The sequence below is a fragment of the Streptomyces sp. NPDC058274 genome, from assembly GCF_042881375.1.
Classification (GTDB): Bacteria; Actinomycetota; Actinomycetes; order Streptomycetales; family Streptomycetaceae; genus Streptomyces.
Genome location: NZ_JBHVXW010000007.1, coordinates 118796 through 174895, shown reverse-complemented (window position 1 = coordinate 174895; position 56100 = coordinate 118796). Strand labels below are relative to the sequence as shown.

Below are 56100 nucleotides of genomic sequence, written 5' to 3'. Positions count from 1 at the left end.
ACCCCGGGCCACTCGATGACCAACTCGGGCGCGCACGGCTTCTCGGAGATCCTGTACGCCTATACGTCCGGCGCCAACAACAACGGCTCGGCCTTCGCCGGTCTGAACGCGGACACGCAGTGGTTCAACACCACCATCGGGCTCGTGATGCTGCTCGGGCGCTTCCTGCCGATGGTGTTCGTGCTGGCGCTGGCCGGTTCGCTCGCCGAGCAGAGGCCGGTGCCGGCGACCGCGGGCACTCTGCGTACCGAAAAGCCGCTGTTCACCGGCTTGTTGGTGGGCGCCATCCTGATCATCACCGGTCTGACCTACTTCCCGGCGCTGGCGCTGGGTCCGCTGGCCGAGGGGCTGGCGTCATGATCACTCGGACAGAGAAGCAAGAGGACGCCGTGTCCACGACTACTCCCACTCGGGCACCGCACAGCGACGTGCCCACGGGGCACAAGGACGAAGGGCGGGTCGGCGCGGGTCTGTTCGACCCGAAGCAGCTGCTCAAGTCGCTGCCCGACGCCTGCCGCAAGCTCGACCCGCGGGTGATGGTCAAGTCACCCGTCATGTTCGTGGTGCTTGTCGGCTCGGTACTGACGACCGTCTTCTCGTTCAAGGTCCCGAGCGACTGGTTCGGCTGGACGATCAGTGCCTGGCTGTGGCTGACTGTCATCTTCGCCAACCTGGCGGAGGCGGTCGCCGAGGGCCGGGGCAAGGCGCAGGCCAACACCCTGCGCAGGGCCAAGACCGACACCGTCGCCCGGCGCCTCGACGGCTCGGCGGAAGAGCAGGTGCCCGGCACCGAGCTGCGCGTCGGCGACCTGGTGGTCTGCGAAGCGGGCGACATCATTCCCGGCGACGGTGACGTCGTCGAGGGTGTCGCCTCGGTCGACGAGTCGGCGATCACCGGCGAGTCGGCCCCGGTCATCCGTGAGTCCGGCGGCGACCGCTCGGCCGTCACGGGCGGTACGAAGGTCCTCTCCGACCGCATCGTCGTCAAGATCACGACGAAGCCCGGCGAGACCTTCATCGACCGGATGATCGCCCTGGTCGAGGGCGCCGCGCGGCAGAAGACCCCCAACGAGATCGCGCTGAACATCCTGCTCGCGTCGCTCACCATCGTCTTCCTGCTCGCGGTCGCCACGCTGCCGCCGCTGGCCGACTACGCGGGCACGCACCTCACGATGGTCGTGCTGGTGGCCCTCCTGGTCTGTCTGATCCCGACCACCATCGGCGCACTGCTCTCCGCCATCGGTATCGCGGGCATGGACCGCCTGGTCCAGCGCAACGTCCTGGCCATGTCCGGCAGGGCGGTCGAGGCCGCGGGCGACGTGTCGACGCTGCTGCTCGACAAGACCGGCACCATCACCCTCGGCAACCGGCAGGCCGCCGAGTTCGTCCCGGTGACCGGCACCCCCGAGCCCGAACTGGCGGACGCGGCCCAGCTCTCCTCGCTGGCCGACGAGACACCCGAGGGCCGCTCCATCGTCGTACTGGCGAAGGAGAGGTACGGGCTGCGCGAGCGTCACCAGGGCGAGCTCAAGGGCGCCGAATGGATCGCCTTCACCGCCCAGACCCGGATGTCGGGCGTGGACGTCGACGGACGCAAGATCCGCAAGGGCGCGGCCGGTTCGGTCATCGCCTGGGTCAGGGAACAGGGCGGGGAGGTGTCCGCGGACGCCGACACGCCGGCCGGCCGGATCTCCGAGGCGGGCGGCACGCCGCTGCTCGTCGCCGTCGAGGACACCGACGGCGCACGGATCCTTGGCGTCATCCACCTCAAGGACGTCGTCAAGGACGGTATGCGCGAGCGGTTCGACGAGCTGCGGCGGATGGGCATCAAGACCGTCATGATCACGGGCGACAACCCGTTGACGGCCAAGGCGATAGCCAATGAGGCGGGCGTCGACGACTTCCTCGCCGAGGCCACCCCCGAGGACAAGATGGCGCTCATCAAGCGTGAGCAGGTGGGCGGCAAGCTCGTCGCGATGACCGGTGACGGCACGAACGACGCTCCGGCGCTGGCCCAGGCGGACGTAGGTGTGGCCATGAACACCGGTACGTCGGCCGCCAAGGAGGCCGGCAACATGGTCGACCTCGACTCCAACCCCACCAAGCTCATCGAGATCGTGGAGATCGGCAAGCAACTCCTCATCACCCGCGGTGCGTTGACCACGTTCTCCATCGCCAATGACGTTGCGAAGTACTTCGCGATCATCCCGGCGCTGTTCGCGGCGGTCTACCCGGGCCTGGACAAGCTGAACATCATGCACCTGTCCTCGCCCGACTCCGCGATCCTGTCCGCGGTCATCTTCAACGCGCTGATCATCATCGCGCTGGTCCCGCTGGCGCTGCGTGGTGTGCGCTACCGGCCGGTGAGCGCGGACCGCCTGCTGCGGCGCAACCTCGGCATCTACGGACTGGGCGGGTTGATCGCCCCGTTCATCGGCATCAAGGTCATCGATCTGCTCATCTCCCTCATCCCCGGAATCGGTTGAATCGCCATGAACAACTCGGTTACTGACACTGCCCGGTTGCTCTGGGCCGGCCTGCGAGCGCTTCTGGTGCTCACCGTGGTGTGCGGAGTCATCTATCCGCTGGCCATCACCGGGGTCGCCCAGGGCCTGTTCCCGGACAAGGCGAACGGCTCGGAGATCGAGTCCAACGGCCAGGTCGTCGGCTCCTCGCTCATCGGCCAGGCGTACAACCTGCCGCTGAAGAAGGGCCAGGAGACCCCGGATCCTGACCTGATGTGGTTCCAGGGCCGTCCGCAGAACGGGCTGGGCACCAACACCGTCAACACCCAGTACAAGCTGATCCTGTCCGGCGCCACCAACCGTTCCGGTGACAACGCCGACCTGATCAAGTGGGTCAAGGACGCCAAGGCCGCGGTCATCAAGGACAACTCGGTGAACGGTTACACGGTCAAGCCGTCCCAGGTGCCTGCCGACGCGGTGACGTCCTCCGGCTCCGGCCTGGACCCGGACATCTCCCCGCAGTACGCGGACATCCAGGTCCACCGGATCGCGGAGAAGAACGGCCTGTCCGTTGCCCAGGTGCAGAAGCTGGTCGACGAGCACATCGACGGCCGTACCCTCGGCTTCATCGGTGAACCCACCGTCAACGTCCTTGAACTCAACATCGCGCTCAAGGCCCTCGTGGCGAAGAGCTGATGGCCTTACGCGCACCGAGCGGGAGTTGGCGGACGCAGCGACACCTCGCCTCGCCAACTCCCGCCGCCATGACGCCGGTTCAGTCCGCAGGGCCCCGTTCCCGGCGAGAAGGTCGCTGCGCTGGACGCCGGTGGCGACGACTACGTCACGAAGCCGTTCGGCATGGACGAACTCCTGGAGCCAGGTTGCGAGCCGCCGTCCGCCGGATCGAGATCGAGTCTATTGGGCCCAGCTGCGCCGGAAACTGGTGACGGACCCCGCCCATCCCCGCTGTCTCATCACCGAACCGGGTATGGCCGGCTACCGCTTCGCTGGCTGAATCGAGGGTGGTGGGCCGAGACCGGGTGGCGTTCGGTAAAACGAACGGTGGGTTCACTAATCTCGGATAGTTCGATATAGTGAACGCATGGTTCATTCGATCGAGGCTCTTGTGGTCGGCGCACAGGTCAGTGCCTACCTCGACGACACCTACCTGGAGCAGGTCGATACGCGGGTGATCGCGGTCGGGGAGAGGGGCGGGAAGCCATGGGCGGCCGTTGAGCACTGCCTGTTCCATCCGCAGGGCGGGGGCCAGCCCGCCGACCGGGGGTGGCTGGAAGACTCGGAGATCATCCCGGTACGGGACTGCGAGTCGGGACTGGTCGTGCGGTGGCCCCCGAGGGCAGCATCCTGCCGACCCTCGCCGAGGGGGAGCAGGTGAGAGCCCGGATCGACCTTCAGACCCGGACGGCTCACGCCGCGCTGCACACGGCCGGACACCTCGTCGACGTGGTGCTGCCGACGTGAAGGTCAAGAAGGGCCGCATCCGCGTGTCGTATACCGCGGGGCACGTGTCGCACGCCGCGAGTCACTTGTCGATCAAGGCGATGCAGGCGTCGATCAAGGCGATGCTCGGGTCGGACACCGTGATGCATGCGTTGGACACCGTGATGCATGCGTCGGACACCGTGATGCACGCGTCGGACACCGTGATGCACGCGTCGGACACCACAATGCACGCGTCGGACACCGTGATGCACGCGTCGGACACCACAATGCACGCGTCGGACACCACCATGCACAGGAGCTGTTGATGACACCCCCGCCGTCCGGCCGCCAGCCGGTGAGCAGTACCGCAGCCGCGGTCGGCGCGAAGATCCGCCTGCGCCGCCAGCAGCGCGGCATGAGCGCCGCGGAGATGGCCCGGCGCGCCGGGCTGAGCAAGGCCACGCTGTCGCAGCTGGAGGCCGGCAACGGCAATCCGACGATCGACACCCTGGACGCGATCGCGATCGCCCTGCGCATCCCGATCGCCGACCTGCTGGCGCGCGAGGCCGACACCGGGCCGGTCTTCCGGCCGGGCACGGACATCGAGCCCGGGGAGGTGTCCCGGGAACTGCTGCGCCGTATCAGCAGCGGCAACAGCCTGGAGATCTGGCGGCTGCGCATTCCGCCCGAGACGGAGCTGCCCGGCGTCCCGCATGCCACCGGCACGATCGAGCACCTGCTCATCGCCACCGGGTACGTCACCGCAGGCCCCGTCGACGCCCCGCAGGATCTGGGTCCCGGCGACATGCTCGCCTTCGCCGGGGACGCCCCGCACTTCTACCGCACCGGTGCCGAGGAAGTGGACATCACCGTCGTCTTCGCTTCCCCGATCAGTACGTGAGACCCGGCGCCTGATGGACCGCATCGGCGCCTGAGTCCCAGCGCCTGAAGCCCAGTACCGCAGACCAAGGAGGTCCCCTCATGAGTACCGCCACGGCTATCGCCACCACCCCCTCCAGCCGTGCCTTCATCAGCGACAACATGGCCGGGGCATCCCCGCAGATAGCCCAGGCCGTCGCCGACGCGGCCGCCGGCCAGGTCCTGCCGTACGGCAACGACCCCTTCACCGACAGCGCCCGCCGCAGTCTCGGCGAGATCTTCGAGCGGGACGTCGACGTCTTCCCGGTCTCCACCGGGTCCGCCGCCAACGGCCTGAGCCTGGCCGCCCTCACCCCGCCGTGGGGCAGCGTGCTCTCTCACCCCGACAGCCATATCAACACCGACGAATGCGGCGCTCCGGAGTTCTTCACCAACGGCGCGAAGCTTGTCGGTGTGCCGGGCCTCGACAGCAAGATCGACCCTGAAGCGCTGCAGGCGGCGGTGCGCCGCCGGGCCGGTGACGTGCACAGCGTGCAGCCATCCGTGGTGAGCATCAGCCAGGCCACCGAGAGCGGCAGTGCCTACACGCTGGACGAGATCCGTCGCGTGTCCGCCATAGCCAAGGAGGCGGGGCTGCGCGTCCACATGGACGGCGCGCGTTTCGCCAACGCCCTGGTCCATCTCGGCGTCACCGCAGCCGAGATGACCTGGAAGGCGGGCGTCGACGTCCTGTCCTTCGGCGCCACCAAGAACGGCGCGATGACCGCCGACGCCATCGTCTCCTTCGACCCCGCACTCGCCACCGAGCTCGCCTTCCGCGCCAAGCGCGCCGGCCAGCTCGCCTCCAAGATGCGCTTCCAGACCGCCCAGATCGACGCGTACCTCACCGACGGCCTGTGGCTGGACAACGCCCGGCAGGCCAACGCGATGGCCACCCGGCTCGGCGACGGCCTCAAGTCCATCCCCGGCACTGGCCTGTTGGCCACTCCGCAGGCCAACATCCTCTTCTGCCGCCTGCCCCAACAGGTCACCGAAGGACTCCTCGCCGAGGGCTACGCCTTCTACCACGACCGCTGGGAACCGGGGATCGTCCGCTTCGTCACCGCCTTCTCCCACAGCGCGGACGACATCGACCAGCTCCTCGAGGCTGTCCGCCGCCACACCAGCTGACGGACGGGTGGGGAACGTCTCGGTCACACGGGATCGAGTACTCCTGTTGGCAAGGCTCCACGCAGTACCAACGGCGTGTGGAGTGCGGCAGCATCGTCCGGCTGGGACCACCGCACAAGTGGGCCGAGGCCGCAGCCGCGTAGTCGATGCGGCGGCCGCGGGCCGGCCCCCGGATCCCGTGCGGGATCCGGACGTCGAGCCCTACCCGAGCGGTGTCACTTCCACGGGTCGGTGAACGACCGGCCGGGCACCGGCTTGGCGACGAGGGCCACGGCGATGAAGAAGTTGACCTGGCCGATCGCGAACATCAAGGTGGCAAGTGCCTTGGCCTCATAGTGCTCTGCCGCCTGGGCGTACAGCTCGTCGGAGACCCGCTCCCCGTACGCCGGCGGCTGAAGCACGGCTTCCACAAGCGCCAGCGCGGCACGCTCCGCACCGGTGAAGTACGGCGAGTCCTGCCAGGATGCCACCGACGTGATGCGCTCCTCCGACTCCCCGGCCTTGCGCAAGAAGCCCGTGTGCAGAACGGTCAGGTAGGTGCTGGCGACGATCTGGCCGGCACGCAGCTGCACGAGGCTGATCGTGGACCGCGGCACCGAACCGTTGCCGGTGACTTTGAACAGCGCTGCCGACACGGCCGCCAGCTCGGGGACGAGCTCCGCGGGGTCCTCGGCCATCCGGGGAACCATCGGGATCTCCGCCGTGATCGAACGTGTTTCCATTGCCGTCTCCTCCGAGCTTTCATGCTGCTGTGCTGTCACTGCTCTGACGGATTGCGACAGGGGAACGTGACCGGTTGAGGAGACTCGTTGAAGTCGGCTTCGGCAACGGTCCATCGGACAGGCCCTGGCTGGGATGAGAGGCCAGGTCGCGTGCCGGCGGCCGCCCTGTCCCTCACGCATGTGCGAGGGGCAGGACGCCTGGCCGCGTCTCAGTGACCGAGGTTGATGCGAGCCACGAGGTCTTCGGCTGCACCTGTGGTCTCAAACCGACGAACAGGCCGTACGGGACCGGAGTGACCTATGCGGCACTCATAGCGTTCACCGTGCTCGGCAAGCCGAACACGGCTTCACATCCGGGCCGAGGACGACCTGCAGGCCGAGGCGGAGGTCCTGCTGGAGCGCGGCTGGCTTACCTGCGACGGCGAGGGAAGGCTGTGGATCACCGAGGCGGGAGACGAGGCTCGTGCCGGCCTCCAGAAGCACGCCCCGGCAATCCGCGCCCGCATCCACCAGAACATCGACGACGCCGACTACGTCACCACCCTGAAGGCGCTCCAGCAGATGATCCGGAACACGAGCACCACCGTGGACTCCTGAGCGTTTCGGCCTGGAGTGACGGTGCTCTCGGCCCGAAGTGACGGTGCTCTCGCTTCCCGACGGACCTGGCCCCCGCTCGGGCTTCCCGCGCCGGACCAGTGCAGGTGCGCCGCGGACGAACTCCTCCGGAAGGTGAAGGCGGACGCCGCCGAGCGGGACGTACACCGGGAACCGCGCCTAGGACGGTCCGGCGCTGGGAAGGGGTAGCCCTGTCGATCGATCACCCCCCATCGCCACCAACTGCCGTGGCAATTAGGAGAAATGACTCATGGTCAGGTCAAGAAGCAGGGCCATGCTTGCCGCGCTGGCGGCGCTGTGCGGACTGCTCTTCACGGCCGCCGCCCCCGTTCAGGCCGCCACCCCCGGCCGGCACGGTTCCCAATTCGTCGTGAGCGAAGCGCAGTTCGAGCGCATGTTCCCGGACCGGAACTCCTTCTACACCTACGACGGGCTGCTCGAAGCCACCGAGGCGTACCCCGCCTTCGCCCGTACCGGCAGCCGGACCGTCCGTAAGCAGGAGGCCGCAGCTTTCCTCGCCAACATAAGTCACGAGACCGGCGGTCTGTTCTATGTCCGGGCGCAGAACGAGGAGACCTACCCGATCTTCTGCGATGCCACCCAGCCCTACGGCTGTCCGGCCGGGACCTCCGCGTACTACGGGCGCGGGGCCATCATGCTGAGCTGGAACTTCAACTACAAGGCCGCCGGCGACGCGTTGGGCCTCGACCTGCTCAACAACCCCTGGCTGGTGGAGACCGATCCGGCCGTGGCCTGGATGACCGCGCTGTGGTACTGGAACACCCAGACCGGCCCCGGGACGATGACCGGGCACGACGCGATCACCGGCGAGCACGGCTTCGGACAGACCATTTGGAGCCTCAACGGCTCCACCGAATGCAACGGCGGGCGCCCCGACCAGGTGCAGCACCGGGTGGATCTCTACCTCGCGTTCACCCGCATCCTGCACACCGCGCCGGGCGCGAACCTCACCTGCTGACCGGGTCCGCGGCGGGTCTGCCCCGCCGCGGACAGTCGCAGGCCGGCCCCTTCGTCCTGGGCTCGCTGTCGTGACCGACCGACATGTGAAGGTGGGTTGGCCTCAGGGACCCCGAACCCCGGACACCGAGGCGATCGGCGGTGCTGACATGCTGCCGCGATGACCGATTCGTGGGGTGAGTGGTTGGCCCATTTGCCCAAGGACAAGCAGGACGCGGCGGGTGAGCTGCGAGATCGATTCGAAGATCTGGGCGCTGAGGACGCGGAAGGCTGGGCCCGCTCCGAGATCAGCGAGCACATCCCGCAGTTCGCGCGCTCATGCTGAGGGCCATCCGTCGGCTGGCGGTCGATTGACTGACTTCGAGATCTGGTGGATGGATGAGCGGCTACAGATTCGGCTGAAGCCTGTCGAGTCGGAATACCTCCTGGAGGACTTCGACAGGTGGGTCGTCCAGGAGAACACCGTTGCAGCCATGCAATGGCTGCAACGGAGGGGCAGTGATAGGCGCCAGCAGATGTAATTGACTCAAGCGTATTCTCTCAACTTCACCCTGATCAGATCGATCTCGTGGTCGTCCTGACACCCGTTGTTTCATTGCGGCGATGGACGCAGGCTCTGCCGCAGTACGGCAACTTCGCGGACGGCCGCTGCATCCGCTTGGCACCCCGAGACGTGTGCGGAGTTGGTCGTGATCGAGGCCTGAGTGCGGCTGTCGAAGCCGGCACGCCCGGACGGTAACAAGTGGCGAGGTGCTCCTATTCGGAGCGCCGACGCGCGAGATGGACGGTGATGTCGGCGTCGATCTCGACCGTCTCAGGCAGAACCCGCATGATCTGGCTGAACACCTGCTCTCGCTCAGAGGCCGGCAAGACCAGATAAGCCGAGATGGTCGACAGCTGGCCGACGTAGTCGCGAGCACTCATCGTCAAGTGCCGTTCGATCACGGACTGTTGGACGCCGGTGAACCACTCGGACCCTTGGAGCTCCGTTCCCGGCCACTGCATGTCGTGCCCCTCCGGCGTCCCGTCAGGGGACGGAATCTCGTCGCTGTCCAAGAATGGCGCTCGTGCCGCGCGAACAGCTTCCTGCACAGACGGGTCGGCAAGCCGGATCGGGCCGCCGAACGAGGCGAACACGCCACCGGGTTCGACCAGCGCGGCCATACGCGACCAACGGCTCTCCGGATTCGTCCAATGCAGCGCCGCTGCCGCGTAGACCAGCGCGTACCTCTCGCCCGGTCGCAAGTCCTCGAACGCGGCCTGCACCGTTCTGACCCTCGCAGGTACGTGCTTGCGCAGCTCGGCGAGCATGGCTCCGTCCGGCTCAGTCGCCGTGACCGCGACCCCCCGTTCGGCGAACAGGCGGGTCGCTTTGCCCGTCCCGGCGCCAATCTCGAGGGCGGTCCGAATCGGCTGACCCGCGTACGCCGTCACCAGGTCGAAAAGCGCCGCGGGATACCCCGGCCGGAACCGTTCGTACGCTTCCGCCATCACTCCGAAGCTCCGCGCGCGATCAGACATGCCGAGCATCCTGACACGATCAGTGTCGTCGATGCTCGCTCAAGGGAAGGGCCCTGGAGCCGCAGAGGTCCTGGTGCAGCTCAGATCGGTGGCGGGCAGGACGCCGGTCCGGAAGTAGTCGTTGATCGTGTCGTTGACGCAGTTGTTCGCGTAGCGGGGGAAGACCGCGTGGATACGGGCTCCTTGCAGGGTGACCAGCCGGGAACCGGTCAGCTTGGCATGCAGCGACTGCGCGTTCTGGTAGGTGGTCCTGGTGTCTCCGGTGGAGTTCACGATCAGGGCGGGGACGCCGTTGTCGATGCGGGTGGGCCTTTCCCGGGGCGCGGTGGGCCAGAAGGCGCAGGGGCTGATGTTGTTCAGCAGCGGTCCGATGACGGGCCGGTCGACCCTCGCCTGCTGGATTCTCCGCCAGTACGCCTGCGGGTTGCGGTCGACGGGCTTGTCGCCGCACAGTACGGCGACCTGAGAGCTGCCCGCCGCGGACTCCACGCCGGTGAAGAGGAAGTCCAGCGTGTCCTTGAGATCCGCGGTGGGCTCGGCGGCCCGCCCTTCCGCCGCCTGGTGGAGCACCTGGACCGCGGCTGCAAGGGACGCGCTTGCCTCGTCCTGGTCGCTGTCGAGGCCGTTCATGAGAACGAAGGGCAGGGACTGGTCGTCCACCCGGTGGTCACCCACTTCGAGTGGCTGCTCGGCTGCGGTGGCGATGATGCCGTCGACCGTGCGGAGTACGGAGTCGCGGGTGGCGCCCAGGTGGTACTCGGCGTTGTGGCCGGCGGTCCAGGTCGCCCAGTCGTGCAGTGCGGACTCGTTGGCCGGCGCGGCGTCGGCCAGCATGTCCTCGGCGCCGTAGTCGTCGGGGTCGACCGCGCTGTCCAGCACCATGCGGCCCACCCGGCCGGGGAACATCTGGGCGTAGACGGCACCGAGGTAAGTGCCGTACGAGGCGCCGTAGTAGGAGAGCTGCGGTTCGCCGAGCGCGGCGCGGACGATGTCCATGTCGCGGGCGGTGTTGCGGGTGCTGATGTACGGCAGGAGGGCTCCGTTGGTCCTCGCGCAGCGGCCGGCCAGGTCGCGCTGCAGGGCGACCACTGCGTCGAAGTCCCTGCGGCTCGCGCCGGGGGAGCGCATCCAGGTGCTGATGGGCCACTTGCAGTCCACCGGGGTGCTGCGGCCGCTGGACCTTGGGTCCATGCCGATCAGGTCGTAGCGCGCTCCGACGCCGTTCATGAGGGAGCTGATGTCCGGTGGCAGGTCGATGGAACCGCCGCCCGGGCCACCGCCGTTGAGCAGCATCGCGCCGACGCGGTGGCCGGTGTCGGTCGCCTTCAGCCGGGAGATGGCGATACTGATGGCGCGACCGGTGGGGCGGCTGTAGTCGAGCGGAACCTGGAGCGTGGCGCACTGGGCGCCGGCCTGGTCCAGTGTCTCGCCGACGGTGTCCGACGGACCCTGCCGGCAGTCCGTCCAGGTGACCTTCTGGTGTGCGTAGCGGACGAGGAGTGCCGTCGTCGCGGTCATCCCCGCGGACTGCCGGCCGGCGGGCGCCGCGGGCATCGCCGCGAGGACGGTGAATATTGCGGCGGATGCCAAGGCCCCCAGGTCCCTTGCCGGCCTGGTCCTCTTGTTGATCATGTCGTCCCTGTCTGTTCGGGCGGGCAGGCGGAGGAGCGGGAGGCTTCGAGTCCAGCTCTGTCGATTCCCGTGCGCCCACAGTGCGTTCAGCGGGTTTCGCACAACGCGGTCTGGATCGTGGCGAGTTGGTCGTCGAAGGCCTGCTGGGTGTCGATGGTCTGGTTGAGGACCAGTTGCACCCGACGGCCGTCCGGGGCGACGCCGCCGTTGGTCTCGAACCCGGGTGTGGTGCCCCCGTGGCCCCAGTACAGGCCGCCGCAGTCGAGCGGGGTGGAGATCAGCCCGAGCCCGTAGCGGGCGCCCGGCCAGGTCCTGTCCGCGTCGGTGACCACGGTGTCCTTCATCCGTGCCAGTTGAGCGGGTGGGAGCAGCCGGCCGCTGAGCAGCGCGGTGAAGAACCGGTTCTCGTCGGAGAGCGTGGACACCAGCGCGCCGCCGACTCCGCCGTAGGTCATGTTGAAGTCGGTCACGTCCGCCAGCACGGTCCGGCCGTCCTTCTCGATGTGCTGGTAGCCCTGCGGATGCGGGCCCTGGATCGTCGGGTCGGTGCCGGGCCAGTAGGTGTCCTCCAGGCCCAGGGGCTGGATGATCCGACGGGTGATCTCGTTGGTGGGGGAGTGGCCGGTGACCTTTTGGATGATCATCCCCAGGACGATGTAGTTGGCCGTCGAGTACGACCAGGCCTGCTGGGGACCGGGCTGTGTGAGTGCCAGGGCGACCAGTTCCCGCGGCGTGAAGTGGTGCGACTGCCAGTGCTCCGGGTGATCCCAGTCCAGGCCGTCCACGTGATCAGGCAACCCGCTCGTGTGCTGCAGGAGTTGGCGTACGGTGATCTTCCGGCCGTCGTACCCGTTGGTGTCGATGAGCCCGGGCAAGTAGTCGTCCACCGTTCCGTCCAGGTCGACCCGGTGGCCGGCGACCAGTTGAAGCAGAACGGTCGCGGTGAACGTCTTCGTGTTGCTGCCGATGCGGATGCGGTCCGCGCCGGACATGGGCCTCCCGGTGCTGACGTCGGCTCGCCCGCTGGTGCCGACCCACTTCCCGCATCCCGGGGTGTCCACCTCGATCGCCGCGCCGGCGACGCCGTCCGCGCCGGTCAGCTGCTGGAGTGCCCGCTGTACGGCCGTATGCGCCCCGCAGTCTCCCGGCCTCGCTCCGGTCCGTGCCGCCGCTCCCGGTGCCGTAACGGCCAGGACCGAGACCAGCGCTGTACCTGCGACGGTGAGCCGCACCCCGCGCCGTCGACGTCGTCTCACGTTTCCCCCTTGGTCGGAAAGCACCGCGTTCCCGCCCACAAATCTAGGAACCCGGTGTCACCTGTCGCACTCCTGCTGACGCCCCTTCGTCCTTCGGGTTAACCCCCGCCCCGGAGACCCGACGATGCCCGGCGCCGTCAGCGACGGACGAACGGACCGGCCCCACACCCCACGTACTCTTTTCCCGTGTCCGACTCCCGCCTGCAACGCGTCGCCGTCCTCGTACTGGAGGGTGCGAAGCCGCTCGATGTCGGTATCCCTGCACAGGTGTTCGCGACCCGCGCGAGCATGCCGTACGAGGTGCGGGTGTGCGGCGCGGCACCCGGTCTCGTGACCGGCGGCGACGGCCTGTCGTACTACGTGGGTCACGGTCTCGACGCGCTTGCGTGGGCTGACATCGTCTTCGTCCCGGGCTATCGGTTCCCCGACCGCGACGACCCGCCACAGGCCGTGGTCGACGCCCTGATCGCTGCCCATGACCGGGGAGCGCGGCTCGCCGCCATCTCGACGGGCGCCTTCGCGCTCGCAGCCACGGGCTTGCTCGACGGCAAGCGCGCCACGACTCACTGGCATTACACGCGGGCTCTGGCGGCGAGGCGTCCGCTCGTCAAGGTCGACGAGAACGTGTTGTTCGTCGACGAGGGCAGCGTGCTGACGTCGGCCGGGGCCGCCTCGGGCATCGACCTGTGCCTGCACATCCTCCGTGGCGACCTCGGGGTGGCCGCGTCGAATCACGCGGCGCGGCGAGTGGTCGCTGCCCCGTACCGCAGCGGTGGTCAGGCCCAGTACGTGCCCCGCAGTGTGCCCGAGCCGCTCGGCGAGCGGTTCGCCGCCACCCGCGAGTGGGCGCTGCACCGGCTGGGCGAGCCCCTCACTCTCGCGGTACTCGCCCGGCAAGCGGGGGTGTCGCCGCGCACGTTCTCGCGGCGCTTCGTCGAAGACACCGGGTACACGCCGATGCAGTGGGTCATGCGCGCCCGCATCGACGTGGCCCGTGAGCTGCTCGAACGTTCGCAGCGGAGCGTGGAGCAGATCGCCGCCGACGTCGGTCTCGGCACCGGTGTGAATCTGCGGCTGCACTTCCAGCGCATCCTCGGCACCACGCCGAGCGAATACCGGCGCACCTTCGCCCAGGGCGAGTAACCCGCAGTGAGATGCGTCGACCGCCGCCCCGTAGCCCCGTGGCGCGATCCTTTCGGATCATGGCACGCCCGCGGCTGCCACCGGCGGATCCTGCACGCGAACCTGGTGTCCTACCGAAGGGACACTTCTCATGACTCGCATTGCCATCAACGGGTTCGGCCGCATCGGGCGCAATGTGCTGCGCGCACTCCTCGAACGCGACAGCACCCTCGAGGTCGTTGCCGTCAACGACCTCACTGAGCCCGCCACCCTCGCGCGGCTGCTCGCCTTCGACACGACGTCGGGCCGGCTCGGCCGCCCGGTGACCGCCGACGGGGACACCCTCGTCGTGGACGGCCGTCGCATCAAGGTGCTCGCCGAGCGCGAACCGGGGAAGCTGCCCTGGGCCGAGCTCGACGTCGACCTCGTGCTCGAGGCGACCGGCCGCTTCACGTCGGCCACGGCTGCCCGCGCCCACCTGGACGCGGGTGCGAAGAAGGTCCTCGTCAGCGCGCCGGCGGACGGCGCCGATGTCACGCTCGCGTTCGGCGTCAACACCGATGCGTACGACCCGGCCGCGCACACGGTCATCTCGAACGCTTCGTGCACGACCAACGCGCTCGCGCCGCTGGCCGCCGTACTGGACGACCTCGCCGGCATCGAGCACGGCTTCATGACGACGGTGCACGCGTACACGCAGGAGCAGAACCTGCAGGACGGTCCGCACCGCGACGCCCGCCGCGCCCGCGCCGCCGCTGTCAACATCGTGCCGACCACGACGGGCGCCGCCAAGGCGATCGGCCACGTGCTGCCGAACCTCGACGGCAAGCTGTCGGGCGACTCGATCCGCGTACCGGTTCCGGTGGGCTCGATCGTCGAGCTCAACACGACCGTCGCCCGTGACGTGACGCGCCACGACGTGCTTGCGGCGTACCGCACCGCTGCCGAGGGGCCGCTCGCCGGCATCCTCGAGTACTCCGACGACGCACTCGTGTCGTCCGACATCACGGGCAACCCGGCCTCGGCGATCTTCGACTCGGCCCTCACCCGCGTCGACGGCCGCCACATCAAGGTGGTCGCCTGGTACGACAACGAGTGGGGCTTCTCGAACCGTGTGATCGACACGCTCGAACTCCTCGCCGCCAACTGACCGGACGCCGCGGCGGCCCGGGCGACGTGGCCGTGATCCGGAATCATCTGCAAGGAGTTGGAACGAGTGCAGCCGCGCCTGCGGCTGCACCGGCACGTCCTGATCCGTGGACGTTCAGCGTGAGATGCCGGTGACCTGTACGGAGGCGACCGCGCTCCGGGCGCCCGAGAAGATGACGCCGGGGTCGGACGGGGTCTGGTTGAGGACCCACAGGCCGATCAGGGTGGCCAGGGTGAACACGACGGCGATCAGGACGGCGAGGACGAGCCGCCGCCGGCGTTCGCGCCGTCGCCAGTCGCCGCGGGCCGTGCGGTAGGCGTCGGGAGCGGCCTGCACTCCGTCGGCCAGCGCCGCCAGGGCCTCGCTCAGTTCCTTCTCCGTACGGTCCGGACCGGTGTTGTTCATCGCCGGGCCTCCATCGCCTGGGTCAGTGCGGCGATGCCGCGCGCGGTGTGTGTCTTGACCGAGCCGCAGGAGATTCCCATCGCGGCGGCTATCTCGCTCTCCTTGAGTCCGAGCCAGTGCCGCAGGACGAGCGCCTCGCGCTGTCGGGCAGGCAGCTGCCGGAGCGCGGCGATCAGTACGCGCTGGTCGTCATGGAGGAGAGCGGTGTTCTCGGCGGAGGCGATGATGTCCTCGGGCGGGTTCTCCACGTGCTTGCGTGCGACTTGGAGGTGCCGGATGCGCATCCGGGCCAGATTGCACACTGTGGAGCGCAGGTATGCCTCCGCAGCCTCGGTTTCCCGCAGCCGCCGCCACTTTCGGTACAGCTGGTAGTACGCCTCGGCGACCACGTTCTCGGGGTCGTCGGCGCCGAGGAGGACGGCGAGGCGGAGCATCGCGGAGTAATGCAGTTCGAAGAGGCGGGCGAGGGCGGCTTCCCGTTCCACGTCGGCGGGATCGCTCGTCGCGGGAGCGAGTGGCTCGGCCGGGGCGGCGGCCGCCGGGACCGGCGGCAGCGTGACCGGGGGGTTCTGCCTTTTTCTCACGGGTTGTTCGCTCCCGTCTCGGGGCGCCGCCTGACGGTCAGGCGGGACGGTAGGTCGGTGGCATCGGCGCCGCGCGGGACGCCGAGGCGTTCGAGGGCCGCGGTGCCCGCCACGGCGACGGCCAGGTTGAGGACGAGGGCCGCGAGCCCGGCGTAGATCTCCAGCGGTCCCGCCCCGGTGCCCAGCGGCACGACCGACGAGAAACCCTCGCGCACCACCAGGAACGTGCCGGAAGCCATGCCGACGGCCCACCCGGCGAGCAGCGCCCGCGGATGCAGCCGGCCGGTGAACAGCCCGATGGCCACGGCCGGGAAGATCTGCAGGATCCAGACCCCGCCCAGGAGTTGGAGGTTGATGGCGTCCTGGTCGCGCAGTCCGAACACGAATGCGACGGCACCGACCTTCGCGGTGAGCGACACCGCCTTGGCGACGCGGACCTGCCGCTTCGGCGTGGCCGTCGGATGGAAATACTCGACGTAGATGTTCCGCACGAAGCTGGTGGCGGCCGCGATCGACATCACGGCCGCCGGGACCAGCGCGCCGACGGTGATCGCGGCGAACACCAGCCCGGCCAGCGGCGCCGGCATGAGCCGGTCGACCAGCATGGGCACGGCGGACTCGGCGCTCCCTCTGGGGGCCTGCACGCCTGCCGTGAGGGCCGCGAGCCCCAGGAAGCCGAAGAGCGCGAGCAGCCCCGTCCAGGCGGGCAGGGCCACGGAGACCTTGCGTACCGTGCGTGGACCGTCGGCGGCGAATCCCGCGGTGAGCACATGCGGGTACATCAGCAGGGCCAGCGCGGAGCCCAGGGCGAGTGTGGCGTAGGCGGGCTGCTGGGCGGGGGACAGGAGCAGCGGGGAGTGGGCCGGATCCGTGCCGCCGAGCCGCCGGGCCGCTCCCTCGAAGACCGCGCCGGGTCCCCCGAGCCGTTCGAGAACCAGCCAGCACACGGCGGTGAGCGAGACGAAGACGGCCACTGCCTTGAGTGCGGAAATGACAGCCGGCGCGCGCAAGCCGTGCCGGTACGTCGCCACCGCGAGGCCGGCGAAGAGCGCGACCATGACCAGGTCTCCGGCCGCGCCTCGTGGAGAGACGCCTCCGGCGGTCAGCACCGCCCGTATGCCCAGCAGTTGCAGCGCCAGGTACGGCATCGTCGCGAGGATCCCGGTCAGCGCGACCACCAGCGCCAGCTGCGGCGAGCCGTACCGGCCGCGTACGAAGTCCGCCACCGTGATGTAACCGTGGCGGCGGGCCACGCTCCACAGACGGGTCAGCAGGACGAAGGCGAGTGGACAGACCATCACGGTGTAGGGCACCGCGAAGAAGGCGGCTGCCCCGTTGCCGTACGCCAGTCCCGGTACTGCGGTGAAGGTGTACGCGGTGAAGATCGTGCCGCCGAGCAGCAGCCACGTCCACACGGGACCAAGGCTCCGGTCGGCCAGCGCCCAGCCCTCGAGGGAGGGCAGCCGGTCGCTCGGGCGCAGGCGGCGGGCGGTGACGGCGAGCAGCGATGCTCCGCCGATCACGGCGAGGAATGTCGCGGTCATCGCGCCATCCGCCATGGGTCACCGTCCTTGGTGTGCCTGAAGCCCTCGCCGGAGAGTTGCGCGGGGTGCCGGTTCGGTGGACAGAAAACCGGCGGGAAATCTTCTGGAAATTCGCTGTCAACCATTTCCGGCGGGTGGACAACTCTTCCACATACCGACAGCGGAGGGGAGAGGAGCCCAGGTCATGGCACGGATCGGACATCCGCGGCTACGGCACGTGGCCGTCGCCCTGCTCCTCCTCGCGCCCGCCGCGGGACTGCTGTGGGTGCCCTGGTACGCCGGCGAGAGTCCGCGGCTCGCCGGGACGCCGTTCTTCTACTGGTACCAGCTGGCCTGGGTACCGGGGTGCGGGCTCTGCCTGCTCGCCGCGTACGCGCTGACCCGGAAGGAACGCCGCGATCCCTGACCGGGTCGGCCAGGAAAGAACGTCACCCCCGCTGATCCGGGCGCGCCCGTCGCACCCTGCCCCACACACGATCACCCAGGCGAGGAGCCGTCATGCCCACATCAGCCATGCCTGAATCCGTTCTCCCGGCGCCGGAAGGGCCACCGCGCCCACACCGGCGCATGACACCACGGTCGATCCTGCTGTGGACCACCGTCGCCCTGGCGGGCGCGGTCGCCTGGGGCGTCCTCGCGCTGGCCCGGGGGGAGAAGATCTCCGCGGTGTGGCTGGTGGTGGCGGCCCTCGGTTCGTATGCCATCGCCTACCGCTTCTACTCCCGCTTCATCGTCCGGAGAGTGCTGAAGCCGGACGACCGCCGGGCCACGCCGGCCGAACGCCTGGAGGACGGCGTCGACTTCCAGCCGACCGACCGCCGGGTGCTGCTGGGCCATCACTTCGCCGCGATCGCCGGCGCGGGCCCGCTGGTGGGTCCGGTGCTCGCGGCCCAGATGGGGTACCTGCCGGGCACCCTCTGGATCGTTGCCGGGGTGATCTTCGCCGGGGCGGTGCAGGACTTGGTGGTGCTGTTCCTGTCGATGCGGCGGGACGGCAAGTCGCTCGGGCAGATGGCCCGGGACGAGATCGGCAGAGCGGGCGGCGCGGCGGCGCTGGTCGCGGTGTTCGCCATCATGATCATCCTGCTCGGTGTGCTGGCCCTGGTCGTGGTCAACGCGCTCGCGCACTCCCCCTGGGGCACATTCTCCGTCGCCATGACCATCCCCATCGCGCTGTTCATGGGTTTCTGGATGCACGTCATCCGCCCCGGCAGGGTCGTCGAGACCAGCCTGATCGGCGTCGCGCTGCTGCTGCTCGCGATCGTCGGCGGCAGCTGGATCCAGAACTCCGCACTGGCGGACACGTTCACCCTCAGCCCGACAACCCTCGTCTTCTGCCTGGTCGGGTACGGCTTCGTCGCCTCCGTCCTGCCGGTGTGGATGCTGCTCGCGCCGCGTGATTACCTCTCCACCTTCATGAAGATCGGCACCATCGCGCTGCTCGCGGTGGGTGTCGTCGTCGCCGCGCCCGTACTGCGTGCGGACGCGGTGAGTGACTTCGCCTCCTCGGGTGCGGGCCCGGTCTTCGCCGGGGCGCTCTTCCCCTTCCTCTTCATCACCATCGCCTGCGGGGCCCTGTCCGGTTTCCACGCCCTGGTCGCCTCAGGCACCACCCCGAAGCTGATCCAGAAGGAATCCCAGGTCCGGATGATCGGCTACGGCGCGATGCTGATGGAGTCGTTCGTCGCGATCATGGCGCTGATCGCAGCGGCCACCCTGGAACCCGGTCTCTACTACGCGATGAACGCACCTGCGGGATTCCTCGGCACGACGGCCCAGTCCGCCTCGCACGCGGTGGCGAGTCTCGGCTTCACCATCAGCCCCGACCAGTTGACCCACGCAGCCGCCTCGGTGGAGGAACAGACGCTGATCGCCCGGTCCGGTGGAGCGCCCACGCTGGCCGTCGGCATGTCGGAGATCTTCTCCGGGGTCTTCGGCGGCTCGGCGATGAAGGCCTTCTGGTATCACTTCGCGATCATGTTCGAGGCGTTGTTCATCCTGACGACCGTCGACGCGGGCACCCGGGTCGGCCGCTTCATGCTCCAGGACATGCTCGGAAACATCTGGAAGCCGATCGGCCGGGTCAACTGGAAGCCCGGTATCTGGCTGTGCAGCGGAATCGTCGTGGCCGCCTGGGGCTATTTCCTCTACACCGGCGCCACCGACCCGCTCGGCGGAATCAACCAGCTCTTCCCGCTCTTCGGTATCGCCAACCAGCTGCTCGCGGCTGTCGCCCTCACCGTCTGTACGACGGTCCTCATCAAGTCCGGGCGGCTGCGGTTCGCCTGGGTCACCGCGATCCCGCTGGCCTGGGTGGTCGCGATCACCTTCACCGCCGGCTGGCAGAAGATCTTCTCCGGTGACCCGCGCGTCGGCTTCTTCGCCCAGCGCGCCCGCTACGCCGACGGCATCGACGCCGGCCAGGTCCTGTCGCCTGCCAAGAACCTCGACGAGATGCACACCGTGGTCACCAACTCCACCGTCGACGGTGTCCTGATCGCCCTGTTCCTCCTCCTGGTCGCGGTGGTCATCGGCAACGCGGCCGTGGTGTGCGCACGGGCCATGCGCTCGCCCTGGGCGCTGCCGACAACCGAGGCCCCGTACGTCGAGTCCCGCATCGACGTGCCGGAACACGCCGACGAGCCGTTGGCGGGGGCCCGCTCATGAACGCCCGGCACTGGGCGCGGACCGTGCGCTGGTACCTGCGCGAACTGACCGGAGAGGCGGAGTACGACCGCTACTGCGCGCGCCACCGCAGCCACCACCCGCTCGCCCCCGAGCCGACCCGACGGGAGTACGAGGTGCTGCGCACCCTGCACAGGGAGACCCACCCCCAGAGCCGCTGCTGCTGACGCACCGGCCCCCCCGGACCGCGGGGCGGGCGCGCCTCCCAGCCCTGACGCCGCGCCCGCCCCGCATCACCCGCCCACCGACACCGGGACCGAGATGCTCAGACGCCGAAAAGCCCTGCTGATCCGCCCCGAACTCGACGACCACGAACTGCACGCGACCCTGACCGAGCTCCGCCCGGGGCAGCAACTCCACGGCCTCGGCGCCGGCCGGAGCCGCTCCGTCTGGGAACCGGCCGCGGAACTGTTGCGCACCACCGGGCAGGACTGGGACCGCCGGGTGCACCGGATGTTCGTACTGGCGGGACATCTTCCACGGGTGGTCAGCGAACGCTGGGCCGCCGACCGCCCCGGGGACGCGGACGCCCTGGGGCTGGTGGCCTGCGCGCGGTCGGCCACGGCCGCCGCGGAGGGACGAGCCGGGGCCCGCCGGGCGGAGCAGGTGTGCCTGCGCGCCGCCGCGGCATGCCCCGGGGACCCGACTCCATGGCTTGCACTGCTGTCCCTGATGCATTCCATGGCGGTCCCACTCCGGGACGCCGTGCCCGTGTGGACCGAGGCCGTCACCCGCGCCCCGTGCCATCGGAACGCCTACCATCGACTGCTGCGCTATCTGTCCCCACGCGGACATGGAGCGGTCCCCGAGATGATGGACTTCGCCCGGCAGGCCGCCGCCCACGCGCCGCACGGATCGCCGCTCGTCCTGCTCCCCGTGGCAGCCCGCGTGGAACTCGTCGCCCACCGCCTGCGGCAGACGCCTTTGGCCGCGCTCGGGGCGAGTGGCCACTGGCACGAACAGCAGGCGGCCGTCGAAATCGACGCGGCCCTCACCGGCTGGTTCCATACGCCTGCGTCGCCGCACGCGGAAACGGTCCTCGATCTGAACATCCTCGCCTTCGCTCTCATCCAGGCCCACCGCCCGGCCGAGGCAGCCCCCGCCTTCCGACGCATCGGCCCTCACATGACACGCCACCCCTGGGACCTGCTGGCCGAACCGGAGCGCACGTTCCTCTACTGGCGGGACCGTCTCGTGCACGGCGGGGACGGGGGACAACTCCCGTAACCCCTCGGTCAGTTACCCCCAGGGGACGCCATCTGCTCGAGCGAGAAGTGATTCGTGTGCGCACTTCGCGTTGGACGGAGATCTTTAATTCGTGTTCGAGACGTCTGGAACGGCACCTTGCATGGAGGAAGGCGCTGTCACCTGGCGCCGCAGGAGCGGGGACATTCCCCTCGGAAGGGCCATCGACTGGGCCTACGGCAACGACGTGAATCAGTCCGACTACGGAGTGGTGGAGTACAGCAACAGCGATGTCGCGCCGTACGGAACGATCCAGTACGCGGACGGCTCGGAAGGGCAGATCTCGCGTTCTGCCTCCGCGTTCGACGGGGAGAAGGTGAAGCGCGTGGGGACCATGAGCCAGGACCTGGTGGGCATGGTGCTGGCGACGGTCGCGACGGTCACCTACACCGACGGCACCACCCTCACCAACATGGTCGAGGCGAGTAACTGCACCGTGCATGGTGACAGCGGAGGACCCCTCTTCAGCGGTGAGACGGCGCTGGGCATCAATTCGGGCGGCAGCTATGCCGACCAGCCATGCGGGGATTCCGACAGCCAAGCGGACCGTTCCAGCTTCTACGAGCCGGTAGACGAGGTGCTCTCCTGGGAAGGGCTGCAGGTCTACTGGGCCACGGACGACCTCTCGCTGCCTGCGGCTCCGCCACACCAACGCAGGTGCAGCGGGCGGCGAGAGGCCGTGAGTGAACCCTGATGCGCCCCTCCGCGTCGAAGGTGTGGGAGTCGGTCAGCGCTGGGTGCTGAAGAGTCCCCGCGCCCTTGTGTTCCGTAGCCAACCCCTCGTCGACCCCACAGAGGACTTCATGAATACGCAAACGAAGCGCTCCGTCTCCATGCTGTTGGTATCACTCCTGAGTACGAGCCTCCTTGCTGGTTGCGGCAATGATCAGCGCACAGACGATGGGCATGCGAACGATCAGTCGCTGCGCATGCAGGAGGAGCGCGCCCGTCAAGTAGCCGATGCCTGGCGGGCATCTGCAGCGGCCGCTGCCTGGGCCCAGGGCTACTACCCGATGGCCGACGCGGTCCAGAAGCCGGAATCCGGCTGGCGCAGTAAGGCGGACGAGCGAGCCTACGAAACGAAGAACTTCGTCCTGCGCGGCGATCTGCCCAGCACAGCCCCCGCCCTCGGGAAGGTGGACTGGGGAAACGGGAAAGATCTCACCCGCCCACTGATTGAGGCCAAGAAGGCATACCAGTCGTTCGCCCTTAACCGCAGCGCCGGACCCCACCTGAGCGTAACTGGGGCCCGGCCCGGTAGAACAACCATCGTGACAAGCCGCGGTAACGCAACCGTTCCCGCATGGTTGTTTACACTGGAGAACTACGACACCCCGCTCAAGCGTGTCGCCGTAACCCCCTCAAAGCTTCCCAAGCCGCCGATCGAACAAGCCCGACAAGGGGCTATTGGCGGTCTCAGGAGCGTCACCCAGCTGGTCGGAATGGCGGCAGATGGTCGCTCCATCACTGTGAAGGCCACTCACGGATCCTGCGACGACGGCCCCCTCGCCAAAGCGCTGGAGACAGATGAGAGCGTAGTACTGTACGCCTCCATCAAGGGGGCCGAAGGCGGCACATGCCCCGCCGACATGATCGAACAGAACGTGAGGGTGGAACTGTCGCGGCCGCTCGGTGACCGCCTCCTCCTGGACGCCCTCACCGGTCGGCCAGTGCCGTTCGGAGACCCCAAAGGGACGACACCGAGCTGGACGTAAGCGCAACATCATCCAGCCCTCCATGGCGTCCGCCGGGAGAGGGTCGGGTCGTGAAGCGGCTGGGTGGGAGGATCAGGACTTCGGTGCCGGTTCGGTGATGCGGGCTTCGAGGTCGGCGACGCGCCGGTCCTGGAAGCGGAGGTTGGAGCGGGCGGCCTTGAGCCGTTCGTCGAGGGTGCGGTTGTCGGTGGTGAGCTGGCGGACGCGCTGTTTGAGGGTGGTGTTCCCGGTTGTGATCCGCTGGATGGCGCCCTCGGTCCATTCGTCCTGCAAGTCGCTTATCTGGCCCAGGAGTTCGCCGATCCGAGTGCGCTGGGTGAGGATCTCGGTGTGGGCGGCCTTGAGGGCGGCCGTCCCCTCGGGCCACACGATCGTCCACGACCGCCGCCCGTTCTTCCGCTCGGTCTGCTGGACCCGCAAGTCCCCGACCACCACGTGCCGTGCCACTCGTCCTCCGTACCGACTCCAGAACATGACAGACGTCCCGGACACGGTCGGTAAACAAGCCCGGGACGTGCTGGTCACAGTCCCAGACGGACATCACGGGCAGGACTACCTGCGGTCGGTAAATTGGGGGACAACCGATCTGTCGGTGCGGCAATGGATTCTTCCGGGTGATCGACGGGTACCGCCTGCGCGCCAGGCCGTATCCATAACCTCCGGGCAGGACTAGGCTGTTGAGTGAGGCCCCAGTCCCCGGCAGCGATGTCTTCGTTCCGCTCCGTGGAGGCCATGATGGCCGTCCTGCTTCTCCTCTTGATTGTGGTGCTGTTCGGTCTCGGCTTCCTCAACTCCCTCTGGTGGGTGGCCGCAGCCGTGCTGGTGTTCGTCGCCAGCCGCTCAAGGCGCGATCGTGGCAGAGGCTGGGGTCGCCGCGACGGTTCCGATGTGGGGGAGTACCGCGACTACGAGGAACGCCGTGACCGGCAGGACCGCTGGGATCGGCGCTACAGCCGTCGGCACCGGGCGCGCTGGAGGCGCGAGGACCGGCGGGACCGTGAGCGCCGCGTCTGACGGCGAAGCAGCGCCGGCACCCAGAGGTTCCGGGCACCGCTTCGGCAAGACCGGACGCACCTAGACCGTCGAGAGGTACAGCCATGTCACGCACAACGATGCTCCCCGAAGGATATTGGGACCTGAAGGCCGAGGCCTCGTGGCGCAACACCCCCTCGGGGCAGAACGTCACCGCGCTGCGCGCCGAGATCGACCACCTCCGGCGGGCCATGGCCGGCCGTGCGACCATCGACCAGGCCCGCGGGATCGTGATGGTCCTGACTCCCTGCAGCCGTGGGCCGGCCAGGGGCCTGCTGACGGACATCTCCCGCCAGTGCAATGTCAAGCTCCCGGAGACGGCCGCAGCCGTGGTCGCTGCCTGGGAGGGCAAGCCCCTCCCGCGACAGATGCAGCTGGCTCTGCGGCGCGCGCTGAAGGACCTTCACACCTAAAACCGCGCATGCGCCTCGGGATCGTCGCACGAGCCGAGGGCATGACGGCGAAGGTCGTGATGCACACAGCCGGTGTACGGGAGTGACGGGGCCGCGACGTGATCGACACCGGTACCGTCCGGTGGTGGCATACGAGTGCTCACGGCCTACCGGACTGTGCTGGTATCAAGGGCATGGACAACCACAGGCGCGTTCTCATCGTCGCCTACGACGACGCACAGATCCTCGACATCGCCTGTCCCAGCGGTGCTTTGGACATCGCCAACCGGTACGGCGCGACCCCGCCGTACACCCTCGAACTGGGAACCGTCGGTCGTCGGGCCGCGCGCAGTTCCGCGGGGATCGTGCTGGGGGCCGGGCTGAGTCTGGAAGCGGTCACGGGACGCCTGGACACGCTGATCGTCGTGGGCGGTGTCGGCTGTGAAGACGCGGCGGCGGACGAGCAGTTGCTGGGTCAGGTCCGCCGACTGGCCGCACAGAGCCGCCGCGTGGCCTCCGTCTGTACGGGCGCGTACGTCCTGGCCGCGGCCGGACTGCTGGACCACAAGCGGGTGACGACCCACTGGGGGTGGGGGGAGCGGCTCGCTGAACGGCATCCCACCGTGGCCGTGGACACGGGCCCCCTGTGGATACGCGACGGCAACGTCTACACCTCCGCCGGGGTCACCAGCGCGCTCGACCTGACGCTGTCCTTGATCGAAGAGGACCACGGGCCGACGCTGGCCCGGGCCGTCGCCCGTGAACTCGTCACATACCTCCACCGGCCGGCCGACCAGGCGCAGATCTCCATGTACTTGGCAGCGCCGCCACCGGAGAACCGGCTGGTGCGAGATCTGATGGCTTACGTCGATGGACACCTGGCCGAGGACCTCACGCTCGCCGCTCTGGCAGCTCGGGCGGGTATCAGCTCCCGGCACCTGACCCGCCTCTTCACCGCCCACCTCGGTACGACTCCGGCACGGGCCGTCCGCGGGGCGCGCACGGCAGCCGCGGCCCGCCTGGTGCGCTCCAGCGCACTGCCCATGGCGGCGATCGCCCGCCGCTGCGGATTCGGGACCGCGGAGACACTTCGGCAGGCATTCCTCGACCACTACGGGGTCACAGGGGACAGGATTCGCAGGATGCCGGACATGGCACCCCCACGCCTCGCTCCGGCGCAGCAGACTCCCGGCACATGACGCACCCAACACAGGCGACGACACGCAGAAATGTGCTGCGCGGAACCGTGGCCGCCGCCGCGCTCGCAGCCACCGCCACGGCGGCAACGGGGACTGGAACAGCGCAGGCCCCATCGGGCAGTTCGGGCCCGGACATCGGCATTCTGCTGTATGACGGCTTCAGTCTGCTGGACCCCACCGGTCCGGCCGAAGTGCTGTCCCGGTTGCCGGACGCCACCGTGACGATGATCTCCGAGAAGCGAGGGCCGGTGCGCACGGACACGGGAGACGTAGCGGTGCTCGCCGAGCAGTCCATCACCGAGGTCGATCGCCTGGACGTCCTGCTGGTGCCGGGTGCGGGGAACCGCGGGACCGTCGCCGCGATGACCAACGAGGTGCTGCTGAGCTGGATCCGCGCCATGCACCGGCACACCCGCTGGACGACGTCTGTGTGCACCGGGAGCATCGTCCTCGCCGCGGCCGGACTGCTCACAGGCAGGCGGGCGACGACCTACTGGGCCTCCGCGGAGTACCTCCAGTCCACGTTCGGTGTGACCTACCTGCCGCAGCGCTACGTACGCTCGGGGAAGATCATCACCGCCGCCGGAGTCTCGGCGGGAGTGGACATGGCCCTGTATCTCGCATCCTTGATGACGGACAACGACACGGCCAAGGCGCTTCAACTCGCCATCGAATACGACCCTCAACCTCCCTTCGGCTCGGGCAATGCCACAGACGCGGATCCCCAACTCAAGGAAGCCGCGCTGAAGTTGCTTGCCGCCTCACAGGTGTAGTCGAAGCGCGAAGCCGAGGCCCGCCCCTCCAGGAGCTCGTCGTCCGGCCCTCGCGCCACTCCGGCGGTGCCGACATTCGCCTCCGGCTCCGTCCATCATTCGATCGAACAAGCCGTGGCCGCCGTCTCTCATGACGCTCCAACAGGGCGTGTACGGAGGCCAGTTCGCCGATCATCATGCCGTCCGCCCTTGCGGGAAGCACCGAAATCTCCTCATCCCGTACCAGCCCTCTGACGCAATGTGAGAACCCTTGTCGGGTCCCGTTGATCTCCTGTGGAAGCGCGTGCGACAGTGAGCGCGATTTGATCGTTCCCCGAACCAGAAAGGCCCCCATGCGCTTACGTCGATTTGCCCTCACCGCTCTCGCCGCCGTGGGTCTGTGCGCCGTGTCGGCGCCGACCTCGGCTGTCGCGCAGGACCGGCCGACCGGTTCCCCCACCGGGACCGCCACGGTCGTCAACACCCAGTCACGCGCTCAACTCGACGCCTATTGGACTCCGGAGCGGATCCGCAAGGCCAAGGTGATGCCCGCGTCCACCGTTTCGACGGTGACGCCCTCCTCCCCCTCAGCAGCCGAGGCAACCGGCAATCCTGTGCACATCCCCGCGACAAGACCCAGTGGCAGCTCGGGAGTTCAGGCGCAGGCCAGCGTGTGGGGCACGGTGGGACGCCTGCTCTTCACGATCCCCGGCAAGGGTGACTACATCTGCTCTGGCAACGTTGTCACGAGCAACAACGGATCTGTGTTGGCCACCGCACGTCACTGCGGGTTCGGTGAAGGAGGCACCAACTACCGATTCGCCCCCAACTACAGTTCGGGCAACGCGCCCTACGGCTGGTGGGGGTGGCGCAGCGCGGGCTGGGTCACGGGAGGCGGCCAGGAGAACGACAGCGCCTTCCTCGTTCTGGACACTCCTGGCGGCCGGCGCGTCCAGGACGTCGTCGGTTCCACCGGGCTCGGCTTCAACTGGTCGAGCAACTACGCGCACATCATCGGTCTGCCGGCCGACAAGGACTACGCCGTCTGGTGCGAGGGGCAGGGTTACGCCGGACCTGACGGCCAGCGCTTGATGAACAACTGCATCGGCCTGACCGGCGGCGCCAGTGGCGGTGCCTGGATCGAGAACTATCAGTCCGACGGCTCCGCCATCCAGACCGGCGCCTACTCCGGCAGCTACGGATCGGCGGCCGCCACTTCGGCGTACGGCAACTCCGCGTACGACGTCTGGAACGGCGCACAGAACAGCTGACGCGGCAGCCCTCGCAGCCGCGACCGCCCGGGGGCCGGACCCGTGGTCGGCTCCCGAATCGCCTTGGGGAGCCGACCAATCTGTTGGTGCGGCAGAGGAACCTTTCCGGCGCACGGCTTCCTCGGTGAACCAGCCCCGCCAGGGCTTTTTGCCCACGGCGGCTTCACCCTGAATGGCGCGGCGCTGCACGGCACTTGGTATCAGCGCCGCCCTGGCGAGAATCTCCGATGAGCCGGTGTGTCCACAGTCTTGACGGTCATGGTTCAGACCTTTAAGTTCTCGACAGCTGGTCACATATCAACAGTTCATTCTCATACGTGAACAGTCGACGCCCACCCCACCTCGAAGGGCGAACATGGCACGCATCCGTTTGTCTTTGCGCCTGCCCAAGGCAGCCCGCCTCCTGCTGGTCGGCGCCGTCGCAGCGGCCACGCTGACTGCGACGGGCAGCACGGCCCAGGCGGCGAACGAGCCGGTCAATCTGTGGCTGACGACCACGTCCGACTCCGCCGGCCGCAACGTCACCCGGGGGCTCCAGCAGCAGACCGCACTGCGCTTCGGTCCCGCCGGCGGCACGGCTCAGCACACCATCACCGTCGACGAGAACACGACCTACCAGCAGTTCGAGGGCGGCGGCGCCTCCATCACCGACTCCACCGCCTACCTGCTGCGAGGCGGCGCGGTCAGCGCGGCGACCCGCGACGCCGTCATGCAGAAGCTGTTCTCGCCTACCGCGGGCATCGGCCTTTCCTTCGTGCGCAACCCGATCGGAGCCTCCGACCTCTCCCGCCCGGGCAATGTCTCACTCGACGACACCTGCTGCAATCTCAACGACTTCGGTGCCAATGGCTACGACACCAATGTCCGTCTGCTGACGGTCCAGGCCAAGCAGCTCAACCCGGCCCTGAGGATCATGGCCGTGCCGTGGAGCGCCCCGGGCTGGATGAAGGACAACGGCCGGATGGACCAGATGGGCTGGCTGAAGTGGGAGTACTACCCCACGTACGCCCAGTACCTGGTGAAGTACATCCAGAGCTACCAGGCCGCCGGCATCAAGGTCGACTACATCTCGGTGCAGAACGAACCCAACTGCTGCCAGGCGTCCAACCCGACGGCGATGAACTACCCCGGCATGAACTGGAATTCGTCCGGCCTGGCGGAGTTCACCAAGAACCACGTCTACCCGGCCTTCCGTGCCGCGGGCATCACCACCAAGGTCCTCGTCCACGACTGGAACTACGGTGACTACGCGACCATGGGCTCCGGCGTCCTCGGCGATACCGGTGTGCGCAACGATCCCCTGTTCGGCGGCATCGCCTGGCACGGTTACTCCGGTGATCCGGCGGTCGGAACCCAGGTGCACAACCAGTATTCGAGCGTGAAGCAGTTCAGCACGGAGCACTCCGGTGGCACCTGGATCGCCAATCAGCACAACGAAGATCTCGCGGACATCGTGAACTACGCCCGCAACTGGAGCACCAGCCTGGTCAAGTGGGGCCTCGCCCTCAACCAGAACATGGGCCCGCACAACGGCGGTTGTGGCACCTGCACAGGTCTGGTCACCGTCCAGGAAGGCGGTTCTAGGGCGGGCCAGGTCGACTACACCATCGAGTACTACACGACCGGTCACCTGACCAAGTTCGTCAAGCCGGGCGCGTACCGGATCGCTTCGACGGCCAACAGCACCATCCAGAACGTGGCCTGGCGCAATCCGGACGGATCGAAGGCCCTCATCGCCCACAACGGCGGGACCAGCGCACAGTCGGTCCGCGTGAACTGGGGCAGTCAGTCCTTCGTCTACACCCTCCCGGCCCGCACCACGGCCACCTTCACCTGGTAGCCGCGTTCGACCTCGACCCGCCGGCACTGGACGACAGCCGGCGGGTCGACACCTATCTACCTGACCTACCTACCTGCATGCACCGATAGTCGATCAGTTGAGAGGAAGACACTCGTGAGGATGTCTCGGCGGGCTGTACTGGCTACGGCAGCGGGCGCAGCGGCTGCGTATCCATCCCTGCCACAGGCCGCGCAGGCACAATCTGGTCAGCCTTCAGCCGCGTCGACCACGCGCACGCTGCGAGCCGCGGCCGACTACGCGGTGGAGAAGGTCCGTTCCGTCGCGCCGAATGTGAACGGCTTCCCCGTCGGCACGAAGTTCGAGAAATGGGTCTACAGCCAGAACGGCGACTGGGTCGGCGGGTTCTGGCCAGGAACGCTGTGGATGTCCTGGCTCTACAGCGGAGATGACACCTTCCGCCGACTTGCGCTCGACTCGGCGAGCAAGCTTGCTCCCCGCCAGTACGACACGAGCACCCACGATCTCGGTTTCCTGTTCTATCCGTCATGGGTGACCGCCTGGCGCCTGACAGGCGAAGACACCTGGCGCGCCGGCGCCGTACGCGCGGCCGATTCGCTGATCCAGCGATACAACCCGCGCGGTCGTTACATCCGCGCATGGGGCGGTCTCAACGAAGCGAACAACGCGGGCCGCGTCATCATCGACACGATGATGAACCTCGATCTGCTGGCGTTCGCGAGCGAGCAGACCGGCGACGAGAAGTATCTCGACATCGCGGTGGAACACGCGAAAACCGCCCAACATGCGTTCCTGCGACCGGATGGATCCATCCCGCACGTCTTCGACTTCGACCCGGTCACTGGTGCGGAGATCGGACCGGGCACCGTGCAGGGCTACAGTCCTACGTCGTCCTGGGCGCGAGGGCAGGCCTGGGGCATTTACGGATTCACCACGATCTACCGCCGGACCGGGGACCGCCAATTCCTCACCACCGCGCGGAAACTCGCCGACTATGCGATAGGCGCACTCGGTCCGGATTTCGTCCCGGTATGGGACTACCGTGCACCGCAGCAGCCCCATGACATCAAGGACGCGTCGGCCGGCGCCATCATGGCGTGCGGGCTGCTCGACCTGGCCGCGGCAGCGGACAAGCAGCACTACCGGACGGTAGCGCTGCAGCTGCTGACCGCACTGTCCCGGACATGCCTGACCAGGGAATCCTCCCGGGCCGAGGCGGTCGTAGCCCGCTGCACCCGCAACCGGCCCGCTGAGGACGGCATCGAGATCTCCCTCCCGTACGCCGACTACTACCTGCTGGAAGGCATCATGCGGGTGCTGAAGCCGCAGGATGTCGACCGCGCAATCGACCTTTCCGCCCTCTGACCGATCCGCCGACAGTATGCGGCCGCATTCCAATGGTTGGCGGAATGCGGCCGCATTCGTCCGGCCCGCCATCGACCACGTCGGTAGAACACCTCTGGTGCCGCTGCCAGTTCGGCGACCACGGCAGCAGCCCGAGTCCGGGGGATAACCCCCGGGCGGAGTGGGGGCGGCCATGAGTGACGTGGCTTTCGCCCGCTGGGATGGTTCTGGGCATGAAGCCGACGACGAACCGCATGGCACATCCGATGACTCCGGCAAGGCCGATGAGCCCGACGACTCCGACCGTCCGCCTGATGTTCACCACCGCGCCGGCATGCTTCCTTGCCGGGTGGCTGCTGATGCGGCCGATCAACGGGCAGGCGGAGCCGGGCGGCTGGTGGACGGCCGCGCACGCGGTCTGGCTGGCGGGATTCCTGCTGTTCGCGGCGATGAGCCTGAGCTTCGGCCGGCTGATCACCCCGGACGACGCCGGACCGGCGACGGGACCGGGGACGGGACCGACGGCCGGGCGCAGGACCGCGCTGTGGGTGAGTGTGGTGATGGTCCTGCTCAGTTCACTGGCGAACGTGGTGCAGTTGGCACTGGATCTGGTGGGCGGGTTCCGCGCGGCGGACCGGGCGGAATTGCAGGACATGTTCGCGGGGGTGAAGGACATTCCCGGTGCGGAACAGCTGATCTACGGTGTGGGGGCCCAGCTCGTCTTTGTCGGCCTGGTGGTGTTCGCCGTGCTGGCCGCGGTCGCACGACGGGCCGGGGCCTGGACGGCCGTGCTGGTGACCGGAGGCACCGTGGTGTTGGCTGTCGCGATGGGCTTCGGACGCAATCACTGGCTGGTGCCGGTCGGTATGACCGTCCTGCTGGCCGGACTCGCCGCGCTGGGCGGGCAGTTGGCCGGACGTGCCGGCGGCCCGGGGGTGTCCCGCCGGGCGCCCGCGGCGCGGGTGTCGCGCACACCGGCCGGCTGATTGCTGAGTGGCCTGGGCCTGGCCTGCCGCCGCCCTGTTTCTCAACCCCGGGCGGCGGCAGTCTCCACGGAGGGGCTCCTGGTACGGGCCCGCGTCGTTCATGTAGTACCAGCACGAGTAGTGCACCCTGACGACAGTTTGGCCCGGGCCCATTGACGGCCGTGCCGACTGGTGGGAGCTTCTGCGATGGTTACGTTTCCATAGGTGCACACCCCGACAACTGCACGACGCTGTCGGGCACGTGCGTTCGACCGGCCCCGCACGGCGAAACAGGAGACACCGATATGACCGTCCCGTCACGTTTCATGAGACCCTTCAGTGCCGCCTTCACCATGGTGCTTCTCCTGGTCCTCGCCCCGGCGCTGCTGGTGCTCCGCTCGGCCCCGCCCGCGCAGGCCCTCGACAACGGACTGGCCAGGACGCCCCCGATGGGCTGGAACGACTGGAACGCCTTCGGCTGCAACGTCACCGAGCAGCTGGTCAAGCAGACCGCCGACTATTTCGTCTCCTCCGGCCTGAAGGACGCCGGGTACCAGTACGTCAACATCGACGACTGCTGGATGACCAAGGCCCGAAACTCCACCGGTCAACTGGTGCCTGATCCGGTCAAGTTCCCCGACGGCATCAGCGGAACCGCCGCCTACGTCCACAGCAAAGGCCTCAAGCTCGGCATCTACGAGAGTGCCGGCACCGCCACCTGCGCCGGCTACCCCGGAAGCCTCGGCCACGAGCAGACGGACGCCAACACCTTCGCCGCCTGGGGAGTGGACTACCTCAAGTACGACAACTGCAACCACCAGAACGTGCCCGACCAGCAGCGCTACACCGCCATGCGCGACGCCCTGGCTCGAACCGGCCGTCCGATCGTCTACAGCCTGTGCAACTGGGGCCTGGCCGGCGTATGGACCTGGGGTGCGGGGGTCGGCAACAGCTGGCGCACCACCGACGACATCAACGTCAACTTCTCCACCGTGACGTCGATCTACAAGGCCAACGTCAAGCTTGCCCCGTACGCCAGGCCCGGCGCCTGGAACGACCCCGACATGCTCGAAGTCGGCAACGGCATGTCGTTCACCGAGGACCGCTCCCACTTCAGCCTCTGGGCGGAGATGGCCGCGCCGCTCATCGCCGGAACCGACCTGCGCAAGGCTTCCGCAGCGACCCTCTCCCTCTACGGCAACAAGGATGTCATCGCGGTCGACCAGGACTCGCTGGGCAAGCAGGGAACCGAGGTGTCCTCCTCGGGCGGTCTCCACGTGCTGAGCAAACCACTGGCGAACGGCGATGTATCGGTGGTGCTCTTCAACGAGAACTCCTCCCCGGCCACCATCACCACCTCCGCATCCGCGGTCGGTCTGCCCGCGGCTTCCTCCTACCGCCTCAACAACCTCTGGTCACACGTCGTCAGCAGCACCGGCGGAACCATCTCGGCCGCTGTCCCCGCCCATGGCTCCGTGATGTACCGGGTTTCCACCGGCAGCGGCACCAGTGTCGGCACCACCCACCCGCTGGTGGGCGCCTCTTCCAACCGCTGCCTCGATGCGTACGACAACCAGACCGCCCCCGGCACCAAGATCGAGATCTGGGACTGCCGCGGCGGCGCCAACCAGTCCGTGACCCTCACCGCCGCCGGTGAACTCCGGCTCTACGGCGGCACCCAGTGCCTGGACGCCTACGACAGCAGGACCACCCCCGGCACCAAGGTGCAGCTCTACACCTGCACCGGCGGCGCCAACCAGAAGTGGAGTCTCAACCCCAACGGCACCATCACCGGCACCCAGTCAGGCCTGTGCCTCGACGTCACCGGCGGCGATCAGGCCTCCGGCAACGTCAACGGCATCCCGCTCGAGCTCTGGACCTGCAACGGTGGCGCCAACCAGCAGTGGCGCCTGGGCTGACCGACTTCGACTGAACTGACCTGCCGCAAAGGGGGAGAAGACCATGCGCGCTCAGGTGCCGACGCCTCAGCGACCGCGAATCCCTGCTCCTCTGATCCCGGCATCCGGAACGGATCCCAGCGGAATCCCACACTCACTTGAACTCTCGTAGGAACGGGACGATCGCATCGATGAAGTGCTCGTTCCGGTCACCGGCCACCATGTGGCCCGCGCCGGCCACCTCGACGCGCCGCGCGTGGGGAACCCTGTCACAGAACTGCTCGGCGATGTCATCGCGCACCACGTCGCTGTTCCCGCCGCGGACGAGCAGGATCGGCACGTCGGCGTGGCGCGCGGCGTCGAGGAGCCGCTCCGCCATGCCGGGCGGATCCATCCGGCCCTCGAAGCTGTCCAGCATCCGGGGGTCCCAGTGCCAGACCCAGCGATCGCCGTGGCGTCGCAGGTTGTTCCGTATCCCCTCGGGGCCGTCGGGACGTGGTCGATGCGGCAGGTGGGTGGATACCGCCGTGGCCGCTTCCTCAAGGCTGGCGAATCCGTCCGGCCGGCGGCGCATGAACTCGACGATCCGGCGACCCCCCCGGGGATCCGGCCGGTGGGCGACGTCGACAAGCACCAGAGCGCGCATCGCCGCCCTGGGTGCCTCTCCTGCCGCGAGCAGCGAACTCAGGCCTCCGAGCGAGGCACCAATGACCACCGGCCGCCCGCCGAGTTCGGCGACGAGTGCCCGGACGTCCTCGGCGAACAGACCGAGGTCGTAGTCACCGTCGGCTGACCATTCGCTGGTGCCGTGCCCACGCAGATCCGGGGCGATGATCTGCCACCCCAGCGCGGCCAGTCGGGGGCCGGTCCGGTCCCAGGCGTGTCGCGTCTGGCCACCGCCGTGCAGCAGGACGAGAGGGGGCGAGGACGCCTCACCCCACACATCCGCCGTCAGCACGATCCCGCCGCAGCCCACGAAGCGTCGGGACCGTGGCAGTGCGCCGGCCGCCCTCATACTGCGCCACGGGTTCGCAGCGGCGCCAGCAACTCGTCGCGGTAGGGATCCGCGGCCGCCGCGGCGAGCGCGACGTCCAGCGCGAACAGAGCGCGCGCGAGGAACCGGTCGTCATCGATCAGGGCGGCGACCCACTGATGCAACGCACCCACGCACGAGGCGGCGACAACGGCGGCCAAGGCGTCTACGTCGATGTCGTCACGCAAGCGGCCCTGTGTCCGTGCGTGCGCCATCGCCCGGCGGAGCTGAGTGAGCGGACTGCGGTCGAGCACGACGCCGCTCTCCTCCCACTCACGCACCATGCGGCGAGACACGACCGGGTCGCCCACGAACAGCAGGACGGTCGACCTGACGACCTCCCGCGGATCCTCGCCTCCCAGCCCCGCCAGACGTCGCTCGAGTTCGTCCATGAACCCGGCGGCGAGCGCCTCCCAGATCTTGTCGCGCGGTCCGATGAGGTTGTACACGGTGGCCGGGGCGACCCCCGCTCGCTGGGCGATCCGCTCGGTGCTGATCACCAATTCCGGGCTGTCCCTCAGGAGTTCGCGCGTCGCGTCGAGGATCCGCTCCCGGCGCTGGGCCTTGTGCTGCTCACGCAGGCCCCCGTCGACCGTCTGCATACGGGCACGCCCCTTCGCTGAAACGTGGAGAGTGCTCTAAATTTAGAGGTGCCTCTAAATGCGGTCAAGCGGTGGGGCTGGGTCGGACACTTCTCAGCCCCCGAACCGTCGGGCCGTCTCCTGGATGTGGGCGAGCCTGGGCAGGCTGAGCGGCACCGGTTCGTACCGCACGGTGAGTGCGACGGCCGCCTCGACCTGCCCGGCCGTCGTGGGCTGTTCCTCCGCCCCGTCCGGCTCCGCGAGGGCGAGCTCGGCGGCGACGCGGCTGTACGGCAGCAGGTGCGCCGTGTCGCAGGGGTTACGGGGACATCCGCCGGACAGGCCCCAACCGGCAGCTCCAGCCCGTCACGTCAGCCATGCGTCTGATGCCCCCGCAGCTCCCGCCGGCCTGCGCAGTGATCCAGGAGGAGCGGCGGGCTGATCAGCCAACGCTGTTACTTCACCGACCACTTGAAGCGGTCCTGGTAGTAGGTGACCTGGGTGACGTGAGAGTTGGCCGGGATGATGAACGGCTCGCACCAGGTGTGGCTTTCGCCTTGCTTCCAGGTGATCTGAACGTCCTCGCTGACGCAGTCCTTGGGCCTGCTCGAGAGGCTGCCCATGAGCTGGAGGCGTGTGGCCGCACCACTCGCTCCGGCCACCGCGCCCATATTGGTGAACAACATGGGCGCCTTGACGGACTTGTCGCCGCCGACCAGCTTGGAGTTGACGTAGATCCAGGCGAGTTTCTTGCCCGCATAATCGGCGTCGTTGCCGAGTTCCCTGACGTCTTCCGGCTTGCCCTCAAACACCTTCTTGGGCGTGACAGTGAACTTGCCGTCTGTGTCGTACGACCCGAGTACCACCGTCTCCGGGCTGGGGTCGCCGAGCTTGAGCGGCTTCGTCGACTTGTCTTCCTTCTTGGCGGACGCATCAGGGCCGCACCCTGTGATCGCCAGGCCCGCGAGCACAGTTGCCGCGACAAGGCCGAAGCTCCGCCTGGGGCGCATCTTGTACTGAGTCATCGTTGTCTTCCTACCTCGGGTGGGCGGCACCAGTTGGGGAGCTTTGATCGAGGGCACATCCTGCCACGAACCTTTCAACGGCCGTGGAGCTTACGGGCCAACTCCGCCCCGTCCGAGTGAGAGGTGGGGCGTTACGGAACGCGTCCTCGCGCATGCGGTCTCCGGGAGGTTCCCGAGCCTGTCCAGGGGCCTGGGCGCCGGCGCGCCTCGCACTTGCCGAAGGCTGTCCCGTCCCTCACCTCCGCCCTGGTATGGCGTCTCGCAGTTGCCACACGAGTGAGTCGTCACGCGGTACCGGCGCGAGCTGCGCTGCAGCGCGCACCTATGTGCCGACGACGCCTTGCACGAAGCGCCGAAGGTGCGTCCGTACGGCGTCGGGCTGCTCCAACCAGGGCTCGTGCCCTGCGCCCTCGATCCGAGTCAGCGGAACAGCGAGCCGGAGCGCGAGTGATTCCAGTGCGGACACAGGACGGGGATCGTCGACCCCTCCGAGGAGCTCTGCCCGTGCCGGCAGGCGCGCACGTAGATCGACGAGGTGGTCATCGAGCGGATCCGCGCGGCCTTCCCTGCCGAGTTCGCCGTTCATGGCCCAGTTGACCGGGCGACGCCGCCGGGCGCCTTGCGCGGCCCATAGCCACCCGCGTTCGGGGTCGGCGTGGTCGGCGAACCAGGCCAGCGTGAGCAGTTCGACTTCCTGTTCCTCCGTGCGGTGCGGCAACGCCTCCAATTCGCGGAGCCGATCCTGCTGCGCCGCGGACATGCGGCGGCCGCGCTCCGCTCGGTCCCCGGTACGCCAGTCACCGACGAACGGCCCGCACATCAGCAGCACTGCGGCAACCCGGTCGGAGTGCCTCAGGCAGAACCGGCTCGCCAGATCGGTGCCGTAGGAGTGCCCAATCAGTACGGCCTTCGGCGCGTCCCAGGCGTCGAGCAGCTCGGCGAGATCGTCGACGTGCCGGGCGAGGGAATGGCGGCCCCGCCAAGGGGATTGGCCGGTTCCCCGCTGGTCGTACCGGTACACGGGCGCGAGGTCCGCGACCATGGGGGCGACATCGCCCAGATAGTCCGGCAGGCCGGGGCCGCCGTGCAGCATGACCACGGGCGGCTGCCGAGCCGTGTCCCCCAGCGCCATCCAGCGTATCGGCGCCCCGTCGGCCATCAACGCGAGGCCCTGCGTCACCATCAAGGCTCCCTGAATGGTCTTGAGCCATCTGACCTCTCGCGTCGGCAGAGGCTTCGGCTCACGCCGGCGAGGTGTGGTTGCTTGTGCGTCAGTGTCCTAGGTGCCGGCGAGCGACCAGAAGCGCGAGGCGCTGTCAACGTACCCCACCCGGTCGTCCTGGTCCGCGATGGCGGGAGGATCGAGAACGGTCAACTCGTCGTAGCACCCGGGGGATCAGGAGGCGATCAGCAGGCCGCGTGGCCAGGGGGCGGCGATGAGACCGGTCGGCATGTCGGCCGGCGGGAGCTTTGGTCAGGTTCGGCTACGTGAGGGGCGGGGTGCATGGATGGACTCAGACATGCAGGGCGGGCCGGTAAATGAGCTCTTGGATGCTGCCCTCGAGTGTCCGGCTCTCGATCAGCTCCAGGTCGAAGTCGGCCGCACCCTGGAAGATCGGGTCCAGTCCAGTCCGACCGGTGATCACCGGGAAGAGCGTCACCTGGACGCGGTCGACCAGGCCGGCGGCCATCAGCGCCCGGTTCATCGACAGGCTGCCGTGCGAGCGCAACGGGACCTCGGACTCCTCCTTGAGCCGGGCGACGACGTCGACGGCATCGCCGCTCACTACGGTCGCGTCCGGCCAGTCGAGAGGTCCCTCCAGGGTGGTCGACACCACCGTTGCCGGCAGGCTCCTCATCCGCGTGACCCATGGGTCACGCACATCGGACTCCTCGGTGCTCGAGGCGAGCATCCGCGCGAACAGCCGGTACGTGTTGGCCCCGAAGACCATCCGCTGGTCCTCGCCGTACAGGGCGAGGCGGTGGTCCAGGAGTTCGGGGCCTTGCTTGCCCCAGTAGCCGGTCCAGTCGCCGCCGGCGGCGCCGAAGCCGTCGAGGCTGGAGAAGACGTCGAATGTATAGGCAGCGGTCATGATGCTCTCCTCGACTGCGGTTGATCGCCTGTACTCATACAGACCGGCAATCACGGCGAAACTCATCGCCATGGGCCTCCTGGAGTCCGACCGCCCCGGATTCGGACCCAGGTGCTCCATCACGGCCGAGAAGGGTGGAAGGTCAAGCGTGACCGGCGACGCGGCGGTGGAGGAGGGTGTGGTGCGCCGATCCACAGGTCTTGACCATTCCTCCCCTCAACATCCTCGCCCTTCGATGGAGGGCTGTCGAGTTGGGCGAGGGGTTTCCCCAGGCAGGCGGAACGCGACCAGCGGCCTACTCCGCCGCGCCGGCCGGACCGGCAGGACTGGCATCACCGGCCAGGATGAACCTGCCGGAGCCCATTGCTTCGGGGATCCCGCCGCCGTGGGCGGCCGGCCGGCACGCCCTACGCCGTCACCGACGCCCGCCGAACTGCCAGATGTGGACCTCAACGTCGGCGTACCGGTCCGGAGTCAGGATGGCGCGGGCCGCGTCAGGGTCCGGCGCCCGGACCAACGCAGCTGTGCCCAGCCAGGTTTCGCCGTTGTCGGACAGCAGAGGCCCGTAGGCGATCAGCTCGTCCCGGTCGGCCGGCACCGTGAGATCGGCGGCCTGCCCTGCGCCGAGGCCGAGCACCAGGTACCGGTTGCCGTCGCTCGGGCCACCGGGGAATTCCCACATGGTGCGCCCGAGCGTGTTGCGCCACCGGCGCAGCAACACGTCCCGGTAGGCGCCCGCCTGGTAGTTGGGCTCGTCGAAGGCGAACGCGCGCGCGGCGACGGCATCGGGCAGATCGACGATGTGCACGCTTCCGGTGAGGGTGGCGCCGTCACCGGCGAACGTCGGGCCCCGGGCGATCATCTCCTTCGCGTACTGGTCCATGTAGGACCAGTGTTCTTCGAGCAGGTCTTCGCGCAGCGCTCCTGAGTCGGGCCGGTCGCGGTGGTAGCAGAGGAACTCCATGCCCAAAGGATCTCCTCAAGGAGGCCCATCGTCGAGCGGGTTCCCTGCGATCACTGCTCGGAGCCTCATCCAGACGCCGGATCGGATGGGTCAGCCGCATGCGGTGTTCACGTGTACGGGGATCCGGCGATGGATGTCCTCAAGCTTGTTCCGCGGCACGGCCAAGCTCAGCTTCGTGCAGATGTTCGGCCTGGGCAGTGGACTGGCCATCCTCATCGACGCCGTCGCCGTACGCGGCATTCTCGTACCCGCCGCGATGCGCCTCCTCGGCCGCTCCGCCTGGTACGCGCCCGGCTTCCTGCGCACGTCCCACGAGCCGTTCGGCCTCAGCGAAGGCGGCCCCGCGCCCGAGTCCGCGCCCGAACTCGTGGCTGAGTCGCCGTACGTGAAGAACTCGACGCAGGCGTGAGCGTGTGTCTTGACCTCCGTTTGCGTCGTACGACGCCGACGGAGGTCAAGACGTCGTCCCACCGGCTGACGGTCCGTCGGGAACCGCAGGCGCCTCTCCGATATGACACCGCTCCCGGTCACGTGGGAGGGGAGAGTTGTTCGCGCACCCATTCGGGATCGGGGTTGGTGTGAGGCCGGCCCGCTACGAATACGGTCGGCACCGTCTCATTGCCGTCGTTGGCTGCCCTCACCGCTGCCGCTCCAGCCTCATCACGCCAGATGTCGACCCAGTGCAACTGGCGGGCCCTACGGCCCAACCGGAAGCGCAGGCGCAGGCAGTACATGCAGCCGGACCGCCAGAAGACGACCGGCCGGCGGTCGACAGAGCTGCGGCTCTGCGCCTCTACCGCACTGATGGACCTCGGGAAGATCAGAGGCGAGTTCACGCCTGCCAGCAGCACGAACACCAGCAGGAGTGCAACGGCTGCGCCGGTGCTCCCGCTGAGGATCAGACCAGTCGCGACGACTGAGCCGCAGAGCACAAGCAGCATCGGCAAGACCCAAGGGCGCATCATGATGACGCAGGCTATCGGTGCGCCGCCATGCTCCTCGAACCAGGCCGTTCGTACCTCGACCTGGAGTTCCGGGGGTAGAAACAGGCGCTGCCCCTTCCGGGATCAGAACCAGGCGCTGACCCCGTTCTTCAGCCTTCAGCCTTCACCCTTCAGTCTTCAGCCTTCAGTCTTCAGCGCCGCGGCCTGCGCATCGCACGTAGGCCGGCCGTAGCCAGTACGGCCATCACTGTGGTTGCCGCGGCGGCGATCGCGAAGCCGCCGTGTGCGCCGAAGGCGTCCACTGCCCGGCCGGAAACCGCCGCCGCGCCGGCTGAGCCGGCCGCACTGGCGGAGTTCAGCCACGCATGTGTCAGGGACCGTACGTGCGACGGGGAAGTCCTTCGAGGGCCCTTTCGCTCCGCACCTCACCGTTGGGGACGGCCGGATCAAGCGGCACCACCTCTACGAGAACAGCCCGGCGATCGCCGAGGCTTGCGCCCCTTGAGCACCCGGACGGGCGGCCGAGGGGAGCCCTGGGACGCCAGGATCGAGGTGCGGAACTCCCGCGGGGCCGGTGAAGCGGTGTTACGCACTTTCGGGTGAGGTGTCCGTGAGTGCTGGGGTGGCGCGGACTGGCGGATGAGGGGCCGGTCCAGGGCTGACGCGCCGGTGTGAAGGAGGGGCCGTCAACCTAGTGCATTTACCCAGTAAATGGTCCATGAACGTAACTGTCACAGAAATATGGGTGATCAGTAACTTCGTTCACATTTCATGCACACAGGTCGGTTGGGGGCGGCAGATTACGGGCTCTCGGCCAACGGGCCGGGACCCGCACAAAGCAGCACCCGCAGTGCTTGCACTGGCAGGGTCTGCGAGCTCTCGAAATGAGGGGCATTGATGTCTGCTTCCACGCCTGTTACCGCCCGCCGTCTCCTCGCGACCGTCCTTGCGGCCGGCGCTCTCGTCGGCTCGGCCGCCGCGTCGGCCTCCGCCGACCAGGACCGGCGCCCGCACCGGCCGCAGGTGGAGATCAGCGGAGTGCAGTACGACTCGCCCGGGCACGACGACCGCAGCAGCCGCTCCCTGAACAAGGAGTGGGTGGACATCCACAACTCCTCCCGCAGGGCCGTCAATCTGGACGGCTGGACCCTGTCGGAGGACAGGGACGGCAACACCTACACCTTCCGTCACTACCGCCTGGAGGGTCACGCGACCGTCCGTGTCCACACCGGCTTCGGCCGGAACTCCGACAGCGACCTCTTCCAGGGCCGCCGTAACTACGCATGGGACAACCGCGCCGACACCGCCACCCTGGCCAACGACCGTGGCCGGCTCGTCGACTCCCAGTCCTGGGGCGGCCACCGTGGCGGACACCACGGACACCACAACCGCTGAGCGGACACCTGTACGCGCGCGTCGACACCAGCTCTCGTGGGCCGGGCGATGGCCATCTGCTGCGCCAGGCAACTGCCCGCCCGGTGACGAGAGGAACGGACACCTGCTGTAGGTGATGGATGGTGCGCGCGGCCGGCCCGAGCCGACCGTGCGCACCAACCTCGTACGGGACTCGAGCGCCGGCCATGGGCGGTCCCACGGGGGTGGGGACGGTCCGGGGGCGGCGGGGATCGGCTCGTGAGCGCCGTCTCCGCGATCATCGCGAGGCGGATCAGGGCTTCGGGGCGGTGCGGGTGGGTTTCATAGTCCCGCGGTCGAGGCGACATTGCCGCATGAGCCGGCCGTAGGCGCGCTCGACGGCCCAGCGCCCCGGACCGCCATGGCCGTGGACGGCGTACCCGTCACTCCCGCTGCCCGACAGCCCGGCCGAGCGCACTCACCAAGTGGTCCTGTCCATCGGCCATGTCGCGGGAGACGCGGTGTGTCCCGGTCGCTGGGGGAGGGAACTGCGACCGGGACACGGTGCGATGGGTGCGGGCGGGCTCAGCTGGCAACGGGCTGGTCGGGCTGCGCGTCGTGGCCGCGCAGGACGAGTGCGACCAGCAGGCAGGCGGCAAGCGCGGCGCAGCCGCAGACCAGGTAGCCGAGGGAGTAGCCGTGTCCCAGTGCCTGCTCGGCCAGCGGGACGGCCGCGCCCGGGGGCGAGGCGGCCGGGACCGAGTTGACTGCGAGCGGGCCGCCCGCTGAGGCGACCGCGTGGGCGGCGGACTTGGAGGCGGCCGGGAGGGCGGAGTGGGTCAGGGCGGTGTCGAACCTGGCGGCGGCCTGGCTCAGTGCGATGGCGCCGATCACGGCCGGGCCCAGGGTGAACCCGAAGTCGCGCAGTTGGTTGGTGGTGGCGCTGGCCATGCCTTCCAGCGAGGTGGGCACTGTGTTGACGGCGGTGGCTGTGATCGAGGAGACGGTGAAGGCGAAGCCCACCCCGACCAGGCCGAGCGGCAGCACCAGTGAGGTGAGGGCGCGGTCGTCGACGGACAGGGTGGCGGCGAGGAAGTCGCCGGCGGCGATCAGGATCAGGCCCAGGGCCAGCAGTCTGCGGGCGGGGAGGTGTGCCAGCAGCCGGGAGGTGAGCGGGGTCAACAGCAGGGTGAGGCCGTTGAGCAGCAGGAAGGCGACGGAAGTGCGCAGGGGGCTCTGGTGCTGGATCGGTCCGAGTCGGATGCTGGTTGCGTAGGCGGTGCCGAGGAAGCTGAACATGCCGACCACCGCGACGACGGAGGAGACAGCGAAAGCGCGGTTGGTGAAGAGGTCGAGCCGTAGCAGGGGTGAGGTGGCGCGCTGCTCGGCAACGACGAACAAGGCAAGGAACACCGCCGCCAGTACGAAGGCGACCAGGACCGGCGTCGAAGCCCAGCCGTCCGTCGGGCCCTGGATGACGGCGTAGAGCAGCGCGAACAGGCCGACGCCGATGGTGATCTGGCCCGCGATGTCGAGCGAGCGGCCTTTCGGTGAACTGGAGTCGTGTGCGAGCAGTTGGCTGACCAACGCGCCGATGAGGGCGAGGATCGCCACCACGACGAAGGACCAGCGCCAGGAGCCGTAGTTGCCGGTCAGCCCGCCGAGCACGGGTGCCAGGGCGCCACCGGTGGACAGGAAGGCCGCCCAGAGCGCGATGACCTTGGCCCGGTCGCGGTGGCTGCGGGTGCCGGCCACGATCATGGCGAGCGAGGTGGGGAACAGTGCGGCGGCACCCAGCCCGGCCAGGGCTTGGCCCACCCAGAGCATGTGCACGCCGCCGGCAGTGGCGGACACCATCTCCCCGGCCGCCATCAGCAGCGTGCCGCCGATCAGCAGTCGCTTGCGGCCGAAGAGGTCGCCGAGCACGCCGAAGGTCAGCTCCAGCACGCTGATCGGGAGGAGGAAAGCGTCGGATATCCAGGTCAGCTGCGAGCCGATCGGGTGCAGGTGCTCCTGGAACAGGCCGTTGAGGGTGGCCGGGATGGCGACGCCGATCTGGGCCAGGCAGACGACCAGGCAGCAGGCGATCAGCGTGCCGGGGACGAGGTCTGTTGGAGCTGTGGCGTCGGAGGACGAGCGGGTACGCGTCGTTGCGGACACAGGGTCTCCTGGGGAACAGGTGAGTGAGAGCTGAGTCGGGGTCGGCAAGCGATGAGGCGGCCGGACGATGGCCGACCGAGTGAGTGGTGGTGCGGAGGTCGTGAAGCGGCACGTCCAGGCCTTGCCCGACCGTGGACGTGCGCTGCGTCCAGCGGGTGGCTGCCTGTTCCGCGTGGTGTGCGGGGGCGGCGTGCGGGGTCTCCAGGTCGGCGTCGAAGCTGAGTTCGGTGCCGTGGTTGAGGGCGTCCACCTCGGCGCGATGGCTGCAGCCGTGCGGCTGCCCTGCCCGGTCCAGGCCGCTCTGGGTGGCGTAGCCCGTCAGCTTGGGCTTGTGGCAGCTGAACGGCGAGGCGGCCCAGGAAGCGCTTGGCCATGGTGGGGTACTTCTTCTCGCGGAGGTGGGTGGAGCGTGAAGGGGCCTGAGCGGGAGCGCGGACCCGACCGAGAGAATGCCCTGAATGTAGGGCGATATTTTGGCGGCGGTCAAGAGGTTGCCCAAGAATGAGGTTGATGGGCTCGTCGTAGACCGACCGCGGAGTGTCTCGCTCGAGGTCCGGGGTGGAGGGTCGCCGGTCGCAGCACGAGCGGGCGCAGTCGCGACAGCGCATGGTCGCGCGGTGGATCGGAGGACGAGGCGTGACGAGTGGGGCCCGGGCGCCCGGATCCCGGTCAGGTCACCTCCGTCAATGCGTCGCCAACGGGGCGAGTCAACGGGTCCCGAGGGCGGGGCGAGTCAACGGGTCCCGCGGACGGGACGAGCCAACGGGTCCCGAGGGCGGGACCAGCCAACGGGTGCCGCGGACGGGACCAGCCAACGGGTCCCGAGGACGGGACCAGCCGACATGTCCCGCGGACGGGGACGAGTGACCTGCGAACGGCCCGGCCCTGTGCCGGTCGGTCGGATGGGCAGCGGCGACCCGGTGGGCGATTCGCGGGTTCAGCCGCCCGTCGGTATGGCGTCGAGCACTCGCTCGGCCTCCGCCCGGGCGGGCGCTGCACAGCGGCGGGCCAGGTCCTGGAAGAGCGCCTCCGCGCGGATGGCCGGCCAGTCCGCAGGAAGGTGCTCGGCGGGCAGATGCGGGTCGCGGCGGACGAGTTCGAGCCAGTCGGTGTGCAGAAGGAGCTGGCCGGCGAAGGGGTCCCGGGCGAAGTCCTGGGGTGCGTCCGCGGGATCGTCGGCGGTCCAGCGGTCGAGGAAGGCGCGGTACTCGGCGGCGATGGCCTTGGTGTCGAAGGCCGACTCCAGCACCTGGGCCACCTCGGTCGGGCCGATGACGGTGCCGCGGAAGACCCGGAGCTGCGCGTCCAGGCCGAGGCCGGCGACGAGCGCCGCGACGTCCACCTCGCCCGGGGCCACCCACAGCCCGCTCTGCAGCGGACCGAAACCTCCCCAGGTCAGGCGGGAACGCAGGTCGTGCCGCTCGCGCCGCCATGCCTCCGGAAGCGAGAAGCCGACCAGGGTCCACTGGCCGTCCCAGTCACGGTTGACCGCGCCGGTGCGCCAGATCCGGTCGTGCCCGTCCTGGAGTACGGCGGCGGCGCGCGGGGTGAGCGCGAAATACATCTTCCGGCCCTGGCGGTGACGCTCCAGCAGACCGCGGTTGACCATGCGGGTGAGCGTGGAGCGGACGGCCTCCTCGGTGATGCCGATCCGGGCGAAGGCGTCGATCACGCAGCTGGAGGAGAGGGCGATGTCACGGCCGCGCACGTGGATGCCGAAGAAGCTCAGCATCAGCGACTGGGGGCGGGGGGCGGGATCGAGGCTGGTCACGGGCACAGCGTAGAGCGAGTGCGGGCGGGTTGAGAATATTGGGCAATCCATTGACGGCCGACATCGATGTGCCTAAGTTGAATTCATCCCCTCCGCCCAGCCAAGGAGCAGATTCATGGATCTCGCCGGCAAGGTCGCCGTCGTCACCGGAAGCGGCCGAGGCCTCGGCCTCGCCTACGCGAAGGCCATGGCCGCCGCAGGCGCGGCCGTGGTGATCAACGACGTGGACGCCGAGGCGGCAGCCGGCGCCGTCAAGGAGATCGAGGCGGCCGGCGGGCGCGCGGTCGCCGAAGTGGCGGCCGTGGGCACGACGGACGCCGCCGAGGCGCTGGTGGCCCGGGCCATGACCGGTTTCGGGCGGTTGGACGTCATGGTCACCAACGCGGGTGTGCTGCGCGACCGCGTGCTGTGGAAGATGACCGACGACGACTTCGACACCGTCGTCCAGGTGCACCTGCGCGGGACCTTCACGTGCGTACGGGCTGCCGTCAACCGGATGCGCGAGCAGGGGGAGGGCGGGCGGATCATCGTGGCCGGCTCCCCGGCCGGGCAGCGCGGCAATTTCGGGCAGACCAACTACGCGGCCGCCAAGGCCGGAATCGCCGCCATGGTGCGCACCTGGGCCATGGAGCTGTCCCGGGCCGGGATCACCGCCAACGCGGTGATCCCGGTCGCCGCCACCGCCATGACGAAGACCATTCCCGCCTTCGCCGCACACGTCGAGGCGCTGGAGCAGCACGGCACGCCGCTGCCCGACGGCCTGCGCAAGGGCGCGGGCTTCGGCACGGCCGAGGACGTCGCCGGGTTGGTCGCCTTTCTCGCCTCGGACGCTGCCCAGCAGGTCACCGGCCAGTGCGTCGGTATCGGCGGTGACAAGCTGGCGCTCTGGTCGCATCCCCAGGAGATCTCGGTCGCCTACGCGGACGGGGGCTGGAGTGCTGACGCCATCGCCGCAGCGTGGCCGGTCTCAGTCGGCCGGCATACGGAGACCTACGGCATCCCCGCCCCGCAGCTGTGAAGGAGCGAGGGGACATGAACGTCGACGAACTCGTCGCCATCGACATGCACACCCATGCCGAGGTGTCCTCGCGCGGCCAGGGCTCCCTTTCCGGAGAGCTCGACGCTGCCGCCGGGGCGTACTTCAAGGCGGAGCACCGCCGCCCGACCCTCCCCGAGATCGCGGCCTACTACCGCGAGCGGAAGATGGCGTGCGTCGTCTTCACCGTGGACGCGGAAGCCGCCACCGGCACTCCGGCCGTGCCCAACGAGGAAGTCGCCGAGGCCGCCCTGGCCAACCCCGACGTGATCATCCCCTTCGCCAGTGTCGACCCCTACAAGGGGAAGTCGGGAGTACGGCAGATCCAGCGGCTGGTCCGGGACTTCGGCGTGCGCGGCTTCAAGTTCCACCCCAACGTCCAGGCATTCCACCCCAATGACCGGATGGCCTACCCGCTCTACGAGGCCATCGAGGAGGTGGGTGCGATCGCCGTCTTCCACACCGGCCAGACCGGTATCGGCGCGGGCGCGCCCGGCGGTGGCGGGATCCGGCTCAAATACAGCAATCCGATGCTGGTGGACGATGTGGCCGCGGAGTTTCCCGGCATGCCGATCGTCCTCGCCCATCCCTCCTTCCCCTGGCAGGACGAGGCGCTGGCGGTGGCCACCCACAAGCCGCAGGTCCACATCGACCTGTCCGGCTGGTCGCCGAAGTACTTCCCGCCGCAGCTGGTGCAGTATGCGAACACCCTGCTCAAGGACAAGGTGCTGTTCGGCTCCGACTATCCGTTGCTCAGCCCGGACCGCTGGTTCGCCGACTTCGCCGAGCTGCCGATCAAGGACGAGGTCCGTCCGAAGATCCTCAAGGAGAACGCCGCACGGCTGCTCGGCCTCCGCAAATGACGCACGACAAGGGAGTCCCGCGTTGCAGAACCAAGGCATCGGCTCCTGGCCCGCCCGCCGGAGCCGGAAGACCCCGCACCGCACCGCCCTGATCCACGACGAGCGGACCACCAGTTACGCCCGGCTCCACGACCGGGCGAACCGGCTCGCGCACCTGCTGCGCGAGCGTGGCGTCAGGCGCGGGAACAGGGTCGCCTTCCTCGGGCCCAACCATCCGGCGTTCCTGGAGACGCTGTTCGCCACCGGTCTGCTGGGAGCGGTCTTCGTACCGCTCAACACCCGCCTCGCGCCGCCCGAACTGCGCCACCAGCTGGCGGATTCCGGGAGCAGGCTGCTGTTGCACGTGCGCCGGAGCGCCGCGACCACGGCCGAACTGCCGACGGAGAGCCTGTGTGCGGAAGGCGAGGCGTACGAGGCACTGTTGGCCGCTGCGCCGGCCACCGTCCCGGACCTGCCCGTCGGACCGGACGACCTCTGCATGATCATGTACACCTCGGGAACGACGGGCCGGGCCAAGGGTGCCATGCTCACCCATGGCAACGTTCTGTGGAACAGCCTCAACGTGCTGGTCGACGTGGACCTCACCAGCGAGGAGACCACCCTCGTCAGCGCCCCGCTGTTCCACACCGCCGCCCTCAACATGACCTGCCTGCCCACGCTGCTCAAAGGCGGCACGGCCGTGCTGGAATCCTCCTTCGACCCCGACCGCACCCTGGAACTGATCGCACGGCATCGGATCAGCTGCCTGTTCGGCGTCCCGGCCATGTACGACGCCATTGCCGCCGCGCCGGGTTGGGCCGAGGCGGATCTGAGCAGCCTGCGCAACCTGCTGTGCGGGGGCGCGCCCGTACCGGCCCGCACCATCCGCCGCTACCTCGACCGGGGCCTCGCGTTCGTCCAGGGCTACGGCATGACCGAGGCTGCCCCCGGTGTCCTGCTGCTGGACCGCGCCGACGCGCTCACCCACGCGGGCACAGCCGGCGTCCCGCACTTCTTCACCGACGTACAACTGCTCGACCCGACCGGGACTCCGGCAGAGCGCGGAGTGCCGGGGGAGGTGGTGGTGGCCGGTCCCAACGTCTCGCCCGGATACTGGGGCCTGCCCGAGGAGACCGCTGCCGCGTTCCGGGAAGGTCGCTGGTTCCGCTCCGGCGATCTGGCCACGGTCGACGCCGACGGCTACGTCCGGCTGGTCGACCGGCTCAAGGACATGATCATTTCCGGCGGCGAGAACATCTACCCCGCCGAGGTCGAGGACGCGCTGCTGGAGCATCCCGCGGTCGCCGAATGCGCTGTGTTCGGCGTGCCGGACGAGAAGTGGGGCGAGGTGGGCCGCGCAGTCGTCGTACTGCGCCCCGGCGCGGCAGCGAGCGCCGGGGAACTGCTCGGCCATCTGGACGGGCGACTGGCCCGGTACAAGATCCCCGCATCCCTGCTCTTCACCGACGAACTGCCGCGCAGCGGCGCCGGAAAACTGCTCAAAGGCCCGCTCCGCGCCGCCTACGGGAACAACTGACCACAGCCCGCCGCCACAAGAAAGGCCCTCCCATGCCTCGTACCGCCCACGGCATCGCCGACCTGCTCAGCCTCACCGGTGCCGATCTCGGTCACAGCGCCTGGCTGGAGATCACCCAGGAGCGGGTGAACACCTTTGCCGACGCCACCGACGACCATCAGTGGATCCACGTCGACGTCGAGCGCGCCAAGCAGGGCCCCTTCGGCGGCCCGATCGCGCATGGCTACCTCACCCTCTCCCTGCTCATCCCGCTCTGGAGCGAACTGCTCGGCGTGCAGGATGTCGGCATGGCGGTCAACTACGGCCTCAACAAGGTACGTTTCCCCGCGCCGGTTCCCGCCGGCTCCAAGATCCGTGCGCATGGCGCTGTGGCCGCTGCGACCGAGATCAAGGGCGGCGCCGAACTTGTCGTCGATCTCTCCGTGGAGATCGACGGCGGCGCCAAGCCCGCCTGCGTCGCCCAGGCGGTCTACCGCTTCTACTCGTGATGCCGTGGTGAAATGACGGTCTGGCGGTTGTCCCGCGCCACTTCCCAGCCCGCTGACGCCACCTCGGTGTTGAGGCCGCTGTCGGACAACGGTGAGCCGGAGCGCCGCTTCCTCCGGCCGGGCTGTACGCAACGGCACGGCACGTGGTCAGCGTGAGAACGAGGGCCATGCCCGTTGGGATCGCGGGCCTCGGTCGTGGGTGCCGACGCGTGGGATCAGCCGCGCTACGCGGATCCCCTGATGACCAGTTCCGTCGGCAGGATCAGGGGCGTGGGCTCCTCGCCGCCCAGTACGCGCACCAGCATGCGGGTCATCTCGCTGCCGAGGGCCACGATGGGCTGGTGGATCGTCGTCAGGGCGGGCTGGGTGTGCTGCGCGGTGAGTACGTCGTTGAATCCGACGACCGCGACGTCCTCGGGGACGGAGCGGCCGCGTTCACGCAGGACACGCAGGGCACCGGCCGCCATGGCGTCCGAGGCGACGAACACCGCGTCCAGGTCCGGGTGTTCGTCGAGCAGACGGGTGGTCGCCGCGGCGCCGCCCGCCTCGCTGAAGTCGGCGTGGGCCACGCGGTGGTCCTTCAGGCCGGCCAGGGCGACCGCCTCGCGGAAGCCCAGGTAGCGGGAGACACCCGCGTGCATGTCGAGCGGGCCGGTGACGGTGCCGATGGCGCGGCGGCCCGTCGAGATCAGGTACTCCACGGCCTGGCGGGCCCCGCCCCGGTTGTCCGCGTCCACGTACCAGCGCGGGGCCCGGTCCAGGGGGCGGCCTCCGTGTACCACGGGGACGCCGCCCGCTTCGGCCACTTTCGTCAGCGGATCGTTCTCACGCACGGCCAGCAGCATGACACCGTCAGCACCCTGGGACTGGAGGATGCGGGCGAGCCGGGCACGGCCGCGCTCGGAGGCGGCCAGGACCAGCAGCAGTTCGAGGTCCGTCTCCTCCATGACCGCGTTGACACCGGTGATCACCTCCGCGAAGAAGAGGTTGGCGAACAGCGCGGGGTCGTCGCTGGAGATCGCCAGCACCACCGCGCCGCGGCGCTGCGAGGCGAGCGAACGGGCCGCCACGTTGGGCACATAGCCCAGCTCCGCCACCGCACTCTCCACTGCCTGCCGCGCCTTGCTGCTGACGTGCCGGCGATTGTTGATCACACGCGAGACGGTTCCGACTGACACCCCGGCGCGCAGCGCCACCTCGTCGAGCGTCGGTGGCCGTCGGGTCATGTGGGGCTGCTCCTGTTCGTACGGACGGATTCGGGAGTAGGGAGCCATGGATCAGGGAGGAACGGGGCGGCGGGTAGCAGCACAGTAGGTGCGGACCGCCTCACAGACCGCCGCTCCGGATGACCTCGGCGTACCAGCGGGCGCTGTCCTTGGGCGTGCGGCGCTGGGTCGCGTAGTCGACGTGCACGATGCCGAAGCGGGGTGTGTAACCGAAGGACCACTCGAAGTTGTCCAGCAGCGACCACACGAAGTAGCCCTTGAGCGGCACGCCACGGTCGATCGCCTGTGCGCAGGAACGGAGATGGCCGTCCAGGTAGGCGATCCGGTCCGGGTCGTGCACCTCGCCGTGCCGCACCGCGTCGTCGAAGGCGGCACCGTTCTCCGTGATGTACAGGGGTACGGCCGGATAGTCGTCCTTGAGGCGCAGGAGAAGATCCAGGAGTCCTCTCTCGTCAATCTCCCAGCCCATCGCGGTCCTTGCCCGGCCCCCGTCGGCGATACGGACCAACGGCGAGCCCACATAAGCGGATTCGGCCGGCGTCGAGCCGGCGGCGACCACCATCGGTGCGTAGTAGTTGATGCCGAGGTAGTCCAGCGGAGCCCCGATCCTCTTCAGGTCGCCGTCGTGGACGTGCCCGGAACCGGTGACCTGGTGGAGGTCGTCGAGGACGTCGTCGGGGTAGGCCCCGCGCAGCAGCGGGTCGAGGAAGAGGCGGTTCTGCATGCCGTCGATGCGGCGGGCCGCGTCCAGGTCGGCGGGCTCGGTGGTGAGCGGGGACACGTGGGTGAGGTTGAGCGTGATGCCGACCTGGGCGTCGCCCTGCAGTGCCTCCGCGGCCAGGCCATGGCCGAGCAGCAGGTGGTGGGCGGCGCGTACGGCGGCGGCGGGCTCGCGGCGGCCGGGGGCGTGGCGGCCCGTGGCGTAGCCGAGGAAGGCCGAGCACCACGGTTCGTTGAGGGTGGTCCAGTGGGTGATGCGGTCGCCCAGCGCCTCGTGGGCGAGGGCGGCGTACTCGGCGAACCGCTCGGCGGTGTCGCGGGCGGGCCAGCCGCCGCGGTCCTCCAGCGGCTGGGGCAGGTCCCAGTGGTAGAGGGTGGGCCAGGGCTGGATGCCGTGGTCGAGGAGGGTGTCGGTCAGGCGGCGGTAGAAGTCGAGGCCGCGCTGGTCGGCCGGGCCGGAGCCGGTGGGCTGGATCCGGGGCCAGGCGAGGGAGAAGCGGTAGGCGCGCAGGCCGAGTTGGGCCATCAGCGCGATGTCCTCGGGGAAGCGGTGGTAGTGGTCGGCCGCGACGGCTCCGGTGTCGCCGCCCCGGACAGTGCCCGGGGTGGCCGCGAACGTGTCCCAGATGGAGGGACCCCGGCCGGCCTCGGTGACCGCGCCCTCGATCTGGTAGCTCGATGTGGCGGCGCCCCAAAGGAAGCCGGGAGCGAACGTGCTCACTGAGTTGAACCTCCACCTGCTGGCATTCCAAGAGCGCTAACAATCGGAGCGCTCTCGTCCATGACGCGGATACTGATGCTGATCTGGGGTGACGCCACAGCTCGGCCGGTACCTGTGCGATGCCTCCAACAGAAACTGGAAGCGCTTACAGTCGCAGACTAGGAGGGGCACGTGCGGTCTGTGAAGGGTCAGGACGCAGAAAAGACCCCCGTGTTTGAAGTCTTGACAGCCTCGCCGTCCCCGCCCACCATCTGGCACTGACGCCGCACCGAGCCGGGGAACCCTGTCATCGAGAAGGGCCCGGTATGTTCCGCCAGACCAGATGGGGCGCGGTCTTCCTCGCGCCCGTCCTGACCGTCGCCCTGGCCGCGACGCCCGCGCACGCCGCGGAAGCGCCCTACGAGCGGGTACTCAACGGCACGTTCGACAGCGTGAAGGCGCCCTGGTGGAGCAGCGCCAACACGCCGTCCACCATCAACCTGGGCCGGTTGTGCGCCGACGTCCCCGCGGGGACTGTCAACGTATGGGACTCCATGATCGGCCAGAACGACATCCCGCTGGAGGCCGGCCGGCCCTACACGCTCCGCTTCACCGCCTCCGCCACCCGGGACGTGTCCCTCCACGCCGTACTGCAGCTGCCCGCCGCACCGTTCACGACCACCCTGAACAAGACCGCCGCCGTCACCACCACGCCCAAGACCTTCCAGTTCACCGGGACGTCCACGACCGCCGACCTGCACGCCCAGCTGTCCTTCCAACAGGGCGGCGCCACCCAGCCGTTCACCCTGTGCCTCGACGACGTCTCCCTCACCGGTGGCGCGATCCCGCCCGGCGGCGGACGGGACTTCGGCTCCCCGGTGCGGACGAACCAGTACGGCTACGCGGTCCACGGTCCCAAGAAGGCGTCCATCGTCGACTCTTCGGCAGAGCCCGTGAGCTGGCGCCTGACCGACGCCTCGGGTGCGGTCGTCAAGACCGGGCGCACTCACGTCCAGGGCACGGACACCGCGTCCGGTGACCATGTGCACATCGCCGACTTCAGCGCGGTGCGCAAGGCCGGTACGGGATACACGCTCGCGGTCGGCGCGGCGACCAGCTATCCGTTCGCCATCGCGGACAACCCCTACACGGCCCTGCGCAAGGACGCGCTCGGCTACTTCTACGACGTCCGCAGCGGCACCCCCATCGAGGCCCAGTACGCCGGCGACGCCTACGCCCGGCCGGCCGGACACATCGGCGTGGCACCCAACAAGGGCGACACCGACGTGCCCTGCCTGCCCGGCACCTGCGACTACTCCCTGGACGTCCGGGGCGGCTGGTACGACGCCGGCGACCAGGGCAAGTACGTCGTCAACGGCGCACTCGCCGCATGGCAGTTGATGGACTCCTACGAACGCTCCCGCGCCCAGGGCGACACCGCCGGGCTGCGCGACGGACTGCTGAGCATCCCCGAGAACGACAACGGCGTCCCGGACGTACTCGACGAGTCCCGCTGGGAGACGGAGTTCCTGCTGAGCATGCAGGTGCCGGCGGGTGAGCCGCTGGCCGGCATGGTCCACCACAAGATCCACGACCTCGCCTGGACCGCGCTGCCCACCCAGCCCGACCGGGATTCCCAGCCCCGCTACCTGCACGCGCCGTCCACGGCTGCCACCCTCAACCTGGCCGCCGCGGGCGCCCAGTGCGCCAGGGTGTGGGCCCGCTACGACGCGGCCTTCGCCCACAAGTGCCTGACCGCGGCCGAGACCGCCTGGAAGGCCGCGCTCGCCCACCCCGACGTGTACGCGCCGGGCAGCGACAGCGTCGGCGGGGGAGCGTACGCCGACACGGACGTCTCCGACGAGTTCTCGTGGGCCGCCACCGAGCTCTACGCCACCACGCACGACCGCGCCTACCTGTCCCGCATCGACACGAAGATCACCTCGGCCGGATTCTCCTGGCGGGACACCGGCGCGCTGGCCGACCTCACCGTCGTCCGGCTGCCGAGCCGTTTCTCCGCCCACATGGTCGCCGCCGCACGCAAGCGGGTCCTCGCCGTCGCGGACGGATTCGTACGGGACGAGCGGTCGCAGGGTTATCCGAACACCAGCCTGCCCACCGACGGCGCCTACGTCTGGGGCTCCAACAGCGTCACCGCGAACAACTCCATGGTCATCGCGACCGCCTACGACATCACCCCCCGGGACGTCTACCGCAGCGCCGTGCTGGAGTCGATGGACTACCTCCTCGGCCGCAACGCCCTGAACCAGTCCTTCGTCACCGGCTACGGCACCAAGGCCAGCCACAACCAGCACAACCGCATCTGGGCCCACCAGATCGACCCCAAGTTGCCCAGCCCGCCGCCCGGTTCACTGGCCGGCGGCCCCGACTCCGCCCTCCAGGACCCGGTCGCGCAACAGAACCTGGCCGGCTGCGCCCCCGCCACCTGCTACATCGACGACATCTACTCGTACTCGACCAACGAGATCGCGATCAACTGGAACTCCGCACTCGGCTGGGTGGCGGCCTTCGCCGCCGACTCAGCGCGCTGAATCACCGCCGTGGCCCCGCCCGCGCCGGACGAGCGCGGGCGGGAGCCGAGCCGAGGGGCCCACGGCAGCCCCGCCTCCAGAGATAGGGACTCACCATGCGCTGGAAAGCCCTGCTCAAAACTGCCTCACTCAAAAGCGTCACGGTCCGAACTGCCCTGATCGGTCTGCTCGTTGTGCCGCTGCCGCTCCTGGCGGCCGGTTCGGCAGCCGCCGCCAGCCCGATCTCCCTGACGAGCGGCTTCTACTCCAACCCCGACTCCGGCCCTGCCGTCTGGGTCCGCAACAACCCCTCCGACACGCGGGCCGCGCGCATCCAGTCGGCCATCGCGTCCCAGCCGATCGCCCGCTGGTTCGCCGCCGAGAGCGGGGGCATCGGACCTGCCGTCTCCAGCTATGTCGGTGCCGCGGACAGCCACGACAAGCTGCCGGTCCTCGTCGCGTACAACATCCCGCTCCGGGACGCGTGCGGCGGCGAGTCGTCCGGCGGCGCGGCGAGCGTGGCCGCGTACCGCACCTGGATCTCCACCTTCGCGGCGGCGGTGGGCGACCGCCCCGCCGTGGTCGTCATCGAGCCGGACGCCCTGTCGGACTTCAGCTGCCTGACCAGCGCGCAGATCAGCGACCGCCTCGCGATGCTCTCCTACGCCACCCAGATGTTCCAGCAGAAGGCACCCAACACCTGGGCCTATCTGGACGCCGGGCACACCAACTGGGTCGCCCCGGCGACCATGGCGAGCCGGCTGAACTCCGCGGGCGTGAGCAACATCCGCGGCTTCTCCCTGAACGTGTCGAACTTCTACACCACGTCGTCCTCGGAGACCTACGGCAACTCGATCAACTCGTCGCTGGGCGGCGGCTCCCACTTCGTCGTGGACACCAGCCGCAACGGCAACGGCTCCAACGGCGAATGGTGCAACCCTGCCGGGCGCAAACTCGGCGTCACCGCACGCGTGGGCGGCGGCGAGGACCTGCTGCTGTGGGTCAAGACGCCGGGCAACTCCGACGGGCAGTGCGGCATCGCCCCGACCGTCCCCGCCGGGCAGTTCAGCCCCGCCATCGCCGTCCGGCTCATCGACGGAACATGATCGAGGCGTACGGCACGTGATCGAGACGTACTGCACGTGATCGAGGCGTACGGCACGTGATCGAGACGTACTGCACCTGATCCCGACGTACGGCACCTGATCCCGGCGTGGGGGGGGGGGGGGGGGGCCGCGCCCCCCCCCCCCCCCGACCCCCCCGCGAACCCGGCCCGCCCCCGCGGGCGTGGGG

Annotated in this window: 51 protein-coding genes and 5 pseudogenes (1 of these 56 running past the window's edge); 37 read left to right on the top strand and 19 right to left on the bottom strand. The window is 68.9% G+C overall.

Annotated elements, in window-relative coordinates:
- The 8 genes and pseudogenes from kdpA to ACFVYF_RS16810 all read left to right on the top strand — a co-directional run.
- On the top strand, positions 1–360 hold the 3' end of the coding sequence (kdpA, locus tag ACFVYF_RS16845; protein WP_389455963.1) for a potassium-transporting ATPase subunit KdpA. 1305 nt of this gene lie to the left of the window's left edge; 360 of the gene's 1665 nt are visible here — the last part of the coding sequence; its start codon lies beyond the left edge, outside the window; the stop codon is at positions 358–360.
- Entirely contained in the window at positions 357–2486 is a 2130-nt protein-coding gene (kdpB, locus tag ACFVYF_RS16840) for a potassium-transporting ATPase subunit KdpB (protein WP_389455962.1), read from the top strand. The genes kdpA and kdpB overlap by 4 nt, the downstream gene beginning before the upstream one ends.
- Before the next feature lie 6 nt (positions 2487–2492).
- Entirely contained in the window at positions 2493–3161 is a 669-nt protein-coding gene (locus tag ACFVYF_RS16835; protein WP_389455961.1) for a potassium-transporting ATPase subunit C, read from the top strand.
- Positions 3162–3266: 105 nt separating this feature from the next.
- A pseudogene (locus ACFVYF_RS16830) lies at positions 3267–3480 on the top strand (hypothetical protein); the annotation flags it as partial.
- Positions 3481–3567: 87 nt separating this feature from the next.
- Positions 3568–3861: a hypothetical protein gene (locus ACFVYF_RS16825; protein ID WP_389455960.1), complete on the top strand. Its 294-nt coding sequence runs from the start codon at positions 3568–3570 to the stop codon at positions 3859–3861.
- An 82-nt stretch (positions 3862–3943) separates the two neighbouring features.
- Positions 3944–4234 (top strand): hypothetical protein, encoded by a 291-nt coding sequence (locus ACFVYF_RS16820; RefSeq protein ID WP_389455959.1) that lies wholly within the window; start codon positions 3944–3946, stop codon positions 4232–4234.
- Positions 4234–4809 carry a helix-turn-helix domain-containing protein gene (locus ACFVYF_RS16815; RefSeq protein ID WP_389455958.1) on the top strand — a complete coding sequence of 192 codons (576 nt, stop codon included), beginning with the start codon at positions 4234–4236 and terminating at the stop codon, positions 4807–4809. Before ACFVYF_RS16820 ends, ACFVYF_RS16815 begins: the two co-directional genes overlap by 1 nt.
- Before the next feature lie 80 nt (positions 4810–4889).
- Positions 4890–5957 carry a threonine aldolase family protein gene (locus ACFVYF_RS16810; protein ID WP_389455957.1) on the top strand — a complete coding sequence of 356 codons (1068 nt, stop codon included), beginning with the start codon at positions 4890–4892 and terminating at the stop codon, positions 5955–5957.
- A gap of 215 nt (positions 5958–6172) precedes the next feature.
- On the opposite strand, the gene ACFVYF_RS16805 is transcribed toward ACFVYF_RS16810, so the two are convergent.
- Positions 6173–6679, bottom strand: coding sequence for a carboxymuconolactone decarboxylase family protein (locus ACFVYF_RS16805; protein ID WP_389455956.1), 507 nt, complete (start codon positions 6677–6679; stop codon positions 6173–6175).
- 348 nt (positions 6680–7027) lie between these two features.
- Between ACFVYF_RS16805 and ACFVYF_RS16800 the strand changes: the two are divergent.
- The 3 genes and pseudogenes from ACFVYF_RS16800 to ACFVYF_RS16790 form a co-directional block, all read left to right on the top strand.
- A pseudogene (locus ACFVYF_RS16800) lies at positions 7028–7276 on the top strand (MarR family transcriptional regulator); the annotation flags it as partial.
- A 292-nt stretch (positions 7277–7568) separates the two neighbouring features.
- Positions 7569–8273: a chitinase gene (locus ACFVYF_RS16795; RefSeq protein ID WP_389455955.1), complete on the top strand. Its 705-nt coding sequence runs from the start codon at positions 7569–7571 to the stop codon at positions 8271–8273.
- 159 nt (positions 8274–8432) lie between these two features.
- Positions 8433–8597, top strand: a complete 165-nt coding sequence (locus ACFVYF_RS16790; RefSeq protein ID WP_389455954.1) for a hypothetical protein — start codon at positions 8433–8435, stop codon at positions 8595–8597.
- 431 nt (positions 8598–9028) lie between these two features.
- On the opposite strand, the gene ACFVYF_RS16785 is transcribed toward ACFVYF_RS16790, so the two are convergent.
- The 3 genes from ACFVYF_RS16785 to ACFVYF_RS16775 form a co-directional block, all read right to left on the bottom strand.
- Complete coding sequence (locus ACFVYF_RS16785) at positions 9029–9793, bottom strand: class I SAM-dependent methyltransferase (protein ID WP_389455953.1); 765 nt, start codon at positions 9791–9793, stop codon at positions 9029–9031.
- A 39-nt stretch (positions 9794–9832) separates the two neighbouring features.
- Positions 9833–11383 (bottom strand): alpha/beta hydrolase, encoded by a 1551-nt coding sequence (locus ACFVYF_RS16780; RefSeq protein ID WP_389455952.1) that lies wholly within the window; start codon positions 11381–11383, stop codon positions 9833–9835.
- A gap of 128 nt (positions 11384–11511) precedes the next feature.
- On the bottom strand, positions 11512–12681 hold the full coding sequence (locus ACFVYF_RS16775) for a serine hydrolase domain-containing protein (RefSeq protein ID WP_389455951.1): 1170 nt from the start codon (positions 12679–12681) through the stop codon (positions 11512–11514).
- 186 nt (positions 12682–12867) lie between these two features.
- Between ACFVYF_RS16775 and ACFVYF_RS16770 the strand changes: the two genes are divergently transcribed.
- Positions 12868–13824, top strand: coding sequence for a GlxA family transcriptional regulator (locus ACFVYF_RS16770; RefSeq protein ID WP_389455950.1), 957 nt, complete (start codon positions 12868–12870; stop codon positions 13822–13824).
- 130 nt (positions 13825–13954) lie between these two features.
- Positions 13955–14953, top strand: coding sequence for a type I glyceraldehyde-3-phosphate dehydrogenase (gap, locus tag ACFVYF_RS16765; protein WP_389455949.1), 999 nt, complete (start codon positions 13955–13957; stop codon positions 14951–14953).
- Between the two features lie 114 nt (positions 14954–15067).
- Here gap and ACFVYF_RS16760 read toward each other — a convergent pair whose 3' ends face one another.
- Genes ACFVYF_RS16760 through ACFVYF_RS16750 form a run of 3 tightly spaced genes read right to left on the bottom strand, consistent with a single transcriptional unit; the run spans position 15068 to position 17501 of the window.
- Positions 15068–15358, bottom strand: coding sequence for a hypothetical protein (locus tag ACFVYF_RS16760; RefSeq protein WP_389455948.1), 291 nt, complete (start codon positions 15356–15358; stop codon positions 15068–15070).
- Positions 15355–15942, bottom strand: coding sequence for a SigE family RNA polymerase sigma factor (locus ACFVYF_RS16755; protein ID WP_389455947.1), 588 nt, complete (start codon positions 15940–15942; stop codon positions 15355–15357). The genes ACFVYF_RS16760 and ACFVYF_RS16755 overlap by 4 nt, the downstream gene beginning before the upstream one ends.
- Positions 15939–17501, bottom strand: coding sequence for a sodium:solute symporter (locus tag ACFVYF_RS16750; RefSeq protein ID WP_389455946.1), 1563 nt, complete (start codon positions 17499–17501; stop codon positions 15939–15941). The genes ACFVYF_RS16755 and ACFVYF_RS16750 overlap by 4 nt, the downstream gene beginning before the upstream one ends.
- 169 nt (positions 17502–17670) lie before the next feature.
- On the opposite strand from ACFVYF_RS16750, the gene ACFVYF_RS16745 reads away from it, so the two are divergent.
- The 6 genes from ACFVYF_RS16745 (at position 17671) to ACFVYF_RS16720 (ending at position 23131) form a co-directional block, all read left to right on the top strand.
- On the top strand, positions 17671–17892 hold the full coding sequence (locus ACFVYF_RS16745) for a DUF3311 domain-containing protein (protein WP_389455945.1): 222 nt from the start codon (positions 17671–17673) through the stop codon (positions 17890–17892).
- A gap of 92 nt (positions 17893–17984) precedes the next feature.
- Positions 17985–20153 carry a carbon starvation CstA family protein gene (locus tag ACFVYF_RS16740; protein ID WP_389455944.1) on the top strand — a complete coding sequence of 723 codons (2169 nt, stop codon included), beginning with the start codon at positions 17985–17987 and terminating at the stop codon, positions 20151–20153.
- Positions 20150–20338, top strand: a complete 189-nt coding sequence (locus tag ACFVYF_RS16735) for a YbdD/YjiX family protein (RefSeq protein ID WP_389455943.1) — start codon at positions 20150–20152, stop codon at positions 20336–20338. Before ACFVYF_RS16740 ends, ACFVYF_RS16735 begins: the two co-directional genes overlap by 4 nt.
- A gap of 94 nt (positions 20339–20432) precedes the next feature.
- Positions 20433–21398, top strand: coding sequence for a hypothetical protein (locus ACFVYF_RS16730; RefSeq protein WP_389455942.1), 966 nt, complete (start codon positions 20433–20435; stop codon positions 21396–21398).
- A gap of 121 nt (positions 21399–21519) precedes the next feature.
- On the top strand, positions 21520–22110 hold the full coding sequence (locus ACFVYF_RS16725) for a S1 family peptidase (protein WP_389455941.1): 591 nt from the start codon (positions 21520–21522) through the stop codon (positions 22108–22110).
- A gap of 109 nt (positions 22111–22219) precedes the next feature.
- A complete protein-coding gene (locus ACFVYF_RS16720; RefSeq protein WP_389455940.1) occupies positions 22220–23131 on the top strand; it encodes a hypothetical protein in 912 nt (303 codons plus the stop codon).
- Between the two features lie 72 nt (positions 23132–23203).
- On the opposite strand, the gene ACFVYF_RS16715 is transcribed toward ACFVYF_RS16720, so the two are convergent.
- On the bottom strand, positions 23204–23578 hold the full coding sequence (locus ACFVYF_RS16715) for a hypothetical protein (protein WP_389455939.1): 375 nt from the start codon (positions 23576–23578) through the stop codon (positions 23204–23206).
- A 285-nt stretch (positions 23579–23863) separates the two neighbouring features.
- Between ACFVYF_RS16715 and ACFVYF_RS16710 the strand changes: the two genes are divergently transcribed.
- The 9 genes and pseudogenes from ACFVYF_RS16710 to ACFVYF_RS16670 all read left to right on the top strand — a co-directional run bounded on the left by ACFVYF_RS16710 (position 23864) and on the right by ACFVYF_RS16670 (position 33824).
- On the top strand, positions 23864–24145 hold the full coding sequence (locus ACFVYF_RS16710) for a hypothetical protein (RefSeq protein ID WP_389456246.1): 282 nt from the start codon (positions 23864–23866) through the stop codon (positions 24143–24145).
- Positions 24146–24228: 83 nt separating this feature from the next.
- Complete coding sequence (locus ACFVYF_RS16705; protein WP_389455938.1) at positions 24229–24576, top strand: ANTAR domain-containing protein; 348 nt, start codon at positions 24229–24231, stop codon at positions 24574–24576.
- A 173-nt stretch (positions 24577–24749) separates the two neighbouring features.
- Complete coding sequence (locus ACFVYF_RS16700; protein ID WP_389455937.1) at positions 24750–25754, top strand: GlxA family transcriptional regulator; 1005 nt, start codon at positions 24750–24752, stop codon at positions 25752–25754.
- Positions 25751–26527, top strand: coding sequence for a DJ-1/PfpI family protein (locus tag ACFVYF_RS16695; protein ID WP_389455936.1), 777 nt, complete (start codon positions 25751–25753; stop codon positions 26525–26527). The genes ACFVYF_RS16700 and ACFVYF_RS16695 overlap by 4 nt, the downstream gene beginning before the upstream one ends.
- Before the next feature lie 332 nt (positions 26528–26859).
- Positions 26860–27777 carry a peptidase gene (locus tag ACFVYF_RS16690; protein WP_389455935.1) on the top strand — a complete coding sequence of 306 codons (918 nt, stop codon included), beginning with the start codon at positions 26860–26862 and terminating at the stop codon, positions 27775–27777.
- 355 nt (positions 27778–28132) lie between these two features.
- Positions 28133–29614, top strand: a pseudogene (locus ACFVYF_RS16685) (glycoside hydrolase family 30 beta sandwich domain-containing protein); the annotation flags it as partial.
- Between the two features lie 123 nt (positions 29615–29737).
- A complete protein-coding gene (locus ACFVYF_RS16680; RefSeq protein WP_389455934.1) occupies positions 29738–30961 on the top strand; it encodes a glycoside hydrolase family 88 protein in 1224 nt (407 codons plus the stop codon).
- Positions 30962–31254: 293 nt separating this feature from the next.
- Positions 31255–31926, top strand: coding sequence for a hypothetical protein (locus ACFVYF_RS16675; RefSeq protein ID WP_389455933.1), 672 nt, complete (start codon positions 31255–31257; stop codon positions 31924–31926).
- 284 nt (positions 31927–32210) lie between these two features.
- Entirely contained in the window at positions 32211–33824 is a 1614-nt protein-coding gene (locus ACFVYF_RS16670) for a glycoside hydrolase family 27 protein (protein ID WP_389455932.1), read from the top strand.
- Between the two features lie 133 nt (positions 33825–33957).
- On the opposite strand, the gene ACFVYF_RS16665 is transcribed toward ACFVYF_RS16670, so the two are convergent.
- The 6 genes from ACFVYF_RS16665 to ACFVYF_RS16640 all read right to left on the bottom strand — a co-directional run bounded on the left by ACFVYF_RS16665 (position 33958) and on the right by ACFVYF_RS16640 (position 39499).
- A complete protein-coding gene (locus ACFVYF_RS16665) occupies positions 33958–34761 on the bottom strand; it encodes an alpha/beta fold hydrolase (protein WP_389455931.1) in 804 nt (267 codons plus the stop codon).
- A gap of 53 nt (positions 34762–34814) precedes the next feature.
- Complete coding sequence (locus tag ACFVYF_RS16660) at positions 34815–35438, bottom strand: TetR/AcrR family transcriptional regulator (RefSeq protein WP_389455930.1); 624 nt, start codon at positions 35436–35438, stop codon at positions 34815–34817.
- Positions 35439–35872: 434 nt separating this feature from the next.
- Positions 35873–36442 carry a hypothetical protein gene (locus ACFVYF_RS16655; RefSeq protein ID WP_389455929.1) on the bottom strand — a complete coding sequence of 190 codons (570 nt, stop codon included), beginning with the start codon at positions 36440–36442 and terminating at the stop codon, positions 35873–35875.
- A gap of 322 nt (positions 36443–36764) precedes the next feature.
- A complete protein-coding gene (locus ACFVYF_RS16650) occupies positions 36765–37625 on the bottom strand; it encodes an alpha/beta fold hydrolase (protein WP_389455928.1) in 861 nt (286 codons plus the stop codon).
- 331 nt (positions 37626–37956) lie between these two features.
- Positions 37957–38535, bottom strand: coding sequence for a dihydrofolate reductase family protein (locus ACFVYF_RS16645; RefSeq protein WP_389455927.1), 579 nt, complete (start codon positions 38533–38535; stop codon positions 37957–37959).
- Positions 38536–38950: 415 nt separating this feature from the next.
- A complete protein-coding gene (locus ACFVYF_RS16640) occupies positions 38951–39499 on the bottom strand; it encodes a YciI family protein (protein ID WP_389455926.1) in 549 nt (182 codons plus the stop codon).
- 154 nt (positions 39500–39653) lie between these two features.
- On the opposite strand from ACFVYF_RS16640, the pseudogene ACFVYF_RS16635 reads away from it, so the two are divergent.
- Positions 39654–39908, top strand: a pseudogene (locus ACFVYF_RS16635) (MMPL family transporter); the annotation flags it as partial.
- 118 nt (positions 39909–40026) lie between these two features.
- Here ACFVYF_RS16635 and ACFVYF_RS16630 read toward each other — a convergent pair.
- Positions 40027–40464 carry a glutaredoxin domain-containing protein gene (locus tag ACFVYF_RS16630; RefSeq protein ID WP_389455925.1) on the bottom strand — a complete coding sequence of 146 codons (438 nt, stop codon included), beginning with the start codon at positions 40462–40464 and terminating at the stop codon, positions 40027–40029.
- 343 nt (positions 40465–40807) lie between these two features.
- Between ACFVYF_RS16630 and ACFVYF_RS16625 the strand changes: the two are divergent.
- Both ACFVYF_RS16625 and ACFVYF_RS16620 read left to right on the top strand, forming a co-directional pair.
- Positions 40808–40948 (top strand): annotated as a pseudogene (locus ACFVYF_RS16625) (nuclear transport factor 2 family protein); the annotation flags it as partial.
- Positions 40949–41340: 392 nt separating this feature from the next.
- On the top strand, positions 41341–41838 hold the full coding sequence (locus ACFVYF_RS16620) for a lamin tail domain-containing protein (RefSeq protein ID WP_389455924.1): 498 nt from the start codon (positions 41341–41343) through the stop codon (positions 41836–41838).
- Between the two features lie 543 nt (positions 41839–42381).
- Here ACFVYF_RS16620 and ACFVYF_RS16615 read toward each other — a convergent pair.
- Positions 42382–43956 carry an MFS transporter gene (locus tag ACFVYF_RS16615; protein WP_389455923.1) on the bottom strand — a complete coding sequence of 525 codons (1575 nt, stop codon included), beginning with the start codon at positions 43954–43956 and terminating at the stop codon, positions 42382–42384.
- Positions 43957–44893: 937 nt separating this feature from the next.
- Positions 44894–45733 (bottom strand): PaaX family transcriptional regulator C-terminal domain-containing protein, encoded by an 840-nt coding sequence (locus ACFVYF_RS16610; RefSeq protein WP_389455922.1) that lies wholly within the window; start codon positions 45731–45733, stop codon positions 44894–44896.
- A 109-nt stretch (positions 45734–45842) separates the two neighbouring features.
- Between ACFVYF_RS16610 and ACFVYF_RS16605 the strand changes: the two genes are divergently transcribed.
- The 4 genes from ACFVYF_RS16605 to ACFVYF_RS16590 are packed head-to-tail and all read left to right on the top strand — an operon-like array spanning position 45843 to position 49630.
- Positions 45843–46745, top strand: a complete 903-nt coding sequence (locus ACFVYF_RS16605) for an SDR family NAD(P)-dependent oxidoreductase (RefSeq protein WP_389455921.1) — start codon at positions 45843–45845, stop codon at positions 46743–46745.
- A gap of 14 nt (positions 46746–46759) precedes the next feature.
- Positions 46760–47626, top strand: a complete 867-nt coding sequence (locus tag ACFVYF_RS16600) for an amidohydrolase family protein (RefSeq protein ID WP_389455920.1) — start codon at positions 46760–46762, stop codon at positions 47624–47626.
- Between the two features lie 22 nt (positions 47627–47648).
- Positions 47649–49142, top strand: coding sequence for a long-chain fatty acid--CoA ligase (locus ACFVYF_RS16595; RefSeq protein WP_389455919.1), 1494 nt, complete (start codon positions 47649–47651; stop codon positions 49140–49142).
- 32 nt (positions 49143–49174) lie between these two features.
- On the top strand, positions 49175–49630 hold the full coding sequence (locus tag ACFVYF_RS16590; RefSeq protein ID WP_389455918.1) for a MaoC family dehydratase: 456 nt from the start codon (positions 49175–49177) through the stop codon (positions 49628–49630).
- A gap of 224 nt (positions 49631–49854) precedes the next feature.
- On the opposite strand, the gene ACFVYF_RS16585 is transcribed toward ACFVYF_RS16590, so the two are convergent.
- Both ACFVYF_RS16585 and ACFVYF_RS16580 read right to left on the bottom strand, forming a co-directional pair.
- Positions 49855–50856 (bottom strand): LacI family DNA-binding transcriptional regulator, encoded by a 1002-nt coding sequence (locus tag ACFVYF_RS16585; RefSeq protein ID WP_389455917.1) that lies wholly within the window; start codon positions 50854–50856, stop codon positions 49855–49857.
- Between the two features lie 100 nt (positions 50857–50956).
- A complete protein-coding gene (locus ACFVYF_RS16580; RefSeq protein WP_389455916.1) occupies positions 50957–52297 on the bottom strand; it encodes a GH1 family beta-glucosidase in 1341 nt (446 codons plus the stop codon).
- Between the two features lie 305 nt (positions 52298–52602).
- On the opposite strand from ACFVYF_RS16580, the gene ACFVYF_RS16575 reads away from it, so the two are divergent.
- On the top strand, positions 52603–54828 hold the full coding sequence (locus tag ACFVYF_RS16575) for a glycoside hydrolase family 9 protein (protein WP_389455915.1): 2226 nt from the start codon (positions 52603–52605) through the stop codon (positions 54826–54828).
- Positions 54829–54923: 95 nt separating this feature from the next.
- Positions 54924–55913 (top strand): glycoside hydrolase family 6 protein, encoded by a 990-nt coding sequence (locus ACFVYF_RS16570; RefSeq protein ID WP_389455914.1) that lies wholly within the window; start codon positions 54924–54926, stop codon positions 55911–55913.
- Positions 55914–56100 lie beyond the last annotated feature (187 nt).

What these genes read in the sequence shown, in the direction of transcription:
- ACFVYF_RS16810 (WP_389455957.1), top strand. Translation starts at nt 4,890, where the DNA reads ATGAGTACCGCCACGGCTATCGCCACCACCCCCTCCAGCCGTGCCTTC.
- kdpB (WP_389455962.1), top strand. Translation starts at nt 357, where the DNA reads ATGATCACTCGGACAGAGAAGCAAGAGGACGCCGTGTCCACGACTACT.
- ACFVYF_RS16585 (WP_389455917.1), bottom strand. Translation starts at nt 50,856, where the DNA reads ATGACCCGACGGCCACCGACGCTCGACGAGGTGGCGCTGCGCGCCGGG.
- ACFVYF_RS16725 (WP_389455941.1), top strand. Translation starts at nt 21,520, where the DNA reads ATGGAGGAAGGCGCTGTCACCTGGCGCCGCAGGAGCGGGGACATTCCC.
- ACFVYF_RS16695 (WP_389455936.1), top strand. Translation starts at nt 25,751, where the DNA reads ATGACGCACCCAACACAGGCGACGACACGCAGAAATGTGCTGCGCGGA.
- ACFVYF_RS16835 (WP_389455961.1), top strand. Translation starts at nt 2,493, where the DNA reads ATGAACAACTCGGTTACTGACACTGCCCGGTTGCTCTGGGCCGGCCTG.
- ACFVYF_RS16790 (WP_389455954.1), top strand. Translation starts at nt 8,433, where the DNA reads ATGACCGATTCGTGGGGTGAGTGGTTGGCCCATTTGCCCAAGGACAAG.
- ACFVYF_RS16735 (WP_389455943.1), top strand. Translation starts at nt 20,150, where the DNA reads ATGAACGCCCGGCACTGGGCGCGGACCGTGCGCTGGTACCTGCGCGAA.
- ACFVYF_RS16690 (WP_389455935.1), top strand. Translation starts at nt 26,860, where the DNA reads ATGCGCTTACGTCGATTTGCCCTCACCGCTCTCGCCGCCGTGGGTCTG.
- ACFVYF_RS16670 (WP_389455932.1), top strand. Translation starts at nt 32,211, where the DNA reads ATGACCGTCCCGTCACGTTTCATGAGACCCTTCAGTGCCGCCTTCACC.
- ACFVYF_RS16750 (WP_389455946.1), bottom strand. Translation starts at nt 17,501, where the DNA reads ATGGCGGATGGCGCGATGACCGCGACATTCCTCGCCGTGATCGGCGGA.
- ACFVYF_RS16645 (WP_389455927.1), bottom strand. Translation starts at nt 38,535, where the DNA reads ATGACCGCTGCCTATACATTCGACGTCTTCTCCAGCCTCGACGGCTTC.
- ACFVYF_RS16700 (WP_389455937.1), top strand. Translation starts at nt 24,750, where the DNA reads ATGGACAACCACAGGCGCGTTCTCATCGTCGCCTACGACGACGCACAG.
- ACFVYF_RS16600 (WP_389455920.1), top strand. Translation starts at nt 46,760, where the DNA reads ATGAACGTCGACGAACTCGTCGCCATCGACATGCACACCCATGCCGAG.
- ACFVYF_RS16630 (WP_389455925.1), bottom strand. Translation starts at nt 40,464, where the DNA reads ATGATGCGCCCTTGGGTCTTGCCGATGCTGCTTGTGCTCTGCGGCTCA.
- ACFVYF_RS16650 (WP_389455928.1), bottom strand. Translation starts at nt 37,625, where the DNA reads ATGGTGACGCAGGGCCTCGCGTTGATGGCCGACGGGGCGCCGATACGC.
- ACFVYF_RS16660 (WP_389455930.1), bottom strand. Translation starts at nt 35,438, where the DNA reads ATGCAGACGGTCGACGGGGGCCTGCGTGAGCAGCACAAGGCCCAGCGC.
- ACFVYF_RS16825 (WP_389455960.1), top strand. Translation starts at nt 3,568, where the DNA reads ATGGTTCATTCGATCGAGGCTCTTGTGGTCGGCGCACAGGTCAGTGCC.
- ACFVYF_RS16640 (WP_389455926.1), bottom strand. Translation starts at nt 39,499, where the DNA reads ATGGAGTTCCTCTGCTACCACCGCGACCGGCCCGACTCAGGAGCGCTG.
- ACFVYF_RS16590 (WP_389455918.1), top strand. Translation starts at nt 49,175, where the DNA reads ATGCCTCGTACCGCCCACGGCATCGCCGACCTGCTCAGCCTCACCGGT.
- ACFVYF_RS16620 (WP_389455924.1), top strand. Translation starts at nt 41,341, where the DNA reads ATGTCTGCTTCCACGCCTGTTACCGCCCGCCGTCTCCTCGCGACCGTC.
- ACFVYF_RS16680 (WP_389455934.1), top strand. Translation starts at nt 29,738, where the DNA reads ATGTCTCGGCGGGCTGTACTGGCTACGGCAGCGGGCGCAGCGGCTGCG.
- ACFVYF_RS16710 (WP_389456246.1), top strand. Translation starts at nt 23,864, where the DNA reads ATGATGGCCGTCCTGCTTCTCCTCTTGATTGTGGTGCTGTTCGGTCTC.
- ACFVYF_RS16760 (WP_389455948.1), bottom strand. Translation starts at nt 15,358, where the DNA reads ATGAACAACACCGGTCCGGACCGTACGGAGAAGGAACTGAGCGAGGCC.
- ACFVYF_RS16655 (WP_389455929.1), bottom strand. Translation starts at nt 36,442, where the DNA reads ATGACTCAGTACAAGATGCGCCCCAGGCGGAGCTTCGGCCTTGTCGCG.
- ACFVYF_RS16805 (WP_389455956.1), bottom strand. Translation starts at nt 6,679, where the DNA reads ATGGAAACACGTTCGATCACGGCGGAGATCCCGATGGTTCCCCGGATG.
- ACFVYF_RS16740 (WP_389455944.1), top strand. Translation starts at nt 17,985, where the DNA reads ATGCCCACATCAGCCATGCCTGAATCCGTTCTCCCGGCGCCGGAAGGG.
- ACFVYF_RS16815 (WP_389455958.1), top strand. Translation starts at nt 4,234, where the DNA reads ATGACACCCCCGCCGTCCGGCCGCCAGCCGGTGAGCAGTACCGCAGCC.
- ACFVYF_RS16575 (WP_389455915.1), top strand. Translation starts at nt 52,603, where the DNA reads ATGTTCCGCCAGACCAGATGGGGCGCGGTCTTCCTCGCGCCCGTCCTG.
- ACFVYF_RS16570 (WP_389455914.1), top strand. Translation starts at nt 54,924, where the DNA reads ATGCGCTGGAAAGCCCTGCTCAAAACTGCCTCACTCAAAAGCGTCACG.
- ACFVYF_RS16745 (WP_389455945.1), top strand. Translation starts at nt 17,671, where the DNA reads ATGGCACGGATCGGACATCCGCGGCTACGGCACGTGGCCGTCGCCCTG.
- ACFVYF_RS16795 (WP_389455955.1), top strand. Translation starts at nt 7,569, where the DNA reads ATGCTTGCCGCGCTGGCGGCGCTGTGCGGACTGCTCTTCACGGCCGCC.
- ACFVYF_RS16785 (WP_389455953.1), bottom strand. Translation starts at nt 9,793, where the DNA reads ATGTCTGATCGCGCGCGGAGCTTCGGAGTGATGGCGGAAGCGTACGAA.
- gap (WP_389455949.1), top strand. Translation starts at nt 13,955, where the DNA reads ATGACTCGCATTGCCATCAACGGGTTCGGCCGCATCGGGCGCAATGTG.
- ACFVYF_RS16720 (WP_389455940.1), top strand. Translation starts at nt 22,220, where the DNA reads ATGAATACGCAAACGAAGCGCTCCGTCTCCATGCTGTTGGTATCACTC.
- ACFVYF_RS16605 (WP_389455921.1), top strand. Translation starts at nt 45,843, where the DNA reads ATGGATCTCGCCGGCAAGGTCGCCGTCGTCACCGGAAGCGGCCGAGGC.
- ACFVYF_RS16675 (WP_389455933.1), top strand. Translation starts at nt 31,255, where the DNA reads ATGTTCACCACCGCGCCGGCATGCTTCCTTGCCGGGTGGCTGCTGATG.
- ACFVYF_RS16705 (WP_389455938.1), top strand. Translation starts at nt 24,229, where the DNA reads ATGTCACGCACAACGATGCTCCCCGAAGGATATTGGGACCTGAAGGCC.
- ACFVYF_RS16730 (WP_389455942.1), top strand. Translation starts at nt 20,433, where the DNA reads ATGCTCAGACGCCGAAAAGCCCTGCTGATCCGCCCCGAACTCGACGAC.